Raw genomic sequence first — 57,486 nt, forward strand, 5'->3', positions numbered from 1 at the left:
CGGACCGGTAACTCGTCCGCTCCGCCGTCCGCTCGCCTTTCTCGGCCCCGATCGCCTCCGTCATCTCGGCTTCAAGAACCTCCTGCACGACACTCTGCAATGCCTGGCGAAAGCCGTCCTCATCCGACAACAGCAACGCTTTCAACTCGCCTCTGCTCAGTCTAACGTCTCGATTGGTCATGGCACTTCCCCTTCCACGGGAATCGGTGATCGCAACGTCACCACCGTGCCATGGCCGCTCGCCGCTCAGAGCAAGCGCCGTTTTCTCTCCAAAACTTTTTGCAGAACCTTCAGCACATCTGTGGACGCCCCCGTGAGCGCAAGAAGGATCTTCGAAAAGGCAGTATAGCGGCGCGTAGTCGGGTGCTGACATCTGTCCGGCCTCTGATGCGGCCTTCCATTTGCCGCCGGCCCGTATGGGAGTTCGCCGATCGGATCCATATCACTACCGCGCGCTCGAGGCGCTCTGTGCTGAACTGGTTTTTCCGATCCGTCTCTCATCGACTGTCGCGCCATACCTCTCCGTGTGACCTTCCTACACCTGCGACGACCTCAGACCGAGCTGCTATGCTGCCACGGCCGGAGCCCTGTAGGTCCCACCTCTTGCCATGAGCGCCCAGACGATGCGGGCCATCTTGTTGGCAAGAGCGACGACCACAAGCATTGGCGGCTTGCGGGCGAGCATGCGCCCAAGCCACGATTCTTCACGAATGCCTCGCCGACGAGCATGACGCACGACAGGGCTCGCTCCGATGATAAGCAGGCGACGCAAAGTACGCTCGCCCATCTTCGATGTTGCACCGAGCTTCTGTTTACCGCCGGTTGAGCGTTGCAGCGGCGTCAGGCCCAGCCAAGCGGCGAAGTCGCGCCCCTTTCGGAAGATTGCGGCGCAAGGCGCCAGTGCAACCAGAGCCGTTGCCGTTATCGGACCAACGCCGGGGATTGTTGCCAACCGCCGCACGTCTTCATCCTCTCGGGCACGCCGTGCAATCTCGGCATCGAGCAGCTTGATCCTTTCCTCCAGCGATCTCAGCGTATCGACCAGCATGGTGAGGGCCAGGCGGGCTGCTTTTGGCAGATCGCCCTCAGGATCCTCTACCTTTTCCATCAGCTTGGCGGTGTGAGAAGGGCCCTGGGCAACGACCAGTCCATATTCTGCGAGATGGCCGCGCAAGGCGTTGATCGTCTGGGTGCGCTGCCGCACCAGCAGATCACGAGCCCGGAATACGGCCGCACTCGCCTGCTCCTCCTCACTCTTCACGGCGACAAAGCGCATGGTCGGCCGCTGCGCGGCCTCGCAGATCGCCTCGGCATCGGCGGCGTCGTTCTTCTGCCGCTTCACGAAAGGCTTCACATAGGATGGCGGGATCAGACGAACGGCGTGCCCGAGCTTGCCGATCTCGCGCGCCCAGTGATGCGCCCCAGAACAGGCCTCCATGGCGACCAAGCAGGCCGGCTGCCCAGCGAGAAACGCAAGCACCTTGTCGCGTCGCAGTTGCTTGCGGAAAACAATGGCGCCCGCCGCATCGGCTCCATGCGCCTGAAACACATTCTTCGCTAGGTCCAATCCGATCGTGTTAACTTCCATTGTGGACGCTCCCTCTCTTACGGTGGCTGTCAAACACCACCATTCTGGCACATCGATGCCGTCGAGGGGGCGTCCACCCCATCACTATCGTGATAGCGCGCATACGATGCCGCCACGGGTCCGAACTCGGTCGCGCTGAACGATACCTCTGCCCGGCCGTTGGTCTCAGCATCACGGACCAACCTCGGGCGAGCAGAACCACCCCGCGCGCGCGTTAGAGGCGTGCGCGTATGTTCTCGGCCGGCGCGTGCAGATTGGCTCCGAGAAGCTTCGCGAACCTTGCACGTTTGCCGCGATCTTTCCCCGACTTGGCATCAGGATAGTGACCCAGTGAGTAGAGCCTCGAACAGCATCGGTGCTACTTCAAACCCGTCAGCGAGCCAAAAACAGCGGCAATGGCGGCTTGCCAATTATCCATCTTGTCACGCCACCGAAGAGCCGCTCGCGCAGCCGGCGGCTGCCATAGGCACCCATGACAATCATGTTGGCAGACGTGTCGATTGCGTGCTGCGCGAGCACCGTGGCCACCGGTTTGCCGGCGCTCGGCAGCCGGTCAACCAACACCCGAGCACCGTGCCGAGTGAGATAGGCAGCGATGTCGGCTCCTGGCTCGGCGCCGTTTCCGGTGCAGGTCGCCTCCGGATCGACTAGTGCGACACGAACTTCCTCAGCACCGGCTAGCAGATCCAGCGCTTCCCGAACCGAACGGGACGCCTCGGCTCGCGAATCCCAGCCAACCAGCACGCGCCGTGGCGACAGAGTCGCCTCAGCGCCCTCCGGCACGACAAGCACCGGCTTTCCGGTATCGAACAGGCTGCCGTTGATAACAAGGGGTCCGAGGTTAATGTCGTTGAGAAGTGCGGGGCCGACGATTGTCAGGTCGTTGCAGATCGCCCGCCGTCGCACCGCGTCACCGACGCTGGCCTGATCGCAGTTGGCAATATCGACATCATAGCACCGCCACGTGGCTCTCAGCAGTTTGTGAATTTCCCTGGATGTTTTTTCCAGACTGGCTATGTCCTGTGAAAATCTCTCAATCTGCCTAAACCGTTTGTCCAGTCTGGCGATGGCCTGTGCGCGTTGTCCAGGCCACTCGGGGATGCCATCGCCGAGCAGCGGAGACGGCATAATGAGCGGCGGAGGCGACATCACCAGTACGGAAAGGTACGCGCCGACCTCGGCACACAAGCCGGCAGCTGTTCTGACGTCCTGATCGGAGTGGTAGGCTCCCGTCACACTGAGTACGCTTTTGAAGGCCATCTGACTGCTTCTTTTTAGAGTATGTCGTACCTGTAGGCGCGTTTCGAAGCCGCAAGATTTGCCCTCGGCCCGACGGAGATGGGGGGTGGCACTACATCCGTTCGCTATTCAGCCGTCCGGCCACTCGAGCGAGTAGCCGGCCGACCTGACGGTACGAATGACGCTGGAGGGGGAGGCCGCCTTCAGCGCCCTTCTGAGCCGGCTGATATGGACATCCACGGTGCGTACACCGACATGGATATTGGCCGGCCAGGCCGCGCTGATCAGCTCGTCTCTGGTGAAGACCTTGCCGGGAGTCTCAAGCAAAAGCCGCAGCAGGTTGAACTCGATCGGCCCAAGGTGTACTTCGTGGCCATTACCCCGAACCCGGTGGGCATCGAGCCTTATCTCAAGGTCGCCACAGGAGATCCAGCCGCCGTTTTCAATCCCGTTCGAACCCGGCTTTGGCAGCGCCAGCTTCATTCGTAGACAGTCAAGCAGCTTGGCCGGCGCGAAGGGCCGCACAAAGCTCTCGTCAATACCAGCCTTCAAGAGATCGAGGTGCTGGTTCTCGGCGCCGGGCGCGATCAGCGCAATTACGGGCAGGCCGCCGGTCCGGGGCTCCCCCTTGAACCGGGCGCAGATTGTGGAGCCTGTCGCGCTTGCCGGCCCGCAGTCCAGCACTACCGCGTGGAGCTCCCGTTCATCGGCCAATGCAAGTGCTTCCTTCACGCCGCCTGCCGGCTCACTCGTGAAGCCGTCCACTCCCAGAATGTGGCTGAGGAACAGATACAACTCAGCATCTTGCGAACAGATCAGGACCAGTGGCTTCATCAGCGCTACCCCAAGAACCACATCGGCCTCGACCGCCTCGATTGAGAGGGCTGGCCATCGCATGTCCTCAAGGCCTGACATGATCCCCTTGATCGAAAATCGGTTCCATCACTCCCGCGCCACCTCGGGATGAGCCTCAATGGCTGCGGTCGCATCGCCGGCCAGTTTGGTACCGGCCGCGGCGAGTTTCCAGAACGTCTCGAAGCCGAACCGGTGGACGTCGCGAAGGGTCTTCGACAGAACGACCAACCGCCCGGCTGTGAGAAGCACGCGCCCGAAGCCCTCATGGCTCATCTCCATCATCGGCGATGCCATCAGGCCGGAGCGCTCCTCGATCGCAAGCCCGACGGCGGTGTAAAACATCTCGAGCCTCCACAGCACGTCCGGATCGGGATCGCCGATGATCGGGATCGCACGGCGCTGTTCCCTGGTGATGATGAAGTCGCCCAGCAGCTCGGCGTCCGATTTGCCTTCCCAAGACCCGTGAGAATCATGAGCCCGGACCAGCCGCACGAGACATTTGACGAACGGGGTGGCAAGGGCCGCCTCGTCTTCGGCGACAGCAGGGCTAACCACGGCGTCAGACATTTCGCCCACTCCTCATTTCAGTCCTCGTCCTCGAAGGACGGTTTCTGTTCGGCGACACCTGCCTGCGCCAGCACCTTGCGCAGCCAAGGGGGAGGACACGTCCTGAGCATCATCTGCGTGCGCAACAGCACCTCTTGGATGCTTTGGGGGTGCGGCACTTTGATCGGATGAATTTTTGCCGAAACAACCTTGGCTGCCGAAGGCCCCCCGATAGCCAGACAAAACAGGAGATGACAGCCTTTCAGCGCCTCCACCTTCGGGGTGATGCGGTCGTCGCCCTCAGTCCGGTGCTTCCCGCTCTCGTCGGAAACGTCATCGAAGGCCACGGCTTCCACGAGATTCCACTCCTCGCGCGTCACGTCGTAGACAGCAAAGCACCTGGCCGACCCGAAATGGGCGTTGAGGTTCTTCATGTCCTGCGTGGCGATCGCCACGCGCAATGCGCCGGCTTGGCGTTCCGGCGTCGGTGCGTGAACCTCGTCAGTGACGAGCGAGAGGCGACGAACGGAGCTCATCTGGCATTTCTCGCTTACGGAGTGGATCAAGCGCCTCAGGCGTGGGCGCGTGCCGGTTGGCTTCAGAAATGTTGGCAACCTCGAAGATCAGGTCGCGGGTCCCCTGGTAGAGGATTGTGAGCTTGTGCTGGCTGCCGAGCCGGTCGAAGATCGGGAAGCCGACCCGCATGAGCGGAATGCCGAGGCGCTGCGCCGCCTGGCGGCCGTGGGAATGAGTGACGAGAAGATCAGCGCCGGCGCCAAGAGCTTCCAAATCACCGAGATCGCCGATTTGAACCGACTGCGCCGGTACTTCCTCCAAAATTTTCGACATGTCGGTCGTGGTGACCGCCGCCGCGATTTCGGAGCCCATGCCGGTGAAGAAGCTCGCGAGTTGGTAGAGTTGGTCTGGTTCAGCAGCGATCGCAATTTTCTTGCCTCCAAAGTGGAAATGTCCGTCGAGCAACGCGTCCTGCAACTGCGCCCGGCGACGGCGCACCCGAGCCGGCGCCGCCGCGCCCGAAACCGCGGACAGCAGCGAGACGAACCGGTCGGCGTCCTTCAATCCAGTCAGCGACCGGAACAGCACGTAAGGCACGCCTGTCAACCTCTGGAGCAGCTCGGCCGGGGGGCGCATATGCTCACCGATGACGATGCATTGCTCGGCCGTGCCAAGCTCGCGGATATCCTCGACACTGGTGCCGCCATAGGTGGTGGTGACCCAGCGGTCGGGCACCGTACCGTCGAGCGAGCCGGAGACGTCCGGCAGAATCACGGGCTTCAGTCCAAAGCTTTGAACCATCTCACGCAAATGCTCGATATCAGCCACAGTGAGGTTCCAGCCAGGCAGGATCACGATCTTCTTCGACTGCCGCGCCTGCTCGCCTGGCCGCGTAATCCGTTCGATCATCGCGGTGACAGCCTTGGCCCAGCCCTCTTCGATCGCGCCGTCGAAATCCGGTGTGTTGGCTAACACCACCTCCGTACCCGCGAGTTCTTCCGAGCGCTTCAGCCTGATATTGGCGATATCTCCTGCGCAGTCTTCGCCCCGGGTTTCCACCAGCGCCGTCGTGCAGACCCCGATCAGCGTTGGCTTTGTGCGGGCCTTGAGGTTGAGGATCGCCTCTTCCAGATGGTCTGCCCCGCCGAGGATCGTCGCCACCTCGTCCATCGCCGTTGTCTGCAAGGGAATGGCTTCCTTGAAATGCCGCACGAAGAGCACGAGCGCGAAGCTGGTGCACCCCTGGCTGCCGTGGAACAACGGCATCGCGCCGTCGACCCCAAGGAAGGCGAGGGCGGCACCCAACGGCTGCGATGACTTGAGCGGATTGACCGCCGCGGCTTTGGTCTGGGGAAGGATGCGGACCATGGCCTCCTCAACACTCGCCGAGTTCGTCGGCCATCGTGCCGGCGAATTTCTTGAAAGCCTGGACAGTCGCGGTCTCGCTCTTTGTGCGCGGCAGTTCCTCCCTCACCGCAGGCTGGCAATCCCATGGTGCCGGCTCCCGCACCTGGCGCCAGATCGGGTTATGAATGGCGAGGTCGATCTGGCGTACGAGTTCCACCATGCCGTCATAGCCGGCGTAAGGCTGTTGGCGCTCCTGATTGATATCGAACCAGGGTGTCTTGGCCTTCAGCGCGATGAACTGCGTGCGCCCGCCCGACAGCATGATATCGGCCTTGTGTTCTGAGAGCATGGCGTAAAGCTCGCGCGGCGCCATCTGCTCGAACATGTGGTTGTCGTCCTTGAGGATCTGCTTGATGCGCTCCTTGTCTTCGATGGTCGACTTCTTGACAGAGGTGCCGACGATCTCGATGCCGATCTCCATCAGCGCATGGACGACCGACCAGGACTTCACACCGCCGGTGTTGAGCAGCACGCGCTTGCCTTCGAGCCTCGGCCGGTAGGCCGCGAGCTTCTTCCAAGCGATCGCCTCCTCTTCTGCAATCAATGCCTCGGTGCGGCCGAGGATCTCCGGATCGGCACCCTTCTTCACGAGCAGCTGAGAGATCTGTCGGAGCGCTTCCGAGGTGTCGGTGATGCCGTAGAAGGAGCCCTCGAAAAACGGGATGTCCCAGCGCTGCTCCATCTTGCGGGCGAGATTGATGAGCGCGGTCGAGCACACCATCATAGCCGCCTGGGCGCGGTGCGCGCAGGCAATGTCGAAGTAACGCGCGTCGCCCGGAATGCAGGCGCGTACCCGGATGCCGAGCCGATCCAGCAGCGGCTTCACCAGCCAAAATTCGCCCGAGAGGTTGAACTCGCCAAGGACATTGATGTCGTAAGGGCCGGCATCGTCGGGCTCCACCGTGCCGATGACATGATCAAGCAGCGCCTCGCCGGCAAGCTTGTTGCCGAGATTTTTGGAGCCGACGAAGCCCGGCGCATTGACCGGCACCACCGGAAGGCCGAACTTTTCCGCCGCGCGCTTGCAGACGGCCTCGATGTCGTCGCCGATCAGCGCCGTCACGCAGGTCGGATAGACGAAGATAGCCGGCGGCCCATACGCTTCCTTGATCTCGCGGATCGCTTTGAAGAGCTTCCGCTCGCCCCGCCCCATCACCACGTCGAGTTCGGTGAGATCGGTCGTGAAGCTCGTGCGCCACAGCGTTGGCCCGGACGAAGCCGCACCGCGGTTGTCCCAGGAATTGCCCTCGCAGGCGAGCGGCGCATGGATCAGGTGCGCGACGTCGGTGATCGGCTGCAGCACGATCTTGGCGCCATCGAAGGCACAGCCGCCGGCAGCCGCCCCCGGGGTCAGCGGCTTCGAACAGCCCTCTTTGCGCGACTTGGCATCCCTGCCGCGGTTCTTCTCGCAGGCAGGCTCGTTGAAGACATCTTGGATTTTGGCTCTGAGCGAGGACATTGCGTCGGTCTCCAAAGTCCCTCGGGAAGACGACCGGCCTCACCGAGGAGCCGGCCGGCACCCTTAGCGGGTGAGGTCATACGAATAGTCCGTCACGCCCGTCTCGCTTGTCTCGCGATCGAGCTTGTCGAAGATCTTGTCGAGGATCGTCGTCAGGACGCGCAACCCGCCTTGGTAGCCCATGAGCGCAAACCGATGGTGATGGTGGCGGTCGAAGATCGGAAACGTCAGCCGGATCAGCGGCGTGCCGGTGTCGCGCTCCAGATACTTGCCATAGGAGTTGCCGATCAGCAGGTCCACCGGCTCGGTGAAGAGCAGCGAGCGCATCGCCCAGAGGTCCTTGCCCGCCCAGACTTGAGCATCCTTGCCGAAGGGCGATGATGCAAGCAGTTCCTTCAACTCCGCTTCCCATGCCGAGGTGCCGTTGGTGGCGAGGCAATGGGTCGGCTCGCCGCCCGTCTCCAGGATGAAGCGGGCCACGGCGTAGACAAAGTCCGGATCGCCGTAGATGGCGTATTTCTTACCGTGCAGCCAGGTTTGGCTGTCCGCCATGGCGTCAACAAGTCGGCCGCGCTCCAGGCGGATTGCCTCGGGGATTTGCTTGCCGGAAATCGCGGAGACCTCCATCAGGAAGTCGTCGGTCGCCTGGACTCCGAGCGGATAATGAAACGAGGCCGTCGCCTGCCCTAGCCCCTCGCAATACTCCAGTGTTTTTCGGGTGTTGTAATGCTGTAGCGAAAGTGTCGCCTCGGCGTTGAGTGCTTTCCTCACGTCTTCGATCTTCGTGCCGCCGTCGTACATGCGGTATTCGCCGTCCGACGGCGTGTCGAACTGGTCAGAGGCGTCTTGGATGAAGGTATATGACACGCCCAGCAGATCGAGCAGGCGCTTGAGTTCCCGGTTGTTGCCCACGCAAAAGCCGTCGAAACCCGGAATGATGTTGATGGTTCCCTCGGCTTCCGTTCGCTCCTCGCCTTTCCAGAAGTGCTCCAAAATGCCCTTGACCGTAACGTCGTAGCCGTCGACATGGCTGCCGACGAAGGCTGGCGTGTGGGCGAAGGGCACGTCGAAGTCGCGCGGGACGGAGCCTTCGTCCTTGGCGTTCTCGATGAAGCTGTGCAGGTCGTCGCCTATGACCTCCGCCATACAAGTGGTCGAGACGGCGATCATCTTCGGGTCGTAGAGTTGGTAAGTGTTGGCGAGCCCGTCGACCATGTTCTTCAGGCCGCCGAACACTGCCGCATCCTCGGTCATCGAGGAGGAAACCGCCGAAGCAGGCTCCTTGAAATGGCGCGACAGGTGCGAGCGGTAATAGGCCACGCAGCCCTGGCTGCCGTGGACGAAGGACATGGTTCGCTCGAAGCCCGCGGCCGCGAACACCGCGCCGAGCGGCTGGCAGGCCTTGGCGGGGTTCACGACAAGCGCTTCGCGAGCAAGGTTCTTTTCGCGGTATTCCCACGTCTTGGTGAATTCGCCTTGGTCGGTAACGACCTGGTCCGGGTGCGGACATTCGAAATTCAGCCTCTTCTCGGCGAGCATCTGCCTGTATTCCGGCTCGCGGAACAGGGGGGCGTGGTCGAGAACTTTTTCAGCCGACTGCGGCATGGGTGGTACCTCTTTTCCATCTGGCCCGCCATACGGCGGCACAGGGACGTCGAAACGTTTCAGGTCTCCCGCGGACAAAGAGCCACAGGCGTTCAACGGCCTCCCGGCTTCCGGGAGGCCAAGTTTTCACTCGGCTGCGATCGCCGCGGACGGCTCGGCTTTTTTCTTCCAGGGAGCGTCGTAGAGGCCCCAGACCGGGTTGTTGATGGCCAGATCCATGTCGCGGGCGAAGATGGCGAAGCCGTCGTAGCCGTGATACGGGCCGGAATAATCCCAGGAATGCATTTGACGGAACGGTATGCCCATCTTCTGGACCGGGTACTTTTCTTTGATGCCGGAGCCAACGAGATCAGGACGGATCCCCTCAATGAACTTCTCCAGCTCGTAACCAGTCACGTCGTCATAGATCAGCGTGCCCTTCTTCACGTAATGGCCGGTGCGCTGATAGTCGTCGTTATGGCCAAATTCATAGCCAGTGCCGACGATCACCATGCCCAGATCCTCATATGCCGTTACGACGTGACGGGGGCGCAGCCCGCCGACATAGAGCATCACCGTCCTGCCTTCGAGGCGCGGCCGATACTTGGCGATGACGGCATCGACCAGCGGCCGGTATTTGGCGATGACCGCCTCGGCCTTGGCCTCGATTTCCGGCCCGAAATGCTTGGCTATCTTGCGCAGAGAGGCTTCGGTCTGGGAGGGGCCGAAGAAATTATACTCCATCCAGTCGATGCCATACTTTTCCTCCATGTGCCGGCAGATGTAGTTCATCGACCTGTAGCAATGGATGAGATTGAGCTTGGCCTTCGGCGCGCGCTCTATTTCGGCCAGCGTAGCGTCGCCCGACCAGTTGCCAACCACGCGCAGGCCCATCTCCTCGAGCAGGATGCGCGAAGCCCAGGCGTCGCCGCCGATATTGTAGTCGCCGATCACATTGACATCGTACGGGCCGGCCTCGAACTCGACGTTGTTCTTCTCGAAGACCCAGTCGCGGATCGCATCGTTGGCGATGTGGTGGCCGAGGGATTGCGAGACGCCGCGGAAGCCCTCGCAGCGCACCGGCACGATCGTCTTTTCGTGCTCCTTGGCCTTGTTGCGGGACACCGCTTCGGTGTCGTCGCCAATCAGGCCGATCGGACATTCGGATTGCACGCTCATGCCCTTGTTCAGCGGAAACAGTTCCTCGATCTCGTCGATGATCCGTTCCAGCTTCTTGTCGCCGCCGAAAACAATGTCCTTCTCCTGGAAATCGGAGGTGAACTGCATCGTGACGAACGTGTCGATGCCGGTCGTGCCGACGTAGTAGTTGCGGCGTTGCGACCAGGAATATTGCCCGCAGCCGACCGGGCCGTGCGAGATATGGACCATATCCTTGACTGGACCCCACACCACGCCTTTCGAGCCGGCATAGGCGCAACCGCGAATCGTCATCACTCCGGGGATGGACTTGATGTTCGATTTTACCTCGCATTCGGAAAGGACCTCGCTTTCCTCGCCAGCCTCGTCGCCGCTCTTTGCGACGCTGAGGTGCTTTTTGCGGCGCTTCGCCGCCTTGTCAGGATATTGCGACAGCACCTCCTCGATAAGCTTCGCATGGAGGGCGCCGTCATTCTCGTATTCCAGGCTCATGGGACCCCTTTCAAGGTTCAGGGTGACGCCTCACCAACGAGGCGCCGTTCTTTGAAAGGCGCGCCAGGTCAAGGCCGCGCCTCGTTCGGCAGCGGTCGTTACTGTGCGGCCGCCTTGGCCGCTTCCTTGACCTGAAGCTCGGCAAGCATCTGCTCGTCAGTCTTCATGATGCCGAAGTCGAGCAGCATTTCCTCGAGCTCCTCCATGGTGATCGGGGTGGGGATGGTGCCCTGGCCCGAATTGGCATGGATCTTCTCGGCCAGCGCCCGGTATTCCCCGGCCTGCTTGGAGTCCGGCGCATATTGAATGACAGACATCTTCCTGAGTTCGGCGTGCTGGACGATGTTGTCGCGCGGCACGAAGTGGATAAGCTTGGAATTGAGCCTGGAAGCCAGCGCTTCGGCGAGGTCGAGCTCGCGATCGGTTTGGCGCTCGTTGCAGATCAGGCCGCCGAGCCGCACGCCGCCCGAATGGGCGTATTTCAGGATGCCTTTGGCGATGTTGTTGGCGGCATAGAGCGCCATCATCTCGCCGGACATGACGATATAGATTTCCTGGGCCTTGTTCTCGCGGATCGGCATCGCGAAACCGCCGCACACCACATCCCCGAGCACGTCGTAGGAGACATAGTCGACATCGTCGTAGGCACCGTTCTCCTCGAGGAAGTTGATCGAGGTGATCACGCCACGGCCGGCGCAGCCGACACCCGGCTCAGGGCCGCCCGACTCCACGCATTTGATGCCTTTGTAGCCGACCTTGAGCACGTCCGCGAGTTCCAGATCTTCCACCGAACCTTCCTCTGCGGCGAGGTGCAGGACCGTATCCTGCGCCTTCGCGTTCAGGATCAGGCGGGTGGAGTCGGCTTTGGGGTCGCAGCCGACGATGAGGATTCTCTGCCCGAGGTCGACAAGGGCGGCGAGCGTATTTTGGGAGGTGGTGGACTTGCCGATGCCGCCCTTGCCGTAAAAGGCGATCTGACGCAAACCTGACATGTAGCTTTCCTTCCTTCGTTCCATTCATCGCGGCTGCCGCGACATGAATGCCGGTCGGGCAGCTGTCGCCGCCTCGCACTCAAGGATCTCAAGACTCGTGCCAATCTGGCTGATCGAACCGAAGAATAATTTCATGGTTGCTTTTCAGGGATTTAGCTTCGGCCAAAGAAAGGATCGTCGGAATAAGCCGTGTAGCGGACCCGACAATGGCGACACAAAGCGTCGGATAGCGATCCTCAGTCACCGCATTCGTTCGAACCGCATCATTGTGTTGAGGTGGGCGAACAGCATCTCGACCCTCTAGCGTTAATTGCGGGATGCTGCGAACTCTTCTGTTCCGGCGAGCTGACGTGCTTGGTCTCGCGTGTGCTCATCGACGCTGCGCGGAATCTTGCGCGCCACGCTGGCATACCATCGATCCACGGCCATCCATCCGGGGCCACGGTCGGATAATTCCGCCATATCACCAACCCAAGGGGACTCGGCTCACTTGTCGGCGCAGGAGTTCAGTATCGGCGTCATCGCCTTCACATGTTCGTCGATCCGCTCGAGCACTTTCGCTGCGACAACGTCGCGCTCAGGTAGATGCCACCAGTGCTCGTTGACGAGTTCGACCGTCTCGACCACTGCCTTCAGGACTGCCGGCTCCGGAAGCCTTGCACGGTTCGCAAATGCTTTCCATCGCGGTGCTGCTAGCGCCTTGAACGAGCGCTCCCCTCCAAGCGAAAGCGCCATGGCGCCGGCGGGAATATATGGCACGGTCGACAGGACGTCGTAGATGGTGCAAGCACCGGCTTGTCGCCGTTACCGGGATAAATCAAAGACCAGTTCTTCAGGTGCATGTCGCCATTGCCGGTGATGACCGTCAGCACCAGGCGGCGGACGAATTCGAGAGCCGCCCTAGGCGAGACGGCCACGCCAATGGCCAAGGCTATGTCGTGATAAGCGGCCCCCTCATATTTGCGCGAGGGATAAACACCGAAGACCTGAGCGAAATCCTCGATGTGTATCCTCTCGCCATCGGCGCCGCGATCGAAGCGTTTGACGAGAATGACCTTGCCCTCCGACAGCGTGTTGAATTCTTCGGGAACGCCCTCAAAATCGGACTTCTCGACCAGTTCGCATTCAGGAACCTCCATGCCGATTGCTGCAGCCAGCGCCAGGTTGGCGAATTCGTTCTCGGAAACGCCCGGAAACGCCGTCGGAGGGAACTTGGCGATGTACCGGCCCTGCTCGTCGTCCATCGGCAAGGTAAGGCCACCGCCTTTTCCAGTGTTCTTCATGACCGACAGCTTCATCTGCACGCCGGCAAGTGAGAACCGTGCCTTGGGCTTATCCTTTTCCTGCGAAACCGCTATCGCGCCGTCACTGGGCAACGCCCGTACGGCTCCCGGCAGATCGGCGCCCAGCACCGCTAAAAGATCGAAATCATTGCCTGGCCGCACATTGCCTTCGTGGTGCTTTTCCATCGCCTGGCGCAATTTCTCCTCCGGCAGGAGGTTCGCGAAGAAAGAGGGCAAGGCGCCCGCCAGAGGCTTCGGATCTTTCCGCAATCCTCCCGTCGCTGCCCGGAACGACAGGCTGAAAACCGGAAAGCCGCCCGTCGCGCGGTAGGCCTCATCGAAGTTGAATGCATTGAAATCGCCCGGCGTCCTAACGATTGTGCCGATCTTCAGTGCGTTCAAGAGCACGTCCAGCGACGGGATCGTCTTAGGTGCGCGAAAGACTGGAGCCATGATCGTCATCGTCAGGTTGAGAAACAAAGGCGGGTCGATCGTCATCATCATGCGGACGCAATAGAGCCTGGACAGCCGGCACCATGACTTGCGGAACCAGCATCATTTCCAGACCGAGCGCGCGAGCGATATTCATGAGCGTCGTCGCACGCGCCGCTGCGGCTCCCTTTTCGATGTCGCGATAGCGGGGACGGGATATACCCGCCAAATCAGCGGCCTGCTGCTGCGTCATGGCAGCGGCCAGCCTCGCCTGCTTGAAGAGCCCACCGATTTCGCGCAGAATTTCCGATTCAGAGTCCATCATGATCCCTATACGAACTATTCCAATGCGCGATGATACGTAAAGGTGTCTTATCCAGCGAGCAAGTAAAGATAATGATATGCAAAGAGATCATCCTTCATTCGAGGATCTCCCTGCCTCTAGCGCCGCGCGGCGAACGGCGTTACGTCGAGAACAGCTGCTATGCCACCGCCCACCGGCGTTTCTACCGAATGGGCCCGGTGCGTACGTCGCTGCGAAAACGGCCAACTGAAAGACATTCAGCGAACTGCTATTTTGACCTCGGCGCCGATGCGCCCGACGGTGGCCCTATGAACGCGAAAGAGACGGGCGATTTCAGCTGCCGGACGGCCTTCATTTAACATGTCGATGATTTCGGAGCGCTGATCGGGCGTTAGTTTCGGACGGCGTCCACCCTTTCGCCCGCGTTCGCGGGCTGCCTGTAACCGGGGCTCCGGGGGCATTTCTAAAAAAATACCCGCTAAGGGAATTCGAAATTGTTTGGACTGCAGCGGTTAGCGCGGATCGGCCTGAAGCGTTCGAGGGGTCGGTCAATTTCGTTCCGGAGATAGTCTCGGGTGGGTGCGATATGAGCCCAAGAAAGCGGTGCGACCTGGGAGAGCAACTCGGCGGGAATATCGATGCCATGGCCGCGGACATAATCGACAGCGCGGCTGAGATGACGGTAAGCGTGTAGGCTATTGGAGGCCCGTTCAGTGCTGGCCGTCGGAAAGGCGCCCGCAGCCGGTTGCGAAGTTCGCCTTTGATCTCCGCCGCCCGGACCTGCACGAGCATATGCGCACGGTGAAGCGCAGCGCATCTGCCGCTTCTTGACCATACGTTTCCCGACGACTGAGTTCACCGCCGACTCAGCGAGAGTGGTGGCGACGCGAAGCCCCGGCCCGGTAGCGCTTTCCATAGTTGACGATCGCGCTGCGGTTCGAACGGACATAGGTCAGGAACTGCGCTCCGAGGCTGTGAAGCCGTGCGATCGAGAACCGCCTTCCTTCAGTCTTACTAGAAGTTGCTCCAGCTCGCGGATCGCACCACCGACCCGCCCATGCCACAGACGCCACTTCACGGCTCTGATGTCCCTGTCGACGGTTGGAAGCGCTTCAAAATGGTACGCTTGCGCATGGTCGCATGCGTCTCAGTCGGTTCAGTGGGCAGGAAATCGGCCAACACCTTCGCCGCCTGCCCGTAGGGCAGCATGCTTCCTAGCCGCGCCGTCAGTTCCATCAGCTCCGGTGTCGCTCGATCGGGACAAATTTCCTTCAGCGGCGCGAAGGCACCGACCATCCCTGGATGGCATTCCCGGCACAGCATCATCGGGGATTAAGCTCAACGGCGCCGAAGACGGTTCGGATCCGGCGTGTCGTGTAGTCCTTGACCTGTCGGAACGTATGGCAATCCGGGCAAACCCGGCGAAGAAGGCATACGTCTCCGCCTCATGATTCACGACCGCGTTTCTTTGCAGCGCTGCCATGATCTTCTTGCTATCGCCGATCGACAAGCGATGTCGCCGTGGAACAGGCTCTCCCAGCTTGTCTATTCGGACCTCCTTCCGGCATGTGTCGCCAAATTCGTTCCGGCCCTCGATCGTAACCGTCCATTCCACCGCCATCGCTTTGTCTCAAAACGACGCTGATGGACTGCTCGAGCCTAACAAGCCGTGTTTGACCCCAGAGAAGTCACCGGTCTCCTCACGAGCGACCGCGCATGACTCGGGTTCAATGTGGATCGCTACTCCTTCATTGCAATGGATTTGCACCATTTATTCCTTGCCGGCCTCCCGGCGCACCTTGTTCCGACCCCTTCAGGGGCTCAGCTCGGTCGGCGTGACCGATCACCCCGGTCAAGGCGTCGACATAGGCGTCGAATGCGGCTTCACTCTCGGCTGTCCGGTCGGGCATGGCGGGGCGATTTCCTGATCACGAAGCAGCACCCTCACAAATCCCCGACCAGCGCGAATCCCCCCGCATCCGCGACTTTCTGACTCAGTAAGACGAGCCGCCCGCCGCCACGTGCGGGCGAGGCTGGCATCAACCGGCGGGCAGATGCGCCGAGGGCAGCAAGCGCGCCTGACGCAACGCCGCCAGATCAGCCGAGCCGGTGCAGAAGCAGGCGACGGCCAACTGGCGGATGACGATCTCGAAATGCGCGACAACCGCCTCGGTGGATACCGTAGCCGGGCGCAGCACGCCGGCCGCCTGCCCGGCGATGTCCGCGCCCAGGCGGATGGCCTTGGCCACGTCGACGCCGTCGCGGATCCCGCCCGACGCGATCAGCTTCACCGTTGGCAGCGCCCGACGTACGGCCTGCACGCTGGCCGGGGTCGGAATCCCCCAATCGGCGAACGCCATCGCCACTGCACGGTCGGCGGCATCGCGGGCGCGCTCGCCCTCCACCGCTGCCCAACTGGTGCCGCCGGCGCCGGCGACATCGATCACCGCCACGCCCGCCTCGACGAGCGCACAGGCCACCGAGGCGGACAGGCCCGACCCCACTTCCTTGGCCACGATCGGCACGCCCACGCTGCGCGCGGCGCGAGCGATCTGCGCCAGGACGCCGCGCCAGTCGCGGTCGCCCTGCGGCTGTACCGCTTCCTGCAGCGGATTGAGATGGACGATGAGGCCATTGGCCTCCAGCGCATCCACCGCCCGGCGCGCCAGGTCCAGGCCGTCGGCCTCGCACAGTTGCGCGGCGCCGATATTGGCCAGCAAGGGAATGTCTGGGGCCAGGCGGCGCAGCGCGCGCGTCAGCCCCTGGGAGTTGCGGGATTGCAGGCTCACGCGCTGCGAACCGACGCACATGGCGATCCCCAAGGCTTGCGCTGCCTCGCTCAGATGCCGGTTGATGGCCTCGGCGCGTGGCATGCCGCCGGTCATGGAGCTGATCAGCAGCGGCGCGCGCATGGTCTTGCCCAGCAGCGAGGCGCGCAGGTCGATCTGCGTCAGATCCAACTCGGGCAATGCGCAGTGTTCGAAACGGATGTACTCCCAGCCGGCGGCGACCGTGGCCGACGCCGTTCGCCGATCCAGCACGATGTCCAGATGGTCGTCCTTGCGCCGGCTCAGGGCGGTGTCGCTCATGCTCGCTCCATCCATCGCATCGGGCGGCGGCGTTGCGTCGGATCGGACCGACGGCAGCGCGCGCACGCCGCCGCCTCCCGTGCGTTCAGGCCGGCGCACGCTGGCCTCCCCCCGCAGCGTCGCTGCGGTAGCGGCTGGTCGAGGTCTGGTAGTACTGCGCGCGGATGGCCGCCATGGCCTCGATCAACGGTCCCCACGGCGCGGGAAAGCGTTCTTCCGCCATCACCCGGTGCAGCATGCGCGTATGGCCGGCCAGCTCGTCGTTGAGGAACTCCACCACAGGCATAGCCGGATAGCGCTGCAGCAGCAGGGTCGCCGCGTTGTCGACCTCGCCGGCCGACCTATCCTTTTCGCGTCCATGCAGATCGTTCTGCAGGCGCCCTATCGCGGAGATGAGCCGCAGAACCTGGCGGAACGCCGGACGCGCGCGCAAGGTCGCCATGTCCAGCCCCCACAGCAACGACAGGCAACAGAACACGTTCGTGTAGGCGATCGAATCGATGCCGTTGTGCAGGTACTCGGCGTAGGACCAGCGTCCCGCTCCTGCCGCCTGCGCGTGTCCGGCGCGCAGCGCCGCGCAGTAGCACCGGGTGTCGTCGAGAAGCTGAGCATAGTCGCGACGATCGTAGGCGAGCGCGGCCAGCGAAGCGCGCAGCACAGTGCAACCCTCGAATCCGGGGAGCGCGCACGGCACGCCCTGCCCCAGCGCCTGCTCCACCGCGGCGAGCTGCTCCGGCGCGATCAGGCCAAGGTCATTGCAATCGTCGAGCCAGAACAGCAGCGCCAATTCGCGATAGAACGCCACGATCAGCGTTTCGTCCCGCGGATCGCGGCCGGTGCGGGCGTGGGTGTCGCGCAGGCTCGGGTGGATGCGCTGCAGGATGTACTGGCCGCCCCTGACCGCTTCCACGGCATGCTCGTCGGCGAACCCGGTCAGGGAACGCCCCCACTCCAGCACCTGCTGCAGCGCGCGTTCGGTCTGGATCATGGCGCCGCCCCTGCTCCCTCGGCCAGGACGCGCCGCCCCCAACGAAGCGCCAGCCACAACCCGGCGAGTTCGGCCACGCGCACCACCCGGGTGGGGCAATACAGTTCCTTGCCGATCCACAGCGGCGTCTGCGGCAATGCATGCGCCGCGTGGCGGGCGAGCATCCACTTCAGCGCACGCGCCACCGCCTGCGCGATGCGCCGGCGCCCTGTCGGCTCTTCGCTCCCATCCATCACGTGCAACGCGAACAGCGCATAGGCGGTTTCCTCGAATGTCGACGCGCGACCGGCGCCCCAGCCGCCGTCGTCGCGCTGCGCCCGCAGCAGCGCCGCCAGCGCGCGCTCGTCGCGCCACTGGGACTTGCCTTGCGCCAGCGCAGCGACCGCATGCGCGGTGGGATACAGCCACGAAACGTGCCATTTTTCGTTGTCCCATAGACCGTCCGGGTTGCGATTGGCCTCGACGTAGACGCTGGTGCCGGCCGCGGGCTTTCCCAACATCCGCAACGCATGCAGGGCATGGATGTTGGTCGACACCGAGGCATTGCGCTCGCCGGGGAAGGTGACGAACAGCTCGCCGATTTCGAAATGGCGCAACGCATCGACCGATGGGTCGCGGCCTGCAAGGCGCAGGACGCATAACGCAACGGCGGTGTCGTCCGCATCGGCCGCGAAGTGCAAGGCCGGGCCCAGACCGCGCTCGCCCAGGCGCGCGTCGAGCTGCGCGACGATCACTAGCACCGCCTCCGCGAGCGCGGGATGCGCGAACAGACCGGCCAGATGCAGGGTGTACAGCGACCAGCATGGCTCGAATACATTGATCGGCCAGACGTTGGGAAAGACACCTTCGGTGCCGCTGCGCGTCGCCCGCGATGCCGCCTGCAGATACGCGTCGGCGCGCCCGACCTGCGGCGTGCTCCCCTGTGTCACGGCGTGCGCACGCCACGCGGCGGTGGCCGCCGGACTGATGCCGATGCTGCCGTCGTCATCTGGGCATGCGGTGGTCGGCGACGTCCCCCAGGCTTCCCAAGAGTGCAGCAACGGATGGCCGCTCGGCAACGTCGCCACCGCCCCCAGCTTGACCAGGCACGCTTGCCGCAACGGCAACAGCGCCGGGTGGCGCGGAAACGCCACGCCGCCCAGCAAGGATGCGGCCTCGCCGCACAACTGCGGCAGGATCAGCTCCGCGCCGATCGACGCGTCTTCCGGCACCGCATGCGCGTAGGGATCGGGCTGGCGCTCGAGGAACCGGGTTGCAGCCTGGACTGCGTCGGCAGCGCCGGGAAGCGGATCGGCACGCTGCAATGCCAGCAACGCCGCCCACGTGGGCGCATGGCGGAACAGCGGGAAGTCCGCACTTCCCCATCCGCCATCGGCCTGTTGCTGCGCGATGAGCCACGCGTATGCGTCCTGCCGACCGGAGACGTTGCCGTGGAACTGCAGAGCTCGCGCCGTGTCGTAGACGGACGGACCGACGCTGCCGCCGTCGCTCATCTCGCTCAGCAGGTGGCGCAATTCGGAAAGGATCTGTTCGGACAGCGCGTTCACGCGGGATGTTCCTTCTGCAGAGCGCTAACGACAACCAGGATCGGGCAACCGCTGCGATCGGCGCCGCGGACTCGGACAATGACCAGCATGCACCGCCCGCCGGCCGATCGCAGCAGCACAGGGGGCGAGTCCATGTGGACGGGCGTGCTCATGCGCATGGCGCGGACAGATACACGTTGGCCCGCTGCAGCATCTGCGCCAACCGTTCCGCACGCGGCCCCAGCGGGACGATGGCCTCCCCGGCGTCGCGCAACAAATCCAGCGCGAACTGGCGCGCTGCCTGCAGCCCCATGATCGACGCGCAGGTCGGCTTCTGCGCCGCCGCGTCCTTGCCGGGGGTCTTGCCCAGCGTCGCGGTATCCGCTGTCGCGTCGAGAATGTCGTCGACCACCTGCAACGCCAGCCCGAAACAGGCGGTGTAGCGATCGAGCGCACAGTACAGCCCAGCGTGCGCGGCATCCTCCGCGATGGCGCATAGCGCGCCCATGCGAACGGACGCGCGCACTAGTGCTCCGCTCTTCATCCGGTGCATCGCCACGATCCTGTCCAGCTCGGCGTGCTTTCCGACCAGCGACAGATCCATGGCCTGCCCGCCTGCGGCACCCTCGGCGGACACCGCCTGCGCCAGTTCGCGCACGAGCGCGATTCGGTTGTCGCCCGGCGCATCCAGGCTCGCCAGGGTCAGGAAGGCGTGCGCCTGCAGCGCATCGCCGACCAGGATCGCAGTGGCTTCGCCGAACTTTACGTGCACGGTCGGAAGGCCGCGGCGAAGCACGTCGTCGTCCATCGCGGGCAGGTCGTCGTGAACCAGGGTACAGGCGTGCATCATCTCGATGGCGGCGCCGACGTCATCGAGCATGTGCGCCGGCGTGTCGGCCAGTGCGCCGGCAGCCAGACAGAGCAAGGCGCGGGTGCGCTTCCCGCCATGCAAGGTGGCGTAGCGCATCGCCGCCATCAGCTCGGTCTCACCGTCGTCTTCGGCGCAGAGAAGACGCGCCAGCGCCTGTTCCACCCGCTTTGCGCCGTCCTGCATCCATGTCTCCGGCAGCAGCCTGCCGGATGCGCCGCGCGCCTGCGCGCCCAATCCGCCGAGCGCGGAAACGCCAGTTCGGTCGTCGTGTAGCGTGGAACCGGTCTGCATGTTTTTCATGTCCTTGTACCTGACATGGCCACGGCGAGCGCCAAGCCGCCGCGGTGTTGCCGGCGTCGCACCGAGCGCGCGCCCGAGTGCAGCAATGCCGCGCGTCGCCGGCGCCGCTGCCTCGCCACACGGGGCATGCGATGCCAACTCATGAGAAGCCTATGCGGATTGCCATGGACGGATGTGCGGTCGGGTAATAGCGCCGGGCTTTTTCGACGCCGCTCAGTAACCGCGGCCGCACCCCGGCCTTGTGCATGGTCAGCGCCAAGACGATGCAGAACTGCACCATTTCCAGCCATACCAGGTGGTAGCCGATGCAGACGTGTGGGCCGGTACCGAACTGCAGCATGTCCACCGGCCGGATCGGCTCCGTGCGTTGCAGCCACCGCGCCAGGCGGAACTGATCAGGCGCCTCGTGCAGCAGCGCCGAGGTCGAGAAATGCAGCAGCGGGATGCACAGATGGGTGCCCGCGGGAATGCGCCGTTGGCCGAGTTGCAATTCCTGCAGGGCGCGACGCGGCAGGAGCGTGGTCGCCGGATGCAGGCGCAGCGTCTCGCGGAACAGCGCCTCGGCGACCGGACACTCCGCCAGGTCCGCGTGCCGGGTCGGCACCGCGCCCACGCGTTGCGCCTCCTCGACCAGGGCGTCCCACAGCACAGGCTGCCGCGCCAGTTCGATCACCATCCAGGCCATCGTCGAGGCAGTGGTGTCGTGACCGGCAAGCAGCAGCAAGCGGATATTGGCGACCAAGACGTCATCGGAAAGCGCATCGTCGCTGCGGTCGAAGGCGCTCACCATGTCGTTGATGAACCCGGTGCGCGCGGCATGCGCGCGCGCGTCGTGGACGAACTGGCGCAACTGCGCGTCGATCCAGTCGCGGGCGGCGCGGCCTCGCCGCAAGGGCAGTCCGGGCAGGTCGACCGGGGGCGCGACGATCAACTGCAGCAGTTGCCGGTATTTGCGATGCCATCCCGGCAGGTCCTGCGCGGGGATTCCCATGAGGCTGAAGATGAGCTTGAGCATCAGGTCGCCGGTTTCGCGCAGGATCGTTACCTCGCCGCGGGCGCGCCACGCCTGCACCCGCGCCTGGATGACGGGCGCGAACAGGTCGCCGATCCCGGCCTGGGTCAGCCCCTTGGGCAAGAACGCTGCCTTGATGGCATCGCGCGCCTGCCGGTGCGCGCCGCCGTCCAGGGCAACCAACGTTCCGCCAAGCAATTCGGGCGCGATCTCTTCGATCAGCGCCGAGGACACGTCCTTGTGCTTGAGCAGTGAGAATGCGTCCGGATCCACACAGGTCATCAGATGTCCGGCAGGGCCGAAATCCAGCCAGAAGTGGCTGCCCAGCGTCCGTTCTGCGCGCTGCAGCAGGCGCGGCAGGTCGCAGACAATGGCGGGAAGATGCCCGACCAGGGGGAAAGCGCCAGGCATGACCGGGATGTCGCATCGCAGCCGGTGCCGACGGTTGAGGGGGTTGAGTAGTATGTCCATCAGCAGCGCGCCGCCGCCGCCGATTCGGTGTCGCCGGCAGGGCGCGCGGCGCAGCTGTTGCCTCCGTCGGCGTATGTCGGCACATGCGCCAGCATGCCGCCATCGATGCACACGACCTGGCCGGTGATGAACGCAGCATCGTCGGAGAGCAGGAACGCCACGAGCGCGGCCACGTCCTCGGGACGGCCGACGCGCGGCAGGAGCTGGTGCCGGCGCAGATGCCGTTGCATGCACTCGTCCAGCTTGCCAAGGAGACGCTCGGTCATGATAAGACCCGGCGCAACCGCGTTGCAGCGGATCTGCGAGTGACCGTACTGGGTGGCGAGCGAGGCCGACAGCATGTTCATCGCCGCCTTCGAGGCGGCGTAGGACGTCTGCGCGGTATCACCGCTGAGCCCCTGACACGACGACATGTTGACGATCGCGCCACCGCCACGGGCGATCATCCGTGGGATGGCCTGCCGGCAGCAGAGCAGCGTGCCGCGCAGATTGGTCGCCATGGTCTGGTCCCAGACCGCCAGGTCCAGGTCGAGGATCGCGCGGTCGCGCGGGGTCAGATGCATGGCGCTCGCATTGTTCACCAGCAGGTCGACCCCCCCGAAGTGCCGCTCCGCCCTCTCGAACAGCGCTGCCACCGCCTTCTCATCGGCGATATCCATGGCTATGGGCAGCGCGTGGCCTGCTTCGGCCGCGGTCTGCGCGGTGCAGGCGATGGCCGCCGAGCCATCAATGTCGGCCACCACCACTCTGCCGCCCCCGCGCGCGATGGCGAGAGCGCATGCCTTGCCAATGCCGGCGCCGGCGCCGGTCACCACGGCCACTTTGCCTTCAAACCGTCCCATCGTGTCTCCTGAACTGCATTGGTCTTTCGCAGCATGCCGCTTGGCCTGCGCCGGAGAAGGCAGGGTCGGCGCTGGCGCACTCGTCATGGCCAGCGTCGCTTTCGATGACTCGAATGGCGGCGACCGGGCACTGGTTGGCCGCAAGCCGCACGGCGGCGTGCAGCGCCTGCGGGACCGTCGCCACGCACACTTCGGCCACGCCGTCCGGTTCGCGCTGGCGAAAGGTGCCCGGCAGCGTCAGCACGCACTGCCCGGTAGTTCCGCACAGATCCTGATCGACCAGAACGCGCATCTCAGCCCTCCTGCCCATGCAGCCGCACCGGCAGCGCGCGGAACGTCCTAAGGAACGCGGAGGGCTCCCGGGTCGGCTGCTCGGCCAATGCCAGCGTGGGGAAGCGCGCCTGGATCCGCGGCAGGCTCTCGGCTAACTGCACCCGGGCCAGTTGCGCACCAAGGCAGAAGTGGATGCCGTGGCCGAAGGTCAGCATGATCTTCCCGTCGATCGACATGCCAGGACTGGTGCCGTAGAACCGCACGGGATCGAAGCGGTCGGGATCGGCGAAGGCGTCCGGGTCGCGATTGCCGGCCGCGATCAGCACGCGCACGTCCGCGTTCTTCGGGATCACCACGCCGCCCAGTTCGATGTCGCGCTGGGCGATACGCGGAATGGAGCTGAACATGGCGGGCGCGTCGTAGCGCAGGGCTTCTTCGACGAATGCCTTCACCCCCACGGCATCTCCCTTCAGCCAGTGCCGCTGTTCGGGATGCGCCAGCATCGCCAGGACCGCATGGCCGATGGCCGCGGCAGTGGTGGCGAAGCCGCCCAGCAGCATGCCCCAGAGCATGCTGATCAATTCCGCATCCGACAGCATCTCGGTATCGTCGTCGTGTGCGCCGACCAGCATTGACACGATGTCGTGGCGGGAATCGGTGCGCTTGCGCTGTATGAGGTCGCCGAAGTAGGCCTGCACCCTGGCGCTGGCCGCGTCCCCCGCAGCGAGTTGGGGATCGCTGGCGTGCGGGCTCAGGCCTTCCAGAATGGCGCTGATGCCGGTGACGAGCCCGAGAATGTCGTCCCGGGGCATGCCGAACAGTTCGCCGAAAACCAGCATGGGCAAGGCCAGCGCGAATTCCCGATGCAGGTCCACCGCCTCCCCGCGCTCCAGCGAGGGCGCCATGCCGTCCAGGCGCGCTGCGACGATGCGAGCGATGGTCGGCCTCAGGTTGTCGATCTGGCCCATGGTGAAATCGCGCGAGATCAGCCGGCGCAGACGCGTATGCGTCGGTGGTTCCTTCATTGCTAGCGTGGACGCCAGCAGATTGAGTGACAGGCTGGTCGCCGCACGCGGGAAATAGCGCGCCAGTTCGCCCGGCGCCGGTCCTCGAAAAGCATCGCCCGTGGCCTTGAGCGCCCAGTAGATGTCGGCGTGGCGGCTCAACAGAAAGAGGCCCGACGCCGCGCGATGCACCGGATCGTGCTCGCGCAACCACCGCATGAACGGATACGGGTCGTGGATGCACGCTGGCGACGCCAGTTCGGCGAAGGCGTCCCGGCATGCTGCCGTGGTTTCTTGCACACTCATCTTGGTCACCTGTTGGCTGGCTGATCTGATTGGCGCGCGGCAGGCGCGCCGGCGAATTCGGAGAACATCGCGGTTCCCGGCGGTGTCCGCGCATCACCAGAGCACCGGGAACTCCTCGAACCCGCCAGTGATGATCTCCTTGCGCAACTTCAGTTCTTCGGGCGCCAAGGCCAGGCGCAGCGCGGGAAAGCGCTGGAAGATCGAACCGAACACCGCCTTCAGTTCCAGCCTGGCCAGCGCCAAGCCGATGCAGTTGTGCGGCCCGTAGGAGAACGCCAGGTGCGGGTTTTCGTCGCGTCCGATGTCGAAGATTTCCGGGTCGTCGAAATGGCGCGCATCGAACGACGTCGCCGGCAGGCCGACAAGCACCTTGCTCTCCGCAGGAATATCCACGCCCGCGATGGTCACGTCGGTCCTCGGATAGCGCATGATGCCGTCCCAGCCCGCGCCCGGCGGGTACATGCGCAGGATTTCCTCCACCGCCTTGTCCACCAGGGATGGATCGCCGACCAGGCGTTCGCGCTGTTGCGGATGGCGGAACATGGCCAGCAGGCCGAATTCGATCTGCGCGACGGTGCTCTCGTGGCCCGCCACCAGCATGCCCGTCGCCAGGCCGATCGCCTCTTCCTCGGTCGCCTTGCCCTGGTCGACCGCCGCGAGCAGATCCGTCAGCAGGTTGTCGCCAGGATCCTGGCGCTTGTCCCGCATCTTGCCGCGAATGTAGGCGCGCAGTTCTTCCCAGGCCAAGCGCGACGCGCTGCGCGGGCCGCTTTCATGCTGGTGCGTCATCACCTCGTCGGACAGCCCGGCGAAAAAGGCGTGATCCTCGTAGAGCACGCCCATCAGCGCGCTGATGACCATGGCCGGAAGTGGAAAGGAGAGGTGGCGCCGCAGGTCGGCGGGCTGGGGCTGGGCCGCCAGTGTCTCGAACAACTGCGCGGCGATCACCTCGACTTGCTGCGCGAGCAGCTTCACCCTGCGGTTGCTGAAGGCCGGCGCCACGATCGTGCGTAACCGGGCATGCTCGCCCCCCTCGTGCGAGACCAACCACCCTGGCGATCCGAGAATCACCGAATCCGGGGTGAATGTCGCCGGCGGCATTCCCGAGGGCCGGAACGCCGCGTCGGACAGCACCGCCTTGGCTTCATCGTAGCCTGTCACCCACCAGCCTTCGTGCCCGGACGGGAAGCGCACGCGGTGGATCGGACCGTTGGCGCGTTGCGCCAACATCTCGGGCGAGGGCTCGATGTGATCGACGCGCCACATCGGCAGCGTCGGCAAAGGTTGTTCGGGCATGCTGGCACTTCACTCTATAGCGATGGAAAGGGCGGAAGGTGACCGGCGGGCGCTGCGGCAGCGAATGACCTAAGGCATACAGATGACGTCCTCCGAAGGCTGGCCTGATTATCAAGATCGGCCAACGTGTACTGTCTAGGCACACCGCGCGGCGAGATGCAGAACTTTATCCTGCACCATCGATTTCAGGATAAGGTCGGTGTGGTGGGCCTTTGAGCCGCCGCTGGCCGAGATTTCCTGCGCAAGGGTCGACAAGGGCGGCGCGCTGTTGGGTAAGGGCGGTTTCGCCGAGGACCCCCCTGCCCATAGACGCTATCCGACGCGGATTTGACATTTTGCTTTTCTTTCTTCGTTCCATTCGTGTCATCCACGAAATGAAAGTCGGTCGGCGGCTCCCGGCCCGCAACGAAGGTGCTTCAAATCTCGTGCCAATTTGGCCGCAGCAGAAAAAAATTGTGGCAGCTTCTCAGCGGCTTGGCCTGAGGCCAGAGAAGAGCCAGGCGAAATAAGCCGGTGTCGCGGGCCAACAAAGGCGACGGAACAGTGTCGGACAGAACGCCTCGGGCGACCTTTAGGTCGGGCTTGCGACATTCTGGTCCAGTTTCGAACATAAGAGGGCGGCAAACAGACACGATTGGGGAATTCGATCCTCACGGCGCCGGGGCGCTTGCCCAAGAGCGCGCGCTCATGTTGCTGCGACAGGCTCGTGTTCGCGATAGCCGTGCCTGCGCACCCATGAACGCTAGCGGCACACGCTACGCAATGACTGGAGTGCCCGCCAGCCTCAGGTAGTGCATCGGCTCGGCTTCCGGTTCTTCTTTGCCCAGCCGGGGCTGAAGCACCGAATATCCGCACCATACAGCATCGTTGTTGCCTGTGTGACGAGGCGGTATAGCGCGCGCCCGATCTTCTAAGACACGCCTCCGAGAAGAAGGGGGCGGTCCAACAGCACCTCTATTTGAAATGGCACGCCGCTTGCTGCTCCTGGTTAGAGCACCATCAAATCACGACGAAAGCGACTTGTGCCATGCCCGACGCGCGAAGCTCTAGACAGTGGCCTGAGGAGACGGTGCCCGTTCCCGCTGAACATCGGGACATCGTCTCCTCCGGAAGTTCGTTCTCGGTGGCCGCTTTGCGCATGGCTGGTCCGATGCCGGCACGCCAACACGGGCCGCTCGCGCAAATGCCGTTTACCGGTTCTGTTCAGCATGTGAGTGCCCAAGAGCCCCGTCAAAGGGTCACCCAAGCCAAGGCCGGCGGGTCACTGCCACATATCGACAACACGCTGAACCAGTCCAGTGACGCGGGTCTGTTGCGTGAAGTGACATTTCAGGCCCCCACATGCTTGCGATATTGGCTACTTCCGGCCGCTATCCCTTTTCCAAACGCACGATCGCGAGTGACCGATCCCGCTTCCGGCGCCATAGCCGTGGGAACCAAGCGGCTCGACGGTGTCCAGCTCGCTCAGATCGATTGCGTTCGGGTGGCCAAGACCAGCCGCCAAGACGTTCCTATACGTCGGGAGGGAAAAAGGAGGTTGCGAGCCGCGAGATCCTCATTCCGTGCCGGGCATACGAGCCTTTGCTCGGTATTGTGCCAGCCTCTGCCAGAATTCAGCGCCAGTTTTCTTCTTTAGGAGCAACTTGATGACAGTTCAAAAGAAAGTTCCCTTCGTCACCTTTCTCACGCGTGTTCACGATAAGTCAGTCCAGGGGCCAAATCCATATCGCTGGCAAGAAAAGACATCTGACGACTACTTTGCCGGCAAGCGGGTCATCCTGTTCTCGCTGCCTGGCGCCTTCACGCCGACCTGCTCGACCTACCAATTGCCCCAGTTCGAAGAGCTCTATGATGAGTTTGAGAAGGAGGGAATTGACGCGATTTACTGCCTCTCAGTCAACGACGCCTTCGTCATGAATGCGTGGGGGAAGTCCTTGGGTCTGAAGCAGGTCGAGCTCATCCCCGATGGCTCAGGCGAGTTCACACGCAAAATGGGCATGCTGGTCGCCAAGGACAATCTCGGCTTCGGGATGCGCTCCTGGCGCTACGCCGCCCTGATCAACAATGGCGTGGTGGAGCATTGGTTCGAGGAGGAAGGTTTCTCCGACAACTGCGAGGCCGACCCCTATGGGGTCTCGTCCCCGCAAAACGTTCTCGAAACGCTGAAAGCCGCCGCATGACCTAGAATACGTCTCAGTGGTGCCATTGCCGGCCCCAAGAGGCTCCTCGACAGGATTTTCGCGCTCACCATGCAATCCTCAGCAAGCCTGCTTCAGCGCCAGAAGCAATCCATGGTCGCATCGCCTCAACTCATTGAGTCGATTCGCCTGCTGCAACTGGCGCATACTGAACTGCATCAGTTCGTGGAGCGGGAAATCGAGAAGAACCCGCTTTTGGAATCTGCATCAAGCGATGGCGGGCCTTTTGACGACGTCTCGATTTCGGGAGCGGATCAGCCTGTCGGCCCTGGCGCAAACGCCGTTGAAGGACCGACCGGGGCAGGGTCGCCTGAACGGCTCGGGCAATGGAAATCACTCGGCAACACGACCAACAACCCGCCGGGCAATGGCCCTTCCCTCGACGAGTTTGCCACCCTCGCCGAAACATTGCACGACCATGTCGCTCGTCAGATCGCCCTCACTGCGTTCACACCACAGGAGCGGCTGATCGCTGGCCAGCTTGCCGCCGATCTGGAAGATACTGGCTATCTTCGGGCAAACCTTTTGGAGCTGGCCGAGAGCCTGAATGTCCATGAGGCTGTTGTGGAACGGGTTCTCGGAACCTTGCAGCAATTTGATCCACCGGGAGTTTTTGCGCGAAGTCTCAGAGAATGCCTCGAGATTCAGTTGCGCCAGCGAAATCGGCTCGACCCGGCAATGGCAGCTTTGGTTGCCAATCTTGAAATGCTTGCGCGACGCGATTTTCAGGGACTGAAGCAGCATTGCGGCGTCGATGAAGACGACCTTCTCGACATGATGCATGAGATTCGGGCGCTCGATCCCAAGCCTGGAAACCGATTCCAATCCGGTGCGTCTGAATCAATCATACCCGACGTCTGGGTCACGCCCTCGCCGGAAGGCGGGTGGCAGATCGAACTTGATCCGGCCACATTGCCCAAGCTGCTGATCAACCAAACCTACTATGCCGAAGTGTCGCGTCAAACTGCCCAAAATTCGAAAGATCAAGCATTTCTCAACGAATGCTTGCAAAACGCGAACTGGCTAATCCGCAGCCTCGATCAGCGCGCCAAGACGATTGTTAAGGTTGCGGCTGAAATCGTGCGCCAGCAGGATGCCTTTTTGGAACATGGCGTCGCCCACCTGCGGCCTCTCAATCTCAGAACCGTCGCTGACGCGATCGGCGTGCACGAGTCGACGGTAAGCCGGGTGACCTCGAACAAGTACATGATTACCCCGCGCGGAGTCTTTGAACTGAAGTATTTTTTCACCGTCGCGATCGCGTCCTGCCAAGGCGGCGATGCGCACTCCGCCGAAGCTGTCCGCCATCGGATCAAAGCGATAATTGCCGCAGAATCTCCCGGCGACGTGCTTTCCGACGATGACATCGCTGTCCGGCTGAAGGAAACCGGCATCGATGTTGCGCGCCGCACCGTCACAAAATATCGCGAAGCAATGAACATCCCCTCCTCCGTGCAACGCCGCCGCGAAATGCGCTTGTGTCTTTAATGTGGGTCAAGGCAGCCAACCTCATGTTGCAGTGCATCCAAAGTGGAGACTTCGTTCATGACCCGATCCGCGGCAGGCGTCATGGACGCTGTTCTGCACGACCCAGAAAAGCCCGACCAACCGTCTGGTCCCGCATGGGGTGCGGTCATTTCGCTTTCCTTGGGCACCTTCGGGCTGGTAACGGCAGAGTTTCTGCCTGTCAGCCTCCTCACGCCCCTCGCGAATGATCTCGGTGTCACCGAGGGTGCGGCTGGACAGGCGATGACGGCGACCGCTATCGTCGGGGCGATCTCGGCGCCGACTGTGGCCATCATCACAAAGCGCCTGGACCGCAGGATCGTCATGTGGGCGATGACGCTGCTGCTGATCCTGTCGGACGTTCTGGCGGCCGGCGCGTGGTCGCTGGCGGTACTCCTGACGGCACGCGTCGTGCTCGGCATAGCGCTCGGAGGCTTCTGGTCGATGTCGGCAGCAGTGGCGATGCGGCTCGTTCCAAGCCAGCTCCTGCCGCGCGCCATATCGATCATCCTCACCGGCGTTTCCGTCGCTACCGTTTGCGCAGCTCCAATCGGCGCTTATGTCGGCGATATCTGGGGATGGCGAAGCGCCTTCATGCTCGCCGCAGTCGTCGGCGCCGCGACACTGCTGGTGCAACTCATAACCATTCCGAGGCTGCCTCCGGTTGGAGTGGCTAGCTTCCGCAGCCTGCTGGATGTGGCCAAGATTCCGATGATCAAGGTCGCGCTTTTGGTCGTCCTGCTGGTCGCTTCCGGCCACTTCGCCGGCTTCACCTATATCCGCGCCTTCCTCGAGAAGGTTCCCGCGCTGGATGTCGAGACGATCTCGCTTGTGTTGCTTGCTTTTGGCATCGGCGGATTCTTCGGCAATTTGGCCGGCGGGCTGCTGGCCGAGTACAGTCTCAAGGCAGTCGCGGCCCTTGCACCGCTGCTCATAGCGATAGCCGCTGTTTCGCTGCTGACGGCGGGAGCATCGGCCTCCGCCTCGGCGGTTGCGGTTGCCGCGTGGGGCTTTGCCTTCGGCGCAGTGCCGGTGGGATTGCAGACGTGGATGGTGTGGCGCGCCGCTCCCGAGCAGGCCGAAAGCGCGGGTGTGCTGATGGTCGTAGCGTTCCAAGTGGCAATCGCAGGCGGCGCGATTTTCGGCGGACTATTGGTGGACAATGCCGGGATTACCAGTGCCATTGCCTACAGTGCTGTTGCCACATTCCTCGCTGCCCTGACAGTGTTCCTGCTCGGCCCGAAGCGCGAAACCTAGAGCAGCGCAGCGGGACGAGAGATGCAATCGCATGCGCGGCGCGGCGCGATCCTCCGCATGATTACGCATGGTCAACGCAAGCGCCTCGCCGGCTTCACCTCCGGGCCATGGCGACCTTCGCCGCCAGACACGCGAACCTCGCTGGCACCGGTTTCCACTTGGCGACGATGAGCGCTGCCAGCGCGTTGCTGGCGGTCATATCCTTGACGACAAGCCGGCATTCTGGGCGAGCGACAGCTACGCGCCGGCCATGCCCGTCAGAACGCCGGTGAAGATGCCGCACGACCAGCCGGAGCACCGGCACGCCGCGCACCCCTTCGGTAACCATCCGGTCTGGGCCGCGGCAGACGCGTGATCTGTGCTAGACTGGGCGGATGGAGATCGACACGGACAAGATCGATGATGCGGTCTTGGCGCTGCTTTGGCTGACGCTGCACAATGAACGATGCGCTGGAAGAGCTTTGATTGGGATGTGACGGATCGGCTGCATCGGAAGGGCTGATTGCAGACCCTGTGAACAAGGCGAAGTCCTTGGTCCTGACGGACGAAGGTCTTCAGCGGTCGGAGGAACTGTTCCGCGCGCTGTTCACGCGGCCGAGGCCATAAGGATCTGGCGGGGCTGCCAATTCCACGGAAGCAGTTCATGAAGCCGGTTCTGCGGCGTATCGGCGACGCGGGTGAGGACGTCGGCCAGCCAGGCCTGCGGATCGACGTCGTTGAGCTTCGCCGTCATGATCAGCGTCGCCATGGCCGCCGCCCGGGCAGCGCCGCGTTCGGAGCCGGCAAACAGCCAGGGTTGCGGCCCAGGGCAAAACCGCGCAGCGCCCGTTCGGCGGCGTTGTTCGTAAGACATCCGGCCGTCCTCGATGAAGCGGGCAAAGCGGTCCCACCGCCGGAGCATATAGTCGATCGGCTTGGCGACAGAGGCCGAGCGCGAGAGGCGGGAGCGCTCCTCACGCAGCCATTCTTCGAGCTTCAATAACAGTGGGGCACTTCTTTCCTGGCGAACCGCCAACCGTTGCTCCTCAGTGAGGCCGTTGATGTCGCGCTCGATGTCGAACAGCGCGTCGATGCGCTTGACGGCCTCGAAGTGCAATGGGTGAGATCGCCGGCGCCTTCTTTCCGCGCCGCGCATTGGCGGCAATGTCGGCCAGCTCGAAGAACTGTCGTCGCGCATGGGCCCAGCACAGCGCCGGTGTGAGTGGTCCCTGAGCCCGCGACGGATCGTAAAGCGTGTTGTACCCGCTATAGGCGTCGGCCTGCAGGATACCGGTGAAGTCTTGCAGATGGCGCTCGGGGTGATCCTGTCGTCGATCGCGCGAAGCGTAGTAGAGCGCGGCCGGCGGCGAGGTTCCGCCGAACGGCCGGTCGTCACGGACATAAGTCCAGATGTGGCCGGTGGCCGTCTTGCCCTTGGCCAGGATGGGCACCGTGGTGTCGTCGCCATGCAGCCGCTCGGCGGCAAGCACATGGGTCTCGATCAGCGCATGCAGCGGCTGCAGCACCAACGCGCAGGCGCCGACCTGGTCGGCCAGCGTCGACACGCTCAGATCGATGCCTTCGCGGGCGTATCGTTCGCTCTGCCGGTTCAGCGGCTGATGCTGACCGAACTTCTCGAACAGGATCATCGCCAAAAGGTTCGGGCCGGCGAAGCCCCGCGGGGTTACGTGGAAGGGGGCCGGCGGCTGCGTGATCTTCTCGCATTCCCGGCACGAGAACTTTTCGCGCACCGTCTGGATCACCTTCCACTGGCGCGGGATCACTTCCAGCGTCTCCGTGACGTCCTCGCCCAGCTTCGACAGTTTCGCCGATCCGCAGCAGGGACAGCTTTCGGGCGCGGCGATGACGACGCGCTCGCGCGGCAGGTGCTCTGGGAACGGCTTGCGCGAAGGCCGCTTTCGCTCGAACGATTTGACCGACTGCGTCTGCGCCGCCGCTTTCTCTGCCGCCAACTCGTCCTCTGTCGCGGCCGAGCCGAAAACAGATCGAACTGGTATGTCATGGACTGGCGAGGCATGGACATCTCTCCGACTCGTTTCGTGAGAGACCAATGCTGCGCCCATTACCGTAGATTGCGATGAGGCGTCGGCGTCTTCCAGTAACTTTGCCAAAGCATGCAGGCTCGCGAGATCGACGTGCGGAACCGGCAGGCTGCGCAATATCCGCGGTCGAACATCCATGCTGGGACTTCAAGAGGCCGATCAGAAGAAGCACCAGAAAGGCTGCAGCGGAAACTATCCGCACCTTTGGCCAGCGCCTGATGGACATGCACGAGCTGACCGCACCAAGGATGCCACGGATATAAAAGCTCGCGAACCTCCGTCCCGTGGGTGTACTGTCGTCGTGTTGTACAACACCGCGCGGCCGCATTCCCAAATCGCCTCGCAGACACCGGCCGAGTTCGCCACCACCTTCAATCTGCGACGGTCGCTCGCGCTGCGCTATGCCAAAGGCTCCGCGCCAGCGCCCGTCGCTTCACCCGCCCAGCAGGGCACAACCCACGCCGGAAACGAACTCAAAACTGGATAGAAACTGGGGCAACGTCACTCGCCACCGGGCGGCTTGTCGACCAGCTTTGGCTCCATCGGCGGAATGAACTCGAGCCGGCGGGCGCCGGGCTGCAGCAACAAAAACGTCGATTTTTCATCGCGTACATACGGCCAGACAAAAAGCCCGGCGTGCTCCCTCCGCCATATCAATCGATTTTATCCGAGGTGTCACATCCGGGTAATCTAGCGGCTTCTAATGAAACCGGCTAAGGGGAGCGCGGATTTGGGGGAACTTTTCGTGAATAGCCAAAAAGATGCAGAGCGTATCCTTGCCGAAATGTCGATCGCACAGGCGATTTACGATGCCATTTGCGAGATGAACGGATCTTCGTACAGGCAAGACAAAGCACCTTTGCGGTGGGACACTTCGTCAGGCCAACCGTTGAGCCTAATGAGTATTGACGGCTTTTTCGAATTGCGGGAACTCGCTAGGCGCATAGCGTCGAAGATCGACACGCCTGCGCTCATCAGTCTCCAAAGACACACCTCGCAGTCGTCAAAAAAGATTGACTTCCACTAGGTAGAAACTGCGCTCGCGCTGCGACGTGCGCCGACAAAACCCGGCGATCGGGAACCGCCCGCCGCACCTTTCGGCACGGCGGGCGATCAGTCGTTCACCAGGCACGGGGCTGCAACGAGGTGCCGAAATTTGGTGGCGGCACCTATTGGACCGAAGACGATGATCCCCATAGGGACTATGATGATGGGGTCGACGTAAATCGAACCGAAAAGAACCGAATTATTTTCAACTTCCTTCTTTGGAGGAGGCATCCGTTTTGAAGGATGGCGCAACAGCCGAAGCGCTTTATGCCGACTCGGCCGTCCGGAAGCGAATTAAGGCAGCCTCGATTTCCGATATCACGGAATTCGGCAGAATGACCCATGCCGAGATGACGGCATTCTGCGATGCGGCGCGCTTGGGTCGGCCAACAGGCGGCGCGACCATCTTTGTCACAACCTTTCCATGCCACAACTGCGCGAAGCACATAATTGCATCAGGTTTAAAGCGGGTTGTGTTCATCGAACCGTACCCAAAAAGTAAGGCACTGGAGTTTCACGAGGACTCTGCTGTCCTTGATGAAAAGAATGAACGACGCATTTATTGGAGCATTTCGTGGGTATTTCGCCCCGCAGGTATCGAGACATATTTGAAAAAGGTTCGAGACGCTCTGCTGATGGGAAAGTTGCTGAATGGTACAAAGGAGAGCCTATGCCTTTGCTCGAAGATAAAGGCCCGTCGTACATTTACGATGAAGAGTCCGCTAAATACTCCTCCCTAATAGCAGTGGCTGAGGAGCTAGGTATAGTGGTCAAATCAGAGCAGTCCGAGTCGGATGAAATCGACAAGACGACAGCAGATACAGAAAATATTGCGGCCCAGTGACCCAGCTGCCGATTCACTCCTCCGCCGCCGGTCTGAACTTCCGCACGATGAATTCGAACAGGATGTCCGAGATCCACATTGCCGACACCCCGATCAGGAACGCCGCGGCGAGCGTCGTTGTGTCGTCGTCGGTCGCCGGAATCGGCAACCCTGTGGCGCGGAAGTAATTCACTACCGGCAGCGTCAGATAGGGCAGCCGCCAGGGCGCCGCAGATCGGCGACGCCACCTGCGCGTATCTTGTAGCGGTGGCGCGACAGAGCGCGCAGGACGCCCCCAGCGAGGCCGGCAGCAACGACCGGGCCTCGGAACTCGACAAAGGTCTCCGGCGGCACATCTTCAAATTCGTATCGTTTGCCGCTGGCGACGAACCACACCGAAAGGATTCTGCGATCCAGATCGTATTCCGTTTTGCGTATCGAGGTGGATGGCATGACGGCGGGGATGCGCAAGGTCCAGGAGGTCCCAGGGACTACGAGGTCTATGGCTTCATGACCACCAAGCCGAACGCCCTTGTCACGCACCTGCCCGCGCAACCGTGAAGGCCCACTGGACTCTCCGGAGCAAAGAACGCATTGTTCCCGAGGGGAGCGGGGACTTGGACAAATCTCGGTATGACAATCGGCTATCTCTTCCGCAATTTGCGAAGGCACGCGAGCCGGGCCAAGCTCGCGTCCGAGCCCTTGAGCGATGCGAACGTTTGCAGCCGCATCGCGGGCGGCAATAGCAGAACGCACGATGCTCTGCCCTTCACCTGGGGTCGCGGCCAATGCTCCAGCCTGGCGCTGGAGGTTCGGGCCAAGATCCATCGGCATGGCCCTATCGCCAAGGGCCTGAAGGCGCGGAGGCATGTCGAGAGTGGAATCCGCCGTAGCCGCCCGGCCGAACATGCGCTCCGCAGCAGATATGGCTGGCCCGCCATAGCGCTGCGCAAGCGCACCAACGCCTTTCCCGACAAGCTGGCCGATGCCAGGCATTATAGCCCCCAGGCCACCGCCCCACGCCAGACCCTCAGGAACAGCCGCCAGCCCGTTTCGGACCCCGGCATCTGCTCCGCCGATTGCAGCGCCAGTCGCGCCTCCAGCAAGCATCCTGGCCAGCAGGGAGGCAGTCCCCGCACCAAAAGCCTCCGGAGCGGCAAGAACGGCTGGCACAGTCCCGAGTACGCCGCCGGCAATACCGCCGGCCTGAGCTGTACGCGGGTTTTTCGCCCGCACATGCTCATCCGCGCTAAGCATACCTTTGCGAATGTCATTGTAGGATTGATCGGCAAAAGGCCGCGCCAGCCCCGCTGCAATAGCCGCCGCGAGGTTTGTCATTCCCGGTCCTAGAATAGGCATCCCGTTGATTGCGCCCCCCGCGAAAGCGCCGAGCTTGTCGCCGGGGCGGTTGATCTCGCCAGACTGCGGGTCATAGCCCGGCACGCCTCCCGGCAAGCACGGCGTCCGGCGACATCGAATATTTCACGGGCGCATCGAGAAACTGCAATCATGCCAGCTTAAAAATGCAACAAATATCCTCACGAATTGTCAGTGCGATCACTGTCACTCTCCCGTTTTCCGCTTTAGCTCACTTTGAGGCTCTCTTTTTGCGGCAACGAGAAAGACGCTCGCCAGCAGGTCAAATCGCTTGCGCCTGCCGTAAGAGCTCCACCGGCGGCGCGCCATGACGACGGCCCGCCGAAGCGAGCACCGCGAGCAATCGGGCAGCAGGCACAGCATTCAATCCCCGAAGGCGTCAGTCGACATTCGACAAGAGACATATGGCGCGGCGCGAGCGCTGGGGCTTACGACTGACGGAAGCGGCTCTCAATCCGAGCCGATGCCGTTCTTGATCCGTGTGAGGTGGCTTTCGCCTTCCTCCGGGCCGAAGCAGCTTTCGAAATCATTGCATTCCCGGCAACTGGGCGCGCTGCACAGCGAAAAACCTTCGGCCTCGCAGAGCTTGCGGTAAAAGTATCTCTTCCATTTCATGTTTTGGGTGTTGCCGGCCGCCAGCGTCGGAAAATGCGAGGCGAGCAGGCGGCCGAGGTCGGTTCGATTAAAAAGGCCAAGGTCCTGCCAGAGATGGTCATTGCGCATGGCACGCCGGGCGATGATCTTGGCGAAGCGGGCGCTCGCCGGGTCGCCGGGCCGGGCATGCGCCAGCAGCAGTCCGCGCAGAAGTTCTTCCTCCAGATCCGGCTCGGGCTCGCTCACCTCTTCCAAGGCAAACGCGTTGATAGGAATAGCAGGGAAACAGCGGGCCAGGACATCGCGCAGCTCGGCGCGCGAAAGGCCGGTTGCCTCCGTCACCGTCGCCTCGCCGGCCTCGATCTCCTCGAGCGCACGTGAAAGCACACAGGCAAGCACATGCTGGTCGAACCTCCTCTCCAGCTCGATCTGCGGCCATCGGTCGGTGCTGAGCCGGGCATAATGTTGGGCAAATATGGTGTCGTTCTCCTGGTTTGTCCTATCAAGTCACGCAGCGACCCGGCCTGCCGCAACATGGGTCGGGCAGTCTTCGGGTATAGGCAGTCGCGGATCGCCTCGCGGTCGAGTAGTTCGGCAATTTTCGTCTGGTCCTCGGCTCTGTCGCAAATTCTATGATTGGAAGAGGTGTTTCGCGAACCCCCGCCCTGCCGTTTGCGCCTCATGGGGAACACCTCGGCGCCGGAAATGCCCCCGCGGAGTTGGACGTGGACCGTGCTGGGACAGAGGTCGCGTGCTGTTCTTTCCAATGCGGCGAAATGGTCGACCCCATTCAGGCCCGCCAGACTCACGGTTGAATGACGTCTGATTCAAAAGCCTCAGCGGCGGGTGAGTTCCAGCGCACGTTCAGGACAGGATCGCGCGCCTCGCGATGCAGGCAGCTCCTCCCCTTCCGCAACTTCAATGTCACCAGGCAGGATGTAACCCTCGTCATCAAGCTTGAAGATGTCCGGCGCTAGCGCCGCGCATCGCGCGTGACCCTGGCATTTGGCATTTTGGACGATGATGCGCATGGAGGTGCCTCCATTGTCTGTGCCCCGGCTCGGGGCGGGCCTAGGACCAGTCCAGGATCAAATTTTCGATCCCGAACACATGGCCGCCAGAGGTTATGGGTGCCGTACCCTGCTTGATCCTGAAAGCCGGGATGCGCGCCAGCCACTCCTCCAGGCCAATGACAATCTCCCGCCGGGCAAGGTGTGAGCCAAGGCAACGGTGGGGACCATAGCCAAACGCTGCGTGGCGGTTGTCCTCCCGCTCCAAATCGATCGTGTTGGGGCATTCGAATTCCGCCGGGTCACGATTGGCAATCATCGTGGCGCAGGAAACATAGTCCCCCTTCCGGATCGGCGCGCCTTCGAAGTCGATATCTTTCGTTGCCACGCGGATCAACTGAACGGTCGGATAGACGCGCAGCAATTCTTCGGCCGCGAGCACGATCCGGTCCGGTTCGCTCCGCAGCAATTGCTGATCTTTGAGGTTGCGCGCGAGGTAGGCCAAGTCAAAGCCTATAGCTGCTGCGACCGTGTCGAGCCCAGCGACGAAGACAAGCACGCCGATGCCGCGGACTTGGGTGTCCGTCAGCCGGCGGCCCTCGACCTGTGCCTGCACGATAAAGGTCATGGAAATCGTCAACCGCCTCCTCGCGGCGCACGGCTGCAAGTTCGTCGATGAACGCCACGATCGTCCGGGCCGCCGCCGGGCGTTTCACATCGTTACCGTGAAGCAGATCTTTCCCCCAGCCGACAAATGTGTCGAGTCGGTCGTCCGGCAGCCCCAGAAAGCGAAGGAAGATGCTTACGGCGAAACGAAATGCAAAATCCTGCATGACGTCGCAGCTTGTGCCCGACGCGGCGATCCTTTCGATCAGCTCGACCGCCCGTTCGCGGACAGCCGGTTCCAAAGCCATCACCCGCTTTGGCGAAAGCAGCGGATTGAGTAGTGAGCGAAAAACGCCATGGGCAGGCGGATCCAGTTCAAGCGGGATCATCGGCCAGTTTTCGCCAAGCGCGGACGCGAAGATGCTGCGATGGCTCGAAAACGTTTCGGCGTCCTGCAGCACCCGGCGCTGGTCACTGGCGCGAGTGATGACCCAGGTACCCCGGCCCATCGCGCGTGTTGCAGGGCGAATAGAAGATCGGCGGCCCGGCATGTACGCAAGCGACGGCTGCTTGCCGATCCCCGTTGGGCGTCGGTGACATCCCTGGTGACGTAAACAGGCTGAAGTCCCTCACCATTTCGGGCGGGACATGATCTGGAACGGGGTTGGTCGTCATTTTGCTTTCTCTAAATTGGCGTTCATGGCTCGATTGAGATTGCACCGCTGTTCATAAAGTCGATTTCCAGCATGGGTACATCTCTTGTCGGGCGCCTTCTAAGATACTGTCGCCCGATACAGCCCACCTGCACCAGCGCGAATGAGATCGGTTGCGAAGTCAATCGGAAGGGGCATCTCCGCCGCACTGCGGTCATGAAGCAAAGCCGCCGCTTATCCCCGTTAGGGTTGAGAGGCAGGTCAATCACCGCTGAGCTCCGTGACGCACTGCTGATGCCCCGCTGATCAAATTGTCAAAGCAAGTCGCGTGCCGGAGGCGTACCCATGGCGCTGCACCAAGCGATGCCAGCCTGCACTGGGCCCGCCGCCGCTAAGTTGATGATCACCTGTCCATCATTCTTAGGACAACATCCGACAACCGACATCCACGGTCGGTTTTGTCGAGTCCGCGACATCGGGCTGTTCGGCCTGGCTGCTGCTGCACTGCCTTCCGGTCGACGAGCGAGGAGATCGCTCGCATGGCCCGGATTGAGCAACGACGCGATCCAGCGCAAGTGGTGCGGTCCCACAAGACCCGGCGGCGCTTGCGCTGTAGCGGGAACTTGAGTTCTGCATTTTTGCCGGGATTTTTGCATCTTTGGCATTTAAAGATTTGCATCACCGCAGGAGAGGGTCGTCTGCCCTCCTGCAAAGACAGTCAAACGACGGTTCCCAACCATTGTGTATATAGAAGCTGAATTTGGCAGCAAACCAGCAATGTTGATCAACCTCGCCGGAAATTGGGCTGCAATCCGCAGGGTTCCTGTAAGCATCTGCTGAAGTCGGATGGTTAGGGGCGTTTCAAGTACGTGGCGTCGCCTTGGAGAGGCTCTCCCACGCCAGTAGGTTCGTTCTCTGGCGCAAACTAGACGGGCCCTAGCCATCCCGGCTGTCTGGGAAAGGATCGCGCACTGCACTAGCGCTGCAAAAGCATCCAAGGCTCACAGCGACCAAACTGCTTCCGGCCGGGCAGATAAATGGCCACACCAAATGCACCACATGGAGGATTGCACGCAAGTTTGGATGTCTAAACGCTTGTGCCCTCCGAAGGCAGAGGTCACAGGGTCGAATCCTGTCGGGTGCGCCAAAAACATCAGGGTCCATTCTGGACACATAGGTTACCGTTTATACCGGAGACATCCTGGAGGCTGACCAGTAGCGACAAGAAAGCCATCATCTAACCGGTAGCCCTTTCGACGCCTCCCCCCGTTTCGGATTGTGGTGTGAGGAGGGGTTCGCTCAACGGCAGGTTTTTTTGCAGGTCCCTTGAACGGCCGCCTCGATTGGTGGCTTGAAGGAAGGCGACAACCTGATTTCCTCAGACGTTGGTTTTCTAGGCGGGGCTTGCCCTGTCCAGCGCGCGCGTATTGCGTGGCACGGATCGCGTTCAATTCTGTCAATATGCCCAGATTGGGACCCAGGTCGTGGACAGTCACGATTTGGATGCGAGGGCGAAGCGCGTTTCCCAGGCATTAATGACCGCTCAGGTTCAGGAACGATGTGCAGGACTTTTAACACCCTCAACTATTGCTTGCGCCCCGGCATGCGTTCGGCGATGGTCTCAAGGGGGAGCATCGGTAAACTTCCGGGAGGGGTAGATGGAACAATCCAAATTCCGCAGAGCTTTTTTTGCGTTCCCCAGCAGCCCAGCCGATTTAACCCGAACAATATCTAGTGCTTGCTCTCAGGTGCAGCTGGTAACAAGCAAACTTACGGTAACTCCATGGCCAAGCATGGACGTATTCGGAGATAATATCCCCGATCGCATTCGGAGCCTTGTTGAGAAATCCGACACGCTTTTATGCGATATAACCTTTCCTAACATGAATGTTTACTATGAAATGGGCTTCGCGGTTGGGTCCGGTTGTTCGATCGCGCCCGTCGTCAACGTGTCATTTGCAGACGCAACAAAAAACGTAATGCAAGATGGGCTGTTTGACGTGATCGGGTTCCAAACCTACGAAAGTAGCAGCGGTCTGGTTTCGCTTTTTACGAAGCTGCCCTCGACGAGCTTGCTTGACCTATATGGCAAGCCTGTCAACGCGAGCCAGCCCTTATTTCTCATAGATCCCCTCAGAAAAACCGATTTCCGCAATTCGATTGTATCGAGCATAAAAGGTTCCAAGGTATTTTACAGGAGCCATGATCCTGTTGAGTCGCCGAGGTTTTCAGTGATTGCCATGATCGGCGAGGCAACTTCGTCATCGGGTATTATTGTACCGTTCTTAGGCGCAAATGTTGATGACGCGCCCCGCCATAATCTCCGCGCCTCCTTTCTTGCCGGCCTTTGCCACGGCCTGGGTCGGGAGACACTGTTAATCCAGCAAGATTCCACTGGCTCGCCCATACCGCTCGATTATCGAGAGGCTGTTACCACTGTGAGAAATGAAGAGGCGATAGAGGAGACGGTATCTCAATTTGCTAAAGCTGCAATAATAGCCATTCAGGGCTTGAGCACCCACCGAAACAAACCGCGGCGAAGCGACCTACAAAGGGTCAGCTTAGGCGCCTCTGCGGCCGAGAATGAATTCCGCACCTTAGAGAACTATTTCGTTGAGACATCAGAGTACGTCAGAACTCTTCGTGGAGAGTTAGGGATCGTTGCCGGTCGAAAAGGCTCTGGGAAAACCGCTATATTTTTTATGGTGCGCGACACGACGAGGACCCAAAAGAATTTCTTCGTAACCGACCTGAAGCCCGAGTCGCACCAGCTGAGCTTGTTTCGCCAAGAGTTACTCAAGCTCGTCGAGGTAGGTGTTTTTGATCATACATTGGCGGCCTTTTGGTACTTTGTTTTCTTGTCGGAGACGCTGTTCACGATCCGCAGGGGGTATGAACACAGACTGAAGTTTGACGGCCGTTCGGTGGCTATACTAACCGAGATTGATGCAGCCTTAGACCGATACGAGATCGTAGGCCAAGGGGATTTTACTTCCCGAATCAACCTCCTAAGCCGCCATCTTCTGCAAGAAATCGCGGCATTGAAGAGGAGCGGACAGGCCCTCAGTCCTGAGCGGTTAACGAACATTGTATTTCGTGGCGGCATCAATCAGATCAAGGCTCTGGTTGCCAAGTACACGGACCAGAAATCTCGGATGCTGGTCTTATTTGACAACATAGACAAGGGTTGGCCAGCAAACGGAGTGCAAAGTTTCGACATCAGAATGGTGCGGCTGATGATCGAGACCCTTGACAAAATACGTCGTGATTTCGCAGGAATCGACCGAGATTTTGCCAGTGTAGTTTTCCTACGCAACGACATTTACGAACTTCTGGTCGAGGACACGCCTGACCGTGGCAAGGGCGGACAAATTCGAATTGACTGGACGGATAGAGCAAAGCTCCGTCAGGTAATATTTAAGCGGCTGCAGTCATCGCAAAACAACATTAGTTCCAGCTTTCAGGAGCTGTGGCAGCGAACATTTTGCGACTCAGTTGGATCCAGGGATTCGTTCGAATATTGTGTCGACCATTGTCTAATGAGGCCCCGCTTCCTTATTAATATAGTAGAGAACTCGTTAGCGAACGCAATCAATCGGGGAAACGGCAAGGTTACCGAAACCGACATAGTCGATGCGGTGCGGCAGCATGCCAACCTTCTTGTCGAAGATTTTGGGTATGAGATCCGCGACGTCTCGGGGCTCTCGGCGGACATTCTATTCGCTTTTATCGGACAGCCGAAATTCTTGACGAAAGATAAAGTACTAGATGGGTTCCGAGCGTTTGGTCTAGATGATGACCAATCCGCGGAGGCATTTCGCCTGATGCTCTGGTACGGAGTATTGGGCTTTGGTCATCCGGACGGGCGCGAGAAGTACATCTATGACTACGAGTACAGCCTAAAAAGGCTGCTAGCTGAGGCTAGGATGGCAGGCTCTGACGCTGCCTACGCTATCAATGATGCTATCCATATTTCGATGGTCTGATAAAGAAGGCCGCACAAGGCGGCCTCTCATTCGTCCATGCCATTTCGGCGCGGGAACCTCGACTACGGTTACATGACAGCCTCACAAACCTGGCGCCAAAATCCACGACGCGTTTCTGTTCGCGTGAGGACCATAGCCAAGTCATATCACGTGCCGTAGGCTTTGGAAAGTGGGATTTATCTAGGCCAGAAAAATCCGGTGCAAGTCACCTGATCGTGTCGGCGACATAAGACGGGGCCGCAGCCAATTGCGCGGAGACCGCAGCGCTGGTGATACATGGAACGGGACAGAGCTGGTGAGCCCGCCTACGGCTGGGTACACCTACAGGTGCCTGCTGGCTCTCCGCATGGGGGTCACCAGCCGGTCAACTCCGGTTTCGAACCGCCAGACGGCGACGACGAATGATCGTGACCCTCGCCGGCCACGCGCCAAACAGTGCAGTTGCTGTTGCTCTCACGGGGCAATTGCTCAATCCATCGACCGCCGATCCGCGTTGCGGCATATCGCGCCAGATACTTCCCGAACCGCTTGAAAATGCGCCGCTCCGCTCGATGAAGCCGCCCAGCGCTTCCCTTAGAAGCGGACTATCAGCAACGCGCAGAGCTATTTCCCGCGTTGTGAAAGGCCCGTTCGGCAGCGCTTCGATGATCTCGGCAAGTTCATCCTTCTCCGGGTCCGCTGCTCGCTGAGCGGCGACATCGCCCCGACAATCAGCCAGCCCAAGCCAGATCAGGGAAGATCGCACCAGATCGCTCCAGTCTTCAAATCCGCCCATGGGCGAGGCCCTGTTGGGCGCACCAGCTGACAGGTAGGCGCGCTCGACCGTCAGCGCCGCCGCAACAAGTTCGGGCCGCTTGCGCATAGCGAGGTCTATTGCGTCGAACTCGAAACGCCGCTCCTCAGGGCGCTCGCACTTGGCGTCTAGCCGGATTTAGATCGTCCGTCGGTTCAAATCACCATAGACCGTGAGGTTTTTTCCCGTGGCGCAAATCAGGCTGGTGGCCGGAATGCGGACGTTCTTTGATGAGCCGAGCACGCGAACTTGGACCTCATCTTGCGTGAGCATCTGGCACAGTTGGTCGCTGCGCAGGATATGGGTAACGTTGTCGACGCTTAGGATCGGATCGCCAGCGAGCGCGCACGCCCCGATCCGTTTTTCAAGTTCCGCCTCGTCTGGCGTTGGTGTGATGACAGCCGCCCGCCGACCCGTTGCCATGACCGCCGCGACATCGACTACTAGGCTCTTGCCGGTGCCGGCAGAGGGGGCGGATACCGCGAACATAGGCGAAGTCTTCAGGCTAGGGCGCAGAACGCTCGTGATCAGCAGCGCCAGGGCAGCAGCGCGATCGCTTTCGCTTTCGAAGGGAAGCGCGGCGATCGGTTCCGACAAGACGGCGAGGGCGTCCATGGCTTGCCGTTTGCACGGCGTTTCAGGGACATGCCTCCATAGGCGTTCACCCACAAGGAGCAAGCCGGTGTCCGCGTCGTACCCAGGTTCGCTGAGGACCGTACCGTCATGCCGCAGCGTCGGCGCGCTGATAACTGCCTTCAGGCGCGGCATGGTCCAGTTGTGGCCTTTTCTCGCAAGGACCATTTTTGCCACCTCGGGCGGGCAGTCGCATGGGACGAAGTCATTGACCCGCAGATTGAACTTCATAAACAGTGCCGTTTCGGTCAGTACCTCGATAAGGGCGGCCTCAGTTAGGGCTGTGACGATCACCGATCCGTCAGGACGGCTAACATTCTCGCCCTGCTTGGCAACAGTTAGGGTCTGAGAGGGAGTGCGGTGGGTGACCGGGCGAACAAGTTCGTCTGCGCGCGAAAAAATACCAAAGTCCCGATTTGAGAGGACTGCGACGGCTTGATTGACCGCCCGGTGAATTTCGCGTTTCACCACCTTGATCAGGGGCTTGACGCGCGGCGGCTCAGCCTGGAGCGTGGAGACGATTTCAACCGGGCGCGGGCGCTCGACAGCCCCAGGTGGCGACCACGGCCTTGCGGTCGCGCGCATGAAGGCGTCAAGCTGATCATGTCCATCCGTCGCCGATGGCATCGGCGCAATCCCAGCCCTTCTTTGGCTGCTTGCCTTCCTGCCAGTCGGAAAAGGAATACGGCGCTTGAGCGTTCATTTGCATGCGACTAGATCGGATCGTCTTCCGATGCGAGGTACGGGATGGCGGCAAGCTCCGCCTTCGCGCAGTCGTCGCAAATCTCATCAAAGGTTTGACCGGCCGCCAGGGCTGGCTTGATAGTGAGAGCGTCAGCTGGCTCTATCGCCTCAGCGGGGACGGGCTTCGCGTGGGGGCGAGGAAACGGGATCACGTTGTCCCCGACGATCCGGTGTCCAGTCCTCGCGCAGAAAACTATGTCTTCGGCCATGGTGATCACGCAGCAGCGCTGGTCGACGCTATCGATTCCGAAGTGATGCTGTTCGCCCACCGATCCAATTCAGAAACGTCATAGACGACCCGGCGCGTACCAGCCTTTCGGAAGACCGGCCCACCTCCGATCACGGCGAGCTTTGCCAGCGTGCCGTTGGATCGGCTGATGCCGTGCCGTTCCCTGAGATAGAGCGAAGCCTCAGCGCGCGTTAGGCGGGGAGGAATATTCGCGAAGGTCAACATTGGTCATGCCTTTCTTTCGATTAGCTGAGATGACTTTTCGTGACCAATGGTTGTGTCCACCAATCGGAAAACTGCAATAACATCAATGATCGCGAACTAGGCTGATAATTTTTCGCGCATTGCCGGATGATCAATTACAGTCGCACTCCGCGTTTCGCCCATCATCCGCGATACTTCATCGGCGACTTTGTCGGCGGCGGCTGTCAGCACGGCGTCGACGCGTGCCACATAGCCGGCTGTGACGCCACCGGCAGAATGACCGAGCAGCGCGGCCATGTCGGGAGCGTCATGCCTAAGCCGTCCGCTGTTGTCGCAAAGCCATGCCGCAAACCGTGCAGCGTCAGATCGCCAGCGCATCGCGGTCGGCTTCGTCCAGGTCGGCATAGCGCACGATCCGCAAATAGGCCTTCGGCAAACCACCAAACCGGTGCATCGGCCTTGCGTTCGGAAGCACAAAGTCGCCCTTCTCTTTGCGTTCTCGGATCGACAGGAGTAGATCGACAGCGGCCCGGCTCAACGGGCGAACGCTCTCCCCGGTCTTGCTGTCCGTTAGGTGCAGGCAGCGGCCACTCAGATCGACTTCGGCCCAGCGCAGGCCGATGACTTCGCCACGCCTCATGCCGGTCAGGGCCGCAAGCCGAACCGCAGTGACAGCCTGCCAGGGTTCAGCGTTCGCCTCAGCTTCCGCGAGCGCTCGACCAAGCGCAGCATACTTCGCAGGGAAATCGGAGAGCTTGCGTTTGCCATCTGTCGGCAGGCGAAGGCCATGTGCCTGGTTCCGCTCGATCAGGCCAAGCGAGACCGCATGAGTGATGATGCCCGACAGCAAGCCAATAGTCCGCTTCGCCGTTCCCTGTCCTCCTGTAACGATGGCGCGCCCGCGCTTCTTACTGGTCTTTACGTTCGCGGCGGTCTTGCCCGCCTTCACTGACACAAAGAACGCCCGAACGTCTGAGGGCTTCACGTACGACACGATGCGCCAGCAGGTACGTCCGGGAAGAGGCGCATTGCTGCCATTCGAAAAGGGGACAATGAAGGTCGCCAATGGTGAAGGTTTTTCGATGCGGGCCGCGGCGTGACAGTGGCGGCTGGGCCTGTGTCGGCCCGCGTTGAAAACCTCCCAAGGAGGAGGCCGCGGGGGCTGGGTGGAGCCTATGGGGAAAGCGTGCGGCTGGCGGTGACCGGCGGGCACAACAGCAGCAATCGGGGTGGCGCAACAACGGCCAATGATGTGATGAGGGCTGGTCCTTGAGGCCGTCTGCCGTTGTGTCTCGGCGATTTTGCGGTGTTCGGCAAAGCCTGACGCAAACCGGCGCCACCCCGGAGCGCACCGCAGATCCGGGCCGGCCTTGGCTGATGTGGCATGCATTTCGTCATGCGGCCTTTTCCCTCGGTGGCGCCCGGGATCTGGGTTGCTGGCCACGGCGGAATATCTCGACGATGCGCATCGGGCCGCCGCAGTCCGGGCATGGCTCCCTCAGGGTGAGCGGGGTGATCTCGGCGCTTGGCGCTTCATCTGGCGATGGCGTTTCCGCCCCGAGCAATTTCCTGATCTTCGTGACAATGGCCTTACGGCCTGCTGCGGCCAGCAGGCCGTAATGGCGGATGCGGTGGAACCCGTCGGGCAGCACGTGAATCAGGAAGCGGCGAATGAACTCGTCGGTGGCCAGCCTCATCACCTTGTGACGGTCACCGTTCTTGATCCGGTAATCCTTCCAGCGGAAGGTGACGGTCTCGGAATTAGCCCTGATCAGGCGGCTGTTCGAGATCGCCACGCGATGGGTGTAGCGGCTGAGATAGGCCAGCACGGCCTCGGGACCGCCGAACGGTGGCTTGGCGTAGACGACCCATTCGGATTTGCGTAGCGGCGCGAGCCAGGCGGCGAAGGTGTCAGCCTGTGCAAGCCCGGCCAGTTCCCCGAAGAAGGCCAGATCGCCTGATTGATGCAGCGCCATCAGGCCTTCCAGAAAGAGCCGTCGGAACAGCCGCGACAGGACCCGCACGGACAGAAAGAACCCGGGGCGGCAGCCGATCCACCGCGTGCCATCCGGCGACAGTCCCCCTCCGGGCACGAGATATGGACATGAGGGTGATGCGTCAGCGCCGATCCCCATGTGTGCAGCACGCTGGTCATGCCGATGCGTGCGCCGAGCCGCTTGGGATCGGCCGCGATCGTGCTCAGCGTCTCGGCCGATGCCCGAAACAGCAGGTCATAGACAGCCTTCTTGTTCCAGTAGGCGATCTGAGCGATCTCGGCAGGCAGGGTGAAGACCACGTGGAAATATTCCACGGGCAGCAGATCCGCGGCGCGGGCGGCCATCCAATCCCGCGCCGCAGGTCCCTGGCACTTCGGACAGTGCCGGTTCTTGCAGGAATTATAGGCGATGTGGTTATGCCCGCACTTGGTGCAAGCCGCCACATGCCCGCCGAGCGCCTCGGTTCGGCAGGCTTCAATCGCCGACATGACCTTGAGCTGGGCCAGGCTGACATGCCCGGCATTGGCCCGCCGCCACGCGGAGCCGTAGGTGCGAAAGATGTCAGCGATCTCCAGCGTGGCCCGGGCCACGTGACCGGGGCGCTACTCCAATCCGCGTCGGAGCGTTTGGTCCTGAAGCTTCTTCAACGCCTCGAACGGGCTGACCGTGCCGCGGATCGTCTTGGTGGCAACGTGGGCATAGATCGCGGTGGTATTGAGCCGGGCATGCCCGAGCAGGACCTGAATGACCCTAACATCGGTGTTCGCTTCCAGGAGATGCGTGGCGAAGCTGTGCCGCAACGTGTGCAGCGTTGCGGGTTTGCCGATCCCGGCCATGTTTTTGGCCGAGGTGAAGGCGCGGTTGAGCTGCCGCGGCGAGATCGGGTTGATCCTGGGTTTGCCGGGAAACAGCCAGCCCTGCGGCCGCGCCTCGCGCCAGTAGGCGCGCAAGAGCTCCAGCAGCCCGGGCGACAGCATGACCTTGCGGTCGTTTTGCCCCTTGCCCTGTTCGACATGGATCAGCATCCGGTTACCGTCGATGTCGCCGATCTTGAGGTTACAGACCTCTGACGCCCTTAGCCCGGCCCCATAGGAGATGCTGAGCGCCGCTCGATATTTGAGGCCCGGCCCCGGGACCGCCATCAGAAGGTCGGAAACCTCCTCGACGCTGAGCACCACGGGCAGCTTCCGCGGCTGGCGGCGAAACTGCATATGCCGCTTCATGTCCTCACGCCCGCAGGTGGTGCCGAAAAAGAACCGCAGCGCCACGATGCGGGCATTGAATGTCGTGGGTGTCACCCCGGCATTCGTCATGTGCAGCTGGTAGGCGCGCAGGTCATCAGGTGTGGCGGTGTCCGGAGATCGCTTCAGAAACCTGGCGAAATCCTTGATGGCTCGGATATGAGCCTGCTGGGCTTTGTCGCCCATTCCGCGGATGCGCATGTCTTCGATCATCCGCTCGCGCAGCGGGGTGGTCCTCTCCTCCGTCATGGGAACCTCCTGTCTGATGGTTGAGAAGACCCCAGTCGTCAGCCAGGACCGCAAACCCACAAATGCACGGCGTTCAGATCATTGCCGCACCCTCACCACGGGCGCCAGTGCCGCGCGAGCGGCTTCGTCCTTGGGTCAATACGCGACGGTCCTGATGGCGATCCTGTGGTCCGGACATGGCGCGCTGTGCTCGTTCCCGCCGATTCGAACGCCAAGGTTCCAACCCAGCCCGCTGTTGAGATGACGTTGGTGTTGCCTAACCTCGCTAGAGCACGCCATCTCATCTTCGGAAGCGACGACAACTATAACGTGAGCCACCGTCCGAAAAAATTTGACAGCTGCCCTGTTGTACGAGACAATTCCAGCAAGTCTTCCGACGGGGTCGGCGACCTTCCCATCAATTCTAACTTAAAGGTGTACCATGTCGTACTCGCATGTCCCGTCGGCTCCGAATACTGCCGATCCGCTTGCGAAATTTCGTTGCCTATTGATCCTGCCAAACTTATCGCTGTCTCCTCCAGTGAAAGAGACGCCGTTTACCAATATGATTTGATAATCGCACAGTGGCGTGCCGAGCTCAGCACCATTGAGCACGAGATCTCAACTTCTGCTGAGGGTCCGGTCAAATTCGCGCTGCTCCGACGCAAAAATGAGCTGTGCGCCATAATTGGAGCACTCTTCCAGTTTGTTCGCCCGTTTCAACATTGATTGGCGACTTCCACGGCGGCCAGCTCCCGCCTACGGCCGCTGGCGGAACTTGCGTTCGCACTGATGCAGAAAGGTCGTTCCACCCGAGAAAATTTCGCAATGTTTTTGGGAGAAACGATGCAGAACTCAAGTTCCGCCTACATGCGCGCGATGATCGAAACTATCAACAAGCTCGAGCCGCGCTTCGGTTCGGCGCTGATGGCGTATGCGTTGTATGCAGCCGCTGCAAGGATTTCTGGTTAGACGGCGATGCACTCGTGCGCAGCGGTCCGGCCGACGACGAGCTTGACTGTATCGATGAGGACAATTCCGGCGTGCACACCTGACCGTCCGTATGCGCTACGACGGCAAGCTCTATCGCACAGCGCGAGCCGCTGTCGGAACGTGGTGCCGAGTCCTATGGCGGCCGGTTCAATCCGATGGCCTGTCGGCTCTACACATCCCTGTCGGTCGGACCGGGAACGCGTGGCAGACTCTGGGCCAGAAACCGCCAGTCGCTGCGCTCGCGTTCGCCTTCCTTGCGCGTGCCGAAGAACTGGATGATCATGTTGCCGTCGGCGCCATAGGCTTCAATGGACGTGACGTGACCGTCCCTCGTCGGCTTGCGCACGGCCCAGACCTCGCGGATGTGATGGGTCCTAAGATGCAGATGGAAGGTCTCGTCGAGCACATTGATCCGCGGCCCGATCTGCTTGACCGACTTGATCGGGCCGGAATGGATCTGGATGCAACCACGATTGCCGACAAAGCACATGATCGGCATCTCGTCTTCGGCCGCCTGTTGGAACAGGGCGCCAACGGCATCATTGTCGAGCAGCCAGGCGTAATCCTCGTCGGCCATACGCATCGCCTGGCAGCGGCTGAGCTTCAGTGTCTTCAACATATGGTAGAACTGATGCACGTCGCTCAGCCGGCTCCAGTGCTCGCGTAGGTCGTCGACCGTGGCGGCTTGGTCTGGACTCACTGCGTTATCGCGCGCCCCGCTCGCCTCGACCGATATGATCGGATCCTGGTCGGAGGATACGAGCTCTGCCGCCAGATTCTGATAGGCATGCAGGTTCGAGGCGGGCCTGAGATGCACTTTGTGCATCGCCTCGCCGGTGGCATCAAAGAATTGCAGGCTGCGGCGGATCTCGGCTCCCTCGCGCTTCTCGACGGCGAAGCCATACGCCCACGCTTTCGGGAAGATGCGCAGGTCGATCTCGTCGCCGAGCACCATGGCATGCGGGTTGCCGGTGACCACTTTGTCGTAAACGCCGATCTTTTGGTGCACGGCACTTTCGTTGCGGGTGAGCGCCATCACCTCGCCGACCGCTTCGAGGCCGGTCAGCAGATCATCGACGCGCGGCTCGATGCGCACCGCGCCGTGACCACAATGCGCCGCGACCAATTCGGCTTCCGAAATGCCCAATCGAGCGGCGATATCATGCTCCCGGATTTTCGGATTGTCTTCGCACGCCCGCCGGATTTCGTCCGGCGACGGTTTCTCGCGCTGGTCCATGTCTTACCCCTGCTTCCACCTACGTGTAAGGATCAGCTGCCCTGCCGGGGAATCTGCAGCCGATAGGGCGTGCCGTAATGCTCGACCCTGATCTGCTGCTGGCCCGTGAACAAAGTGTCGCTGGACAGCGTGCGCACGTCGTCGCACCCGCGCGAAAACCGGGGGTGCTGTCGGAGCGGCGAGACCCGAGTGACACGAGCAGGCACATGCCGATGGAATCCCATCGAGCCGGCCGGGGGCCACTGGGCGGTGGTGAGCGATTGTGGGTGTTGTCGCAATCGGCCAATCGGGCATTCGGCTGCCACAGGCGGCGCTGCTTTGCCAAACAAAGCGTATCTGACCCAGTCCTGACATGTTGCTCCCTTGCTTCGCCCCATCGATCGCGAGGGCACCCACGACATGATTGTGGATCGGCAGTCTCTTGCCGCCTCGCCAAATGGAGCTTCAAAAACCGTGCCAATTGCGCCGAAGCAAGCTCAGAAGAAGTCTTCTGTAATGGTCATTGGTTTAATGTGAGTTCAGCCAAGAACTCAGGCCCAACATCCCCCGTGGCGGACCCGACAAACCCGACAGTACGTGTCGGTTGGCCGACACCTTCGCAGCAATGGACTCACAAGAACCACCGCAATGTCAGAGATGCCGCGCTGTGTTGAAACATTTTTTCGCTTTGGCACGGTGCATGCAACGTGATGCGCAAGCAGGTCCCGGACTGAGGAGAATGGAGCCATGATTACGCTCACCGACAACGCTGTTGCCGCCATCAAGACTGCTCTTTCCGGCGCCAGCGAGCCGGCGGAAGGCTTTCGCATCATGGTCCAGGCCGGCGGCTGCGCCGGCTTCAAATACTTAATGGGCCTGGAGAGCGTGTCGCGCGAGGGCGACGCCATCACCGAGACAGATGGGATCAAGCTGTTCGTGGACGCGGGCTCCCAACCGCATGTCGCCGGCATGACCGTCGACTTCCTCACCGGGCTCGAATCTTCCGGCTTTGTCTTCGATAACCCCAACGCGCGCGAGAAGTGCGGCTGCGGCAAGTCCTTCAGTTGATCGCCCGAAGCGCCTGTGCGGGTCAATGAAGCGATTGCCGCCGACGCACTCATTTGCGGCAGAGGAGGCTTATATGGCCGGCACAACAGATGTCCCTGTCCTCAAGAACAAGGCAAGGTCGAAGCCGATCTTGGGACCGGCAATCGCTTCAGGTAGGATGCAAAGAACGTCGCCTCCCGAAACAGTTCGGTTCCTGGTGGCACCCAAGCTGGCGGCCAAATCGCGCCGCTGCGCCAAATTCGGCTTATCGATAACGTTGTCGTGTTGGGGCGTCCTTACCTGCGGGCTGACGGCGGCGACTGCGGACTTGTCCATGTCGACGCCGATCCGGTCTACGTCAAACTCTCGGGCGTCTGCGCCGGCTGCCAGTTCGGGCCCATCATCATCAACGGCATGCGCCAGAGGCTCAATGAGGCGGTCGCACGCTCGCGTCATTCCGGTCAACTGAGGATCGCACATGAAACCTGTCTACCTCGACAACAACGCAACCACACGGGTCGATCCTGAGGTCGTGCAAGCGATGTTGCCGTTCTTTAGGGATCAATTCGGCAACCCTTCGTCGGCGCACGCTCTTGGCGCCGCAGTCAGTGCGGCGGTGAGAAAGGCGCGGAGGCAGTTGCAAGCTCTGATCGGCGCGGAGTTCGACGATGAGATCACCTTCACCTCGGGTGGGACAGAAAGCGACAATGCAGCGCTTCTTTCGGCGCTCGAGGCGGCGCCCAACCGAACCGAGATCGTGACGTCCGCGGTCGAGCATCCCGCCGTGCTGACGCTCTGCGCGCATCTTGAGAAGACCCGCCGCGTCAAGGTGCACAGGATCCCGGTGGATTGCCGTGGCCGGCTCGACCTCGACGCCTATATGGCCGCCCTCACCCCACAGGTGGCAATCGTCTCGATAATGTGGGCGAACAATGAGACTGGTGTGATCTTCCCCGTGGCCAGGCTTGCCGAGTTGGCCAAGGAAGTGGGCGCCCTTTTCCATACCGATGCTGTGCAGGCGGTCGGCAAGCTTCCGATGGACCTGAAGTCGACTGCAATCGACATGCTGTCGCTCTCCGGCCACAAGCTGCACGGGCCGAAAGGGATCGGCGCGCTTTTCGTAAAACGTGGCGTCAATTTCCACTCGCTGATCAAGGGGGGCCACCAAGAACACAACCGGCGTGCTGGCACCGAGAATACGCCCGGCATAGTCGGGCTCGGCATGGCGGCCGAACTCGCCTTGAAATTCATGGACGACGAGACCACACGGGTAAAGTCGCTCCGCGACCGTTTAGAGGACGGGATTCTCCAGCGCATCCCAAGCACCTGTGTCACTGGAGATCCCCTGGAACGGTTGCCCAACACCGCAAACATCTCCTTCGAACATGTCGAAAGTGATGGAATTCCACTCCTCCTCAGCCGCGTGGGCATCGCGTGTTCCTCCGGCTCTGCCTGCACCTCCGGCTCTCTGGAACCGAGCCATGTCCTGAGCGCGATGAAAACGCCACACGCGGCAGTCCGCTTCTCCTTGGCGCGGGACAACGGCGAAGCGGACGTCGACCGGGTTCTCGGGGTCATACCGGCAATCGTGGAGAAGCTGCGTGGCTTTCCCAGTTCTGGGCCGGGTAAGCGAAGCTCCAAAGACGTCCAATCCGGCCTATGCCTGAGCGGCAGCAGAACAGGCTACCGTTCATGACCCGTCATGTCTTTCTCAACGATACGACCTTGCGCGATGGCGAGCAGGCGCCCGGCGTCGCCTTTACCAGGACGGAAAAGCTGGAGATCGCCGAGTCTCTTGCGGCGGCCGGCGTCACAGAGATCGAGATCGGCACGCCGGTCATGGGCGCCGATGAGATCGAAACAATTCGCGCCGCGGTCGCGCGGCGTCTCCCGGTTCGGCTCATGGCCTGGTGCCGGATGACGTCGCTGGATCTCGATGCAGCGATCGAGAGCGGCGTCCACGCCGTCAATCTATCGCTGCCCGCGTCGGACATCCAACTTGCCGCCAAGCTCGGCCTCGATAAGGCGGGAGCGCTCCAGGTCATCGAGCATATGGTCAGGCGCGCAGCCGCCGCCGGCTTCTTTGTCGCGGTGGGCTGCGAGGATGCCTCGCGGGCCAATCGGGATCATCTCGCCCGCGTCATCGAGACGGCTGCACGCGCCGGCGCAAGCCGCGTCAGGCTAGCCGACACAGTCGGCGTTCTCGACCCGTTTTCGACCTTCGAACTTGTCGCCCAGCTCGTGGCGCAGTCTCCAATCGACCTTGAATTTCATGCGCACAACGATCTCGGACTTGCTGCCGCCAACACGCTGGCCGCGATCCGCGCAGGCGCGCGCCATGCGTCCGTCACCGTCCTGGGGCTCGGCGAGCGTGCGGGCAATGCCGCGCTGGAAGAGGTGGCCGCCGCGATGGCGGTCCTCGACGGCGCGGATACCGGCATCGAGCTGACGGCATTGCCCGACCTCGCCGGTCAGGTGGCTTGGGCCGCCCGCCGGCAGCCCGCGGCCATTAAGCCGGTCGTCGGCGCCGATGTTTTCACGCACGAATCCGGCATACACGTCGCAGGGCTGCTGAAGGACTCGCGTACTTATCAAGGGCTCGATCCGGCTCTCGTGGGCCGCTGCCGGCGTATCGTCATCGGCAAGCATTCCGGCGCCACCGCGATTGCCCATGTGCTGAGCGAAAGCGGTCGCGATCTCGACCCGGATCTGGCAGCCGCAATGGTGGCCCGCGTCCGGCGCGAGGCGGCCGAGACCAAATCGACCGTCACTGCAACTCAACTGGTCGAGCTCTACGATGGAATGTGCAGCGAGGCATCCCTCGCGGAGCTGTGCGGGTCCCGGTCAGCCGTGCGCGAGCGCACCGACACCACAGTTTTCCGACCAGGGAGAATGCAATGAATTGTTCCGCTGACAGCCGCCCCATCGATGTCACCGACATCCTCGCACGACTGAAGCGCCTGTCGGCTGCGGAGGAGTTCTTCGCAGTCCTTGGCGTCTCCTATGATCCGAAGGTGCTGAATGTCTCGCGGCTCCATATCATGAAGCGCGTGGGCCAATACCTTGCCGAAGAAGATTTCTCCGGTCTGCCCGACCAGGTGATTGCCGCGCGGGTGCGCGCGACGCTCGAACGCGCTTACGAGGACTTCGTGATTTCCTCGCCACTCACGCATCGGGTCTTCAAGGTGCTCAAAGACCACGATCCGAACAAACCTGCCACGCCGCGCCGCACCTTTGTCCCGTTCGACTCCGTACTGAAGCGGTTCGGACAGGAATGACCGCGACACGGGTTGCGACGCGACAATGTCGAGAAGCCGACAAATCCGGTCATCACCACGGCGCCCTCAGAAGCAACCAACAGTTGGCACGAATGATGCAACCCAAGGAGATGAACCGCCAAGCCCGCATCCGGACAGGAGCCTGGAGAAACCGCCAATGCACATCGTAATCTGCATCAAGCAGGTGCCGGACTCGGCACAGATAAGGGTCCATCCGGTGACGAACACGATCATGCGCCAGGGTGTTCCGACCATCATCAACCCTTACGACCTGTTCGCCCTCGAAGAAGCCCTCAGACTGCGCGACGCCTATGGTGGCGAAGTCACCGTGCTCACTATGGGTCCGCCCATGGCAGAGGACGCGCTGCGCAAGGCGCTCGGTTACGGCGCCGACCGAGCGGTGCTCTTGACCGACCGCTATTTTGCCGGCTCCGACACGCTGGCGACCTCGTTCGCCCTTTCCCAGGCGATCGCGAAGGTTGGCGAGACGTTCGGCACGCCAGACCTCGTCTTCACCGGCAAGCAGACGATCGATGGCGACACCGCCCAGGTCGGGCCCGGCATCGCCAAGCGCCTCGGACTCCTGCAACTGACCTATGTCGCGAAGATCGCCTCTATTGACCTTGCTGCGCGCGAGATCAGGGTCGAGCGCCGCTCCGAAGGCGGCACACAGATGCTGAAGAGCAGGCTCCCTTGCCTGATCACCATGCTGGAAGGCACAAACGAGATCCGCCGGGGCTCGATCCAGGACGCCCTGTGCGCCGCGCGCAGCCAGGTCTTGAATTGGAGTGCGGCCGACGCCGGCATTGAGGATCTCACCAAATGCGGCCTGCGCGGTTCACCGACGGTGGTCAAGCGCGTTTTCGCGCCTCCTGCGCGAGCGGAAAAGGCGGCAAAAATCGACACCGCCGAGATGGCCTTGCGCGATGTCGCTGACGAACTCATCACGGCAATTTTCACCCGCCAGCCGGCATTGGAACATGAGCTCGCCTTCAACGGCGGCGCGTGAGAGGGCAAGGAGCAGACGATGTCGACCGCGAACCGAGAAACCCCTCGCCCTGCCGCCGGCCGTGCCGGCATAAAGAAGGAGCTGCCCGCGCATTTCAAGGACTACCGGCACGTTTGGGTTTTCATCGAGCTCGAACGCGGCCAGGTCCATCCCGTATCATTCGAACTGCTCGGCGAAGGCCGCAAGTTAGCAGACAAGCTTCAGGTCCAGCTTGCGGGCGTCGTGCTTGGACCGCCGGGAGAGGCCATCGGGAACGCCGTTGCCGAAGCGTTCGCTTATGGCGCCGACCTTGTCTACATCGTCGAGGCGCCGCTGCTCGCCGACTATCGGAACGAGCCATTCACCAAGGCGATGACGGATCTGGTCGATACCCACAAACCCGAGATCCTTCTTCTCGGTGCCACCACACTCGGCAGGGATCTTGCCGGCTCCGTGGCGACGACCTTGCAGACAGGGCTCACGGCCGACTGCACCGAACTCGATGTGGATACCGACGGTTCGCTCGCCGCCACCCGTCCGACTTTCGGCGGTTCCTTGTTGTGCACGATCTATACGCTCAATTTCCGCCCCCAGATGGCGACAGTGCGACCGAGGGTCATGCCCATGCCGCAGCGGGCGGATAAACCGGTCGGGCGTGTCATCCGGCACAAGCTCTCGGTAGCCGAGGACGAGATCGTTACCAAAATCCTCGGCTTCCTGCCGGATAGTCAGTCGGCAAAGGCAAATCTTGCCTATGCCGACGTCGTGGTTGCGGGAGGCCTCGGTCTAGGCGCGGCGGAGAACCTGCAGCTTGTGAAGAATCTCGCGCGAGCAATCGGCGCCGAGCACGGCTGTTCGCGCCCGTTGGTCCAGAAGGGCTGGATGCCAGCTGATCGGCAGATCGGCCAAACTGGCAAGACCATCCGGCCGAAGCTTTACATAGCGGCCGGGATTTCCGGCGCC

Annotated in this window: 48 protein-coding genes and 9 pseudogenes (1 of these 57 only partly in view); 16 read left to right on the forward strand and 41 right to left on the reverse strand. The window is 61.9% G+C overall.

Annotation, left to right across the window (positions count from 1 at the left end; all coding sequences use genetic code 11):
* The 24 genes and pseudogenes from NKJ91_RS20215 to NKJ91_RS20330 all read right to left on the reverse strand — a co-directional run.
* The coding region (locus NKJ91_RS20215; RefSeq protein ID WP_352456974.1) for a transposase at positions 1–181 on the reverse strand (181 nt) is incomplete at its 3' end.
* Between the two features lie 384 nt (positions 182–565).
* Positions 566–1,588, reverse strand: coding sequence for an IS110 family RNA-guided transposase (locus NKJ91_RS20220; RefSeq protein ID WP_352456975.1), 1,023 nt, complete (start codon positions 1,586–1,588; stop codon positions 566–568).
* Between the two features lie 372 nt (positions 1,589–1,960).
* Positions 1,961–2,848: a universal stress protein gene (locus tag NKJ91_RS20225; protein ID WP_352456976.1), complete on the reverse strand. Its 888-nt coding sequence runs from the start codon at positions 2,846–2,848 to the stop codon at positions 1,961–1,963.
* 108 nt (positions 2,849–2,956) lie between these two features.
* Positions 2,957–3,742, reverse strand: coding sequence for a response regulator transcription factor (locus NKJ91_RS20230; RefSeq protein WP_352456977.1), 786 nt, complete (start codon positions 3,740–3,742; stop codon positions 2,957–2,959).
* Between the two features lie 27 nt (positions 3,743–3,769).
* Complete coding sequence (locus tag NKJ91_RS20235) at positions 3,770–4,249, reverse strand: NifX-associated nitrogen fixation protein (protein WP_352456978.1); 480 nt, start codon at positions 4,247–4,249, stop codon at positions 3,770–3,772.
* A gap of 17 nt (positions 4,250–4,266) precedes the next feature.
* The gene (gene nifX / locus NKJ91_RS20240; protein WP_352456979.1) at positions 4,267–4,764 is read right to left on the reverse strand and encodes a nitrogen fixation protein NifX; all 498 of its coding nucleotides are present in this window, start codon (positions 4,762–4,764) and stop codon (positions 4,267–4,269) included.
* Entirely contained in the window at positions 4,730–6,112 is a 1,383-nt protein-coding gene (gene nifN, locus NKJ91_RS20245) for a nitrogenase iron-molybdenum cofactor biosynthesis protein NifN (RefSeq protein ID WP_352456980.1), read from the reverse strand. Before nifN ends, nifX begins: the two co-directional genes overlap by 35 nt.
* A 7-nt stretch (positions 6,113–6,119) precedes the next feature.
* Positions 6,120–7,610, reverse strand: a complete 1,491-nt coding sequence (gene nifE, locus NKJ91_RS20250; protein WP_352456981.1) for a nitrogenase iron-molybdenum cofactor biosynthesis protein NifE — start codon at positions 7,608–7,610, stop codon at positions 6,120–6,122.
* A gap of 63 nt (positions 7,611–7,673) precedes the next feature.
* Positions 7,674–9,215: a nitrogenase molybdenum-iron protein subunit beta gene (gene nifK / locus NKJ91_RS20255; protein ID WP_352456982.1), complete on the reverse strand. Its 1,542-nt coding sequence runs from the start codon at positions 9,213–9,215 to the stop codon at positions 7,674–7,676.
* A gap of 126 nt (positions 9,216–9,341) precedes the next feature.
* Positions 9,342–10,844: a nitrogenase molybdenum-iron protein alpha chain gene (nifD, locus tag NKJ91_RS20260; RefSeq protein WP_352456983.1), complete on the reverse strand. Its 1,503-nt coding sequence runs from the start codon at positions 10,842–10,844 to the stop codon at positions 9,342–9,344.
* A gap of 98 nt (positions 10,845–10,942) precedes the next feature.
* Positions 10,943–11,836, reverse strand: a complete 894-nt coding sequence (nifH, locus tag NKJ91_RS20265) for a nitrogenase iron protein (protein ID WP_352456984.1) — start codon at positions 11,834–11,836, stop codon at positions 10,943–10,945.
* Between the two features lie 486 nt (positions 11,837–12,322).
* Positions 12,323–13,572: pseudogene (locus NKJ91_RS20270) on the reverse strand (type II toxin-antitoxin system HipA family toxin).
* Positions 13,547–13,873: a helix-turn-helix domain-containing protein gene (locus NKJ91_RS20275; protein ID WP_352456985.1), complete on the reverse strand. Its 327-nt coding sequence runs from the start codon at positions 13,871–13,873 to the stop codon at positions 13,547–13,549. The pseudogene NKJ91_RS20270 and the gene NKJ91_RS20275 overlap by 26 nt, the downstream one beginning before the upstream one ends.
* Positions 13,874–14,112: 239 nt before the next feature.
* Positions 14,113–14,316, reverse strand: coding sequence for a helix-turn-helix domain-containing protein (locus NKJ91_RS20280; protein WP_352456986.1), 204 nt, complete (start codon positions 14,314–14,316; stop codon positions 14,113–14,115).
* Between the two features lie 247 nt (positions 14,317–14,563).
* A pseudogene (locus NKJ91_RS20285) lies at positions 14,564–15,476 on the reverse strand (hypothetical protein); the annotation flags it as partial.
* Positions 15,477–15,894: 418 nt separating this feature from the next.
* Positions 15,895–16,959, reverse strand: a complete 1,065-nt coding sequence (gene fni / locus NKJ91_RS20290; RefSeq protein ID WP_502903617.1) for a type 2 isopentenyl-diphosphate Delta-isomerase — start codon at positions 16,957–16,959, stop codon at positions 15,895–15,897.
* A 70-nt stretch (positions 16,960–17,029) separates the two neighbouring features.
* Complete coding sequence (locus NKJ91_RS20295) at positions 17,030–17,932, reverse strand: terpene synthase family protein (RefSeq protein ID WP_352456988.1); 903 nt, start codon at positions 17,930–17,932, stop codon at positions 17,030–17,032.
* Positions 17,929–19,479, reverse strand: a complete 1,551-nt coding sequence (locus tag NKJ91_RS20300) for a hypothetical protein (protein WP_352456989.1) — start codon at positions 19,477–19,479, stop codon at positions 17,929–17,931. The genes NKJ91_RS20295 and NKJ91_RS20300 overlap by 4 nt, the downstream gene beginning before the upstream one ends.
* Positions 19,480–19,627: 148 nt before the next feature.
* A complete protein-coding gene (locus NKJ91_RS20305) occupies positions 19,628–20,620 on the reverse strand; it encodes a polyprenyl synthetase family protein (protein ID WP_352457040.1) in 993 nt (330 codons plus the stop codon).
* 148 nt (positions 20,621–20,768) lie between these two features.
* The gene (locus tag NKJ91_RS20310; protein WP_352456990.1) at positions 20,769–22,112 is read right to left on the reverse strand and encodes a cytochrome P450; all 1,344 of its coding nucleotides are present in this window, start codon (positions 22,110–22,112) and stop codon (positions 20,769–20,771) included.
* The gene (locus tag NKJ91_RS20315; RefSeq protein ID WP_352456991.1) at positions 22,112–22,954 is read right to left on the reverse strand and encodes an SDR family oxidoreductase; all 843 of its coding nucleotides are present in this window, start codon (positions 22,952–22,954) and stop codon (positions 22,112–22,114) included. Before NKJ91_RS20315 ends, NKJ91_RS20310 begins: the two co-directional genes overlap by 1 nt.
* Positions 22,941–23,246: a ferredoxin gene (locus NKJ91_RS20320; protein WP_352456992.1), complete on the reverse strand. Its 306-nt coding sequence runs from the start codon at positions 23,244–23,246 to the stop codon at positions 22,941–22,943. Before NKJ91_RS20320 ends, NKJ91_RS20315 begins: the two co-directional genes overlap by 14 nt.
* A gap of 1 nt (position 23,247) precedes the next feature.
* Complete coding sequence (locus tag NKJ91_RS20325; RefSeq protein WP_352456993.1) at positions 23,248–24,537, reverse strand: cytochrome P450; 1,290 nt, start codon at positions 24,535–24,537, stop codon at positions 23,248–23,250.
* 93 nt (positions 24,538–24,630) lie between these two features.
* Positions 24,631–25,833, reverse strand: a complete 1,203-nt coding sequence (locus NKJ91_RS20330) for a cytochrome P450 (protein ID WP_352456995.1) — start codon at positions 25,831–25,833, stop codon at positions 24,631–24,633.
* Positions 25,834–27,479: 1,646 nt separating this feature from the next.
* Between NKJ91_RS20330 and NKJ91_RS20335 the strand changes: the two genes are divergently transcribed.
* The 3 genes from NKJ91_RS20335 (at position 27,480) to NKJ91_RS20345 (ending at position 30,794) form a co-directional block, all read left to right on the forward strand.
* A complete protein-coding gene (locus tag NKJ91_RS20335) occupies positions 27,480–28,013 on the forward strand; it encodes a peroxiredoxin (RefSeq protein WP_352456996.1) in 534 nt (177 codons plus the stop codon).
* Positions 28,014–28,082: 69 nt separating this feature from the next.
* Positions 28,083–29,519, forward strand: a complete 1,437-nt coding sequence (gene rpoN / locus NKJ91_RS20340) for an RNA polymerase factor sigma-54 (RefSeq protein ID WP_352456997.1) — start codon at positions 28,083–28,085, stop codon at positions 29,517–29,519.
* 57 nt (positions 29,520–29,576) lie between these two features.
* On the forward strand, positions 29,577–30,794 hold the full coding sequence (locus tag NKJ91_RS20345) for an MFS transporter (protein WP_352456998.1): 1,218 nt from the start codon (positions 29,577–29,579) through the stop codon (positions 30,792–30,794).
* A 124-nt stretch (positions 30,795–30,918) separates the two neighbouring features.
* On the opposite strand, the pseudogene NKJ91_RS20350 reads toward NKJ91_RS20345, so the two are convergent.
* Positions 30,919–31,070: pseudogene (locus NKJ91_RS20350) on the reverse strand (ABC transporter permease); the annotation flags it as partial.
* A 98-nt stretch (positions 31,071–31,168) separates the two neighbouring features.
* Here NKJ91_RS20350 and NKJ91_RS20355 point away from each other — a divergent pair.
* Positions 31,169–31,400: pseudogene (locus NKJ91_RS20355) on the forward strand (DUF6429 family protein).
* On the opposite strand, the gene NKJ91_RS20360 reads toward NKJ91_RS20355, so the two are convergent.
* Together NKJ91_RS20360 and tnpC are read right to left on the reverse strand one after the other, a co-directional pair.
* Positions 31,381–31,890, reverse strand: coding sequence for a transposase domain-containing protein (locus tag NKJ91_RS20360; RefSeq protein WP_352456999.1), 510 nt, complete (start codon positions 31,888–31,890; stop codon positions 31,381–31,383). The pseudogene NKJ91_RS20355 and the gene NKJ91_RS20360 overlap by 20 nt on opposite strands.
* The gene (gene tnpC, locus NKJ91_RS20365; protein WP_352457000.1) at positions 31,820–32,746 is read right to left on the reverse strand and encodes an IS66 family transposase; all 927 of its coding nucleotides are present in this window, start codon (positions 32,744–32,746) and stop codon (positions 31,820–31,822) included. Before tnpC ends, NKJ91_RS20360 begins: the two co-directional genes overlap by 71 nt.
* Before the next feature lie 1,472 nt (positions 32,747–34,218).
* Between tnpC and NKJ91_RS20370 the strand changes: the two are divergent.
* Positions 34,219–34,389 (forward strand): annotated as a pseudogene (locus tag NKJ91_RS20370) (deaminase); the annotation flags it as partial.
* 68 nt (positions 34,390–34,457) lie between these two features.
* Entirely contained in the window at positions 34,458–34,727 is a 270-nt protein-coding gene (locus tag NKJ91_RS20375; RefSeq protein WP_352457043.1) for a hypothetical protein, read from the forward strand.
* A 13-nt stretch (positions 34,728–34,740) separates the two neighbouring features.
* Here NKJ91_RS20375 and NKJ91_RS20380 read toward each other — a convergent pair.
* The 5 genes and pseudogenes from NKJ91_RS20380 to NKJ91_RS20400 form a co-directional block, all read right to left on the reverse strand.
* Positions 34,741–35,060, reverse strand: a pseudogene (locus NKJ91_RS20380) (hypothetical protein).
* Between the two features lie 27 nt (positions 35,061–35,087).
* Positions 35,088–36,065, reverse strand: a pseudogene (locus NKJ91_RS20385) (hypothetical protein); the annotation flags it as partial.
* Between the two features lie 468 nt (positions 36,066–36,533).
* A complete protein-coding gene (locus NKJ91_RS20390) occupies positions 36,534–37,154 on the reverse strand; it encodes a nitrogen fixation protein NifQ (protein ID WP_352457041.1) in 621 nt (206 codons plus the stop codon).
* Between the two features lie 359 nt (positions 37,155–37,513).
* Positions 37,514–37,708 carry a ferredoxin gene (locus tag NKJ91_RS20395; RefSeq protein ID WP_352457001.1) on the reverse strand — a complete coding sequence of 65 codons (195 nt, stop codon included), beginning with the start codon at positions 37,706–37,708 and terminating at the stop codon, positions 37,514–37,516.
* 40 nt (positions 37,709–37,748) lie between these two features.
* Positions 37,749–38,968: pseudogene (locus NKJ91_RS20400) on the reverse strand (cytochrome P450).
* Between the two features lie 1,636 nt (positions 38,969–40,604).
* Between NKJ91_RS20400 and NKJ91_RS20405 the strand changes: the two are divergent.
* Positions 40,605–42,932 carry a P-loop ATPase, Sll1717 family gene (locus NKJ91_RS20405; protein WP_352457002.1) on the forward strand — a complete coding sequence of 776 codons (2,328 nt, stop codon included), beginning with the start codon at positions 40,605–40,607 and terminating at the stop codon, positions 42,930–42,932.
* Between the two features lie 364 nt (positions 42,933–43,296).
* Here the strand turns inward: NKJ91_RS20405 and NKJ91_RS20410 are convergent, their stop codons facing one another.
* The 7 genes and pseudogenes from NKJ91_RS20410 to NKJ91_RS20440 form a co-directional block, all read right to left on the reverse strand.
* The gene (locus tag NKJ91_RS20410) at positions 43,297–43,794 is read right to left on the reverse strand and encodes a hypothetical protein (protein ID WP_352457003.1); all 498 of its coding nucleotides are present in this window, start codon (positions 43,792–43,794) and stop codon (positions 43,297–43,299) included.
* A gap of 69 nt (positions 43,795–43,863) precedes the next feature.
* The gene (locus NKJ91_RS20415; RefSeq protein WP_352457004.1) at positions 43,864–44,985 is read right to left on the reverse strand and encodes a hypothetical protein; all 1,122 of its coding nucleotides are present in this window, start codon (positions 44,983–44,985) and stop codon (positions 43,864–43,866) included.
* An 86-nt stretch (positions 44,986–45,071) separates the two neighbouring features.
* On the reverse strand, positions 45,072–45,371 hold the full coding sequence (locus NKJ91_RS20420) for a hypothetical protein (RefSeq protein WP_352457005.1): 300 nt from the start codon (positions 45,369–45,371) through the stop codon (positions 45,072–45,074).
* A gap of 281 nt (positions 45,372–45,652) precedes the next feature.
* Positions 45,653–45,832, reverse strand: a complete 180-nt coding sequence (locus NKJ91_RS20425; RefSeq protein ID WP_352457006.1) for a hypothetical protein — start codon at positions 45,830–45,832, stop codon at positions 45,653–45,655.
* A 64-nt stretch (positions 45,833–45,896) separates the two neighbouring features.
* Positions 45,897–46,601, reverse strand: a complete 705-nt coding sequence (locus NKJ91_RS20430; protein WP_352457007.1) for a tyrosine-type recombinase/integrase — start codon at positions 46,599–46,601, stop codon at positions 45,897–45,899.
* 328 nt (positions 46,602–46,929) lie between these two features.
* Positions 46,930–48,122: pseudogene (locus tag NKJ91_RS20435) on the reverse strand (IS91 family transposase).
* A 12-nt stretch (positions 48,123–48,134) separates the two neighbouring features.
* Complete coding sequence (locus tag NKJ91_RS20440) at positions 48,135–49,022, reverse strand: tyrosine-type recombinase/integrase (protein ID WP_352457008.1); 888 nt, start codon at positions 49,020–49,022, stop codon at positions 48,135–48,137.
* 186 nt (positions 49,023–49,208) lie between these two features.
* On the opposite strand from NKJ91_RS20440, the gene NKJ91_RS20445 reads away from it, so the two are divergent.
* Together NKJ91_RS20445 and NKJ91_RS20450 are read left to right on the forward strand one after the other, a co-directional pair.
* The gene (locus NKJ91_RS20445; protein ID WP_352457009.1) at positions 49,209–49,730 is read left to right on the forward strand and encodes a hypothetical protein; all 522 of its coding nucleotides are present in this window, start codon (positions 49,209–49,211) and stop codon (positions 49,728–49,730) included.
* On the forward strand, positions 49,731–49,973 hold the full coding sequence (locus tag NKJ91_RS20450; RefSeq protein ID WP_352457010.1) for a hypothetical protein: 243 nt from the start codon (positions 49,731–49,733) through the stop codon (positions 49,971–49,973).
* Positions 49,974–50,163: 190 nt separating this feature from the next.
* Here the strand turns inward: NKJ91_RS20450 and NKJ91_RS20460 are convergent, their stop codons facing one another.
* Both NKJ91_RS20460 and hemP read right to left on the reverse strand, forming a co-directional pair.
* Positions 50,164–51,231 (reverse strand): hemin-degrading factor, encoded by a 1,068-nt coding sequence (locus NKJ91_RS20460; protein WP_352457011.1) that lies wholly within the window; start codon positions 51,229–51,231, stop codon positions 50,164–50,166.
* A 32-nt stretch (positions 51,232–51,263) separates the two neighbouring features.
* Positions 51,264–51,368 carry a hemin uptake protein HemP gene (gene hemP, locus NKJ91_RS20465; RefSeq protein ID WP_352457012.1) on the reverse strand — a complete coding sequence of 35 codons (105 nt, stop codon included), beginning with the start codon at positions 51,366–51,368 and terminating at the stop codon, positions 51,264–51,266.
* A gap of 589 nt (positions 51,369–51,957) precedes the next feature.
* Here hemP and NKJ91_RS20470 point away from each other — a divergent pair.
* From NKJ91_RS20470 to NKJ91_RS20500, 7 genes are all read left to right on the forward strand, one after another.
* A complete protein-coding gene (locus NKJ91_RS20470; protein WP_352457013.1) occupies positions 51,958–52,278 on the forward strand; it encodes an iron-sulfur cluster assembly accessory protein in 321 nt (106 codons plus the stop codon).
* Between the two features lie 261 nt (positions 52,279–52,539).
* Entirely contained in the window at positions 52,540–52,785 is a 246-nt protein-coding gene (locus NKJ91_RS20475; RefSeq protein WP_352457014.1) for a NifU family protein, read from the forward strand.
* Positions 52,736–53,953: a cysteine desulfurase NifS gene (gene nifS, locus NKJ91_RS20480; RefSeq protein WP_352457015.1), complete on the forward strand. Its 1,218-nt coding sequence runs from the start codon at positions 52,736–52,738 to the stop codon at positions 53,951–53,953. The genes NKJ91_RS20475 and nifS overlap by 50 nt, the downstream gene beginning before the upstream one ends.
* A complete protein-coding gene (nifV, locus tag NKJ91_RS20485) occupies positions 53,950–55,158 on the forward strand; it encodes a homocitrate synthase (RefSeq protein WP_352457016.1) in 1,209 nt (402 codons plus the stop codon). The genes nifS and nifV overlap by 4 nt, the downstream gene beginning before the upstream one ends.
* Entirely contained in the window at positions 55,155–55,535 is a 381-nt protein-coding gene (nifW, locus tag NKJ91_RS20490) for a nitrogenase stabilizing/protective protein NifW (protein WP_352457017.1), read from the forward strand. Before nifV ends, nifW begins: the two co-directional genes overlap by 4 nt.
* Before the next feature lie 157 nt (positions 55,536–55,692).
* Positions 55,693–56,544 carry an electron transfer flavoprotein subunit beta/FixA family protein gene (locus tag NKJ91_RS20495; protein ID WP_352457018.1) on the forward strand — a complete coding sequence of 284 codons (852 nt, stop codon included), beginning with the start codon at positions 55,693–55,695 and terminating at the stop codon, positions 56,542–56,544.
* An 18-nt stretch (positions 56,545–56,562) separates the two neighbouring features.
* Positions 56,563–57,486: the 5' portion of an electron transfer flavoprotein subunit alpha/FixB family protein gene (locus tag NKJ91_RS20500; RefSeq protein ID WP_352457019.1), read on the forward strand. It continues 186 nt past the right edge of the window; 924 of the gene's 1,110 nt are visible here — the first part of the coding sequence; the start codon lies at positions 56,563–56,565; its stop codon lies off the right edge, out of view.

The sequence above is a fragment of the Mesorhizobium sp. M0040 genome (assembly GCF_040323505.1).
GTDB lineage: Bacteria > Pseudomonadota > Alphaproteobacteria > Rhizobiales > Rhizobiaceae > Mesorhizobium.

What these genes read in the sequence shown, in the direction of transcription:
- nifE (WP_352456981.1), bottom strand. Translation starts at nt 7,610, where the DNA reads ATGTCCTCGCTCAGAGCCAAAATCCAAGATGTCTTCAACGAGCCTGCC.
- nifX (WP_352456979.1), bottom strand. Translation starts at nt 4,764, where the DNA reads ATGAGCTCCGTTCGTCGCCTCTCGCTCGTCACTGACGAGGTTCACGCA.
- NKJ91_RS20495 (WP_352457018.1), top strand. Translation starts at nt 55,693, where the DNA reads ATGCACATCGTAATCTGCATCAAGCAGGTGCCGGACTCGGCACAGATA.
- nifS (WP_352457015.1), top strand. Translation starts at nt 52,736, where the DNA reads ATGAAACCTGTCTACCTCGACAACAACGCAACCACACGGGTCGATCCT.
- nifK (WP_352456982.1), bottom strand. Translation starts at nt 9,215, where the DNA reads ATGCCGCAGTCGGCTGAAAAAGTTCTCGACCACGCCCCCCTGTTCCGC.
- nifV (WP_352457016.1), top strand. Translation starts at nt 53,950, where the DNA reads ATGACCCGTCATGTCTTTCTCAACGATACGACCTTGCGCGATGGCGAG.
- NKJ91_RS20410 (WP_352457003.1), bottom strand. Translation starts at nt 43,794, where the DNA reads ATGCGCAAGCGGCCCGAACTTGTTGCGGCGGCGCTGACGGTCGAGCGC.
- nifD (WP_352456983.1), bottom strand. Translation starts at nt 10,844, where the DNA reads ATGAGCCTGGAATACGAGAATGACGGCGCCCTCCATGCGAAGCTTATC.
- nifH (WP_352456984.1), bottom strand. Translation starts at nt 11,836, where the DNA reads ATGTCAGGTTTGCGTCAGATCGCCTTTTACGGCAAGGGCGGCATCGGC.
- rpoN (WP_352456997.1), top strand. Translation starts at nt 28,083, where the DNA reads ATGCAATCCTCAGCAAGCCTGCTTCAGCGCCAGAAGCAATCCATGGTC.
- NKJ91_RS20345 (WP_352456998.1), top strand. Translation starts at nt 29,577, where the DNA reads ATGACCCGATCCGCGGCAGGCGTCATGGACGCTGTTCTGCACGACCCA.
- NKJ91_RS20415 (WP_352457004.1), bottom strand. Translation starts at nt 44,985, where the DNA reads ATGCCATCGGCGACGGATGGACATGATCAGCTTGACGCCTTCATGCGC.
- nifW (WP_352457017.1), top strand. Translation starts at nt 55,155, where the DNA reads ATGAATTGTTCCGCTGACAGCCGCCCCATCGATGTCACCGACATCCTC.
- nifN (WP_352456980.1), bottom strand. Translation starts at nt 6,112, where the DNA reads ATGGTCCGCATCCTTCCCCAGACCAAAGCCGCGGCGGTCAATCCGCTC.
- NKJ91_RS20220 (WP_352456975.1), bottom strand. Translation starts at nt 1,588, where the DNA reads ATGGAAGTTAACACGATCGGATTGGACCTAGCGAAGAATGTGTTTCAG.
- NKJ91_RS20425 (WP_352457006.1), bottom strand. Translation starts at nt 45,832, where the DNA reads ATGGCCGCGCTGCTCGGTCATTCTGCCGGTGGCGTCACAGCCGGCTAT.
- NKJ91_RS20275 (WP_352456985.1), bottom strand. Translation starts at nt 13,873, where the DNA reads ATGGACTCTGAATCGGAAATTCTGCGCGAAATCGGTGGGCTCTTCAAG.
- NKJ91_RS20460 (WP_352457011.1), bottom strand. Translation starts at nt 51,231, where the DNA reads ATGGACCAGCGCGAGAAACCGTCGCCGGACGAAATCCGGCGGGCGTGC.
- NKJ91_RS20280 (WP_352456986.1), bottom strand. Translation starts at nt 14,316, where the DNA reads ATGCCCCCGGAGCCCCGGTTACAGGCAGCCCGCGAACGCGGGCGAAAG.
- NKJ91_RS20305 (WP_352457040.1), bottom strand. Translation starts at nt 20,620, where the DNA reads ATGCAGACCGGTTCCACGCTACACGACGACCGAACTGGCGTTTCCGCG.
- NKJ91_RS20395 (WP_352457001.1), bottom strand. Translation starts at nt 37,708, where the DNA reads ATGCGCATCATCGTCCAAAATGCCAAATGCCAGGGTCACGCGCGATGC.
- NKJ91_RS20440 (WP_352457008.1), bottom strand. Translation starts at nt 49,022, where the DNA reads ATGACGGAGGAGAGGACCACCCCGCTGCGCGAGCGGATGATCGAAGAC.
- fni (WP_502903617.1), bottom strand. Translation starts at nt 16,959, where the DNA reads ATGGATGGAGCGAGCATGAGCGACACCGCCCTGAGCCGGCGCAAGGAC.
- NKJ91_RS20325 (WP_352456993.1), bottom strand. Translation starts at nt 24,537, where the DNA reads ATGAGTGTGCAAGAAACCACGGCAGCATGCCGGGACGCCTTCGCCGAA.
- NKJ91_RS20405 (WP_352457002.1), top strand. Translation starts at nt 40,605, where the DNA reads ATGGAACAATCCAAATTCCGCAGAGCTTTTTTTGCGTTCCCCAGCAGC.
- NKJ91_RS20235 (WP_352456978.1), bottom strand. Translation starts at nt 4,249, where the DNA reads ATGTCTGACGCCGTGGTTAGCCCTGCTGTCGCCGAAGACGAGGCGGCC.
- NKJ91_RS20330 (WP_352456995.1), bottom strand. Translation starts at nt 25,833, where the DNA reads ATGCCCGAACAACCTTTGCCGACGCTGCCGATGTGGCGCGTCGATCAC.
- NKJ91_RS20320 (WP_352456992.1), bottom strand. Translation starts at nt 23,246, where the DNA reads ATGCGCGTTCTGGTCGATCAGGATCTGTGCGGAACTACCGGGCAGTGC.
- NKJ91_RS20230 (WP_352456977.1), bottom strand. Translation starts at nt 3,742, where the DNA reads ATGTCAGGCCTTGAGGACATGCGATGGCCAGCCCTCTCAATCGAGGCG.
- NKJ91_RS20315 (WP_352456991.1), bottom strand. Translation starts at nt 22,954, where the DNA reads ATGGGACGGTTTGAAGGCAAAGTGGCCGTGGTGACCGGCGCCGGCGCC.
- NKJ91_RS20335 (WP_352456996.1), top strand. Translation starts at nt 27,480, where the DNA reads ATGACAGTTCAAAAGAAAGTTCCCTTCGTCACCTTTCTCACGCGTGTT.
- NKJ91_RS20295 (WP_352456988.1), bottom strand. Translation starts at nt 17,932, where the DNA reads ATGATCCAGACCGAACGCGCGCTGCAGCAGGTGCTGGAGTGGGGGCGT.
- NKJ91_RS20470 (WP_352457013.1), top strand. Translation starts at nt 51,958, where the DNA reads ATGATTACGCTCACCGACAACGCTGTTGCCGCCATCAAGACTGCTCTT.
- NKJ91_RS20310 (WP_352456990.1), bottom strand. Translation starts at nt 22,112, where the DNA reads ATGGACATACTACTCAACCCCCTCAACCGTCGGCACCGGCTGCGATGC.
- NKJ91_RS20225 (WP_352456976.1), bottom strand. Translation starts at nt 2,848, where the DNA reads ATGGCCTTCAAAAGCGTACTCAGTGTGACGGGAGCCTACCACTCCGAT.